48 protein-coding genes (1 of these 48 only partly in view) are annotated in these 57,671 nt (G+C 39.7%); 28 read left to right on the top strand and 20 right to left on the bottom strand.

The genetic code is table 11. From position 1 onward, the window contains the following. The 13 genes from dnaA to PLE33_02465 all read left to right on the top strand — a co-directional run. Window positions 1–436 carry the end of a chromosomal replication initiator protein DnaA gene (gene dnaA / locus PLE33_02525; GenBank protein HPS60121.1) on the top strand. The gene continues 899 nt to the left of window position 1, outside the view, so only the last 436 of its 1,335 coding nucleotides appear in the window; its start codon lies beyond the left edge, outside the window; it ends in the stop codon at window positions 434–436. A 92-nt stretch (window positions 437–528) separates the two neighbouring features. Further along, window positions 529–957, top strand: coding sequence for a hypothetical protein (locus tag PLE33_02520; protein HPS60120.1), 429 nt, complete (start codon window positions 529–531; stop codon window positions 955–957). 301 nt (window positions 958–1,258) lie between these two features. Beyond that, window positions 1,259–2,476, top strand: coding sequence for a hypothetical protein (locus PLE33_02515; GenBank protein ID HPS60119.1), 1,218 nt, complete (start codon window positions 1,259–1,261; stop codon window positions 2,474–2,476). Between the two features lies 1 nt (window position 2,477). Beyond that, window positions 2,478–3,278, top strand: a complete 801-nt coding sequence (locus PLE33_02510; protein HPS60118.1) for a peptidylprolyl isomerase — start codon at window positions 2,478–2,480, stop codon at window positions 3,276–3,278. Between the two features lie 56 nt (window positions 3,279–3,334). Continuing rightward, window positions 3,335–4,594 carry a peptidylprolyl isomerase gene (locus PLE33_02505; GenBank protein ID HPS60117.1) on the top strand — a complete coding sequence of 420 codons (1,260 nt, stop codon included), beginning with the start codon at window positions 3,335–3,337 and terminating at the stop codon, window positions 4,592–4,594. Beyond that, entirely contained in the window at window positions 4,591–5,088 is a 498-nt protein-coding gene (locus tag PLE33_02500; protein HPS60116.1) for a phosphatidylglycerophosphatase A, read from the top strand. Before PLE33_02505 ends, PLE33_02500 begins: the two co-directional genes overlap by 4 nt. 9 nt (window positions 5,089–5,097) lie before the next feature. Further along, window positions 5,098–5,469, top strand: a complete 372-nt coding sequence (gene yajC, locus PLE33_02495) for a preprotein translocase subunit YajC (protein HPS60115.1) — start codon at window positions 5,098–5,100, stop codon at window positions 5,467–5,469. Continuing rightward, window positions 5,466–6,026 (top strand): peptide deformylase, encoded by a 561-nt coding sequence (gene def, locus PLE33_02490; protein ID HPS60114.1) that lies wholly within the window; start codon window positions 5,466–5,468, stop codon window positions 6,024–6,026. The genes yajC and def overlap by 4 nt, the downstream gene beginning before the upstream one ends. Next, on the top strand, window positions 6,026–6,970 hold the full coding sequence (gene fmt / locus PLE33_02485; GenBank protein ID HPS60113.1) for a methionyl-tRNA formyltransferase: 945 nt from the start codon (window positions 6,026–6,028) through the stop codon (window positions 6,968–6,970). Before def ends, fmt begins: the two co-directional genes overlap by 1 nt. Beyond that, window positions 6,967–7,716 carry a DUF116 domain-containing protein gene (locus tag PLE33_02480; GenBank protein HPS60112.1) on the top strand — a complete coding sequence of 250 codons (750 nt, stop codon included), beginning with the start codon at window positions 6,967–6,969 and terminating at the stop codon, window positions 7,714–7,716. The genes fmt and PLE33_02480 overlap by 4 nt, the downstream gene beginning before the upstream one ends. Window positions 7,717–7,730: 14 nt before the next feature. After that, the gene (locus PLE33_02475) at window positions 7,731–8,567 is read left to right on the top strand and encodes a trypsin-like peptidase domain-containing protein (protein ID HPS60111.1); all 837 of its coding nucleotides are present in this window, start codon (window positions 7,731–7,733) and stop codon (window positions 8,565–8,567) included. Next, window positions 8,564–11,284, top strand: coding sequence for a metallophosphoesterase (locus PLE33_02470; GenBank protein HPS60110.1), 2,721 nt, complete (start codon window positions 8,564–8,566; stop codon window positions 11,282–11,284). Before PLE33_02475 ends, PLE33_02470 begins: the two co-directional genes overlap by 4 nt. A 9-nt stretch (window positions 11,285–11,293) precedes the next feature. Next, window positions 11,294–12,301, top strand: a complete 1,008-nt coding sequence (locus tag PLE33_02465) for a radical SAM protein (GenBank protein ID HPS60109.1) — start codon at window positions 11,294–11,296, stop codon at window positions 12,299–12,301. Window positions 12,302–13,141: 840 nt separating this feature from the next. Here PLE33_02465 and PLE33_02460 read toward each other — a convergent pair. Genes PLE33_02460 through recJ form a run of 7 tightly spaced genes read right to left on the bottom strand, consistent with a single transcriptional unit; the run spans window position 13,142 to window position 19,898 of the window. Next, window positions 13,142–13,933 carry an N-formylglutamate amidohydrolase gene (locus PLE33_02460; protein ID HPS60108.1) on the bottom strand — a complete coding sequence of 264 codons (792 nt, stop codon included), beginning with the start codon at window positions 13,931–13,933 and terminating at the stop codon, window positions 13,142–13,144. Continuing rightward, a complete protein-coding gene (locus PLE33_02455) occupies window positions 13,930–14,589 on the bottom strand; it encodes a hypothetical protein (protein HPS60107.1) in 660 nt (219 codons plus the stop codon). Before PLE33_02455 ends, PLE33_02460 begins: the two co-directional genes overlap by 4 nt. Before the next feature lie 14 nt (window positions 14,590–14,603). Then, window positions 14,604–15,449, bottom strand: a complete 846-nt coding sequence (locus PLE33_02450; protein ID HPS60106.1) for a glycine--tRNA ligase subunit alpha — start codon at window positions 15,447–15,449, stop codon at window positions 14,604–14,606. Then, window positions 15,446–15,841, bottom strand: coding sequence for a MerR family transcriptional regulator (locus PLE33_02445; GenBank protein HPS60105.1), 396 nt, complete (start codon window positions 15,839–15,841; stop codon window positions 15,446–15,448). The genes PLE33_02450 and PLE33_02445 overlap by 4 nt, the downstream gene beginning before the upstream one ends. After that, window positions 15,838–17,319, bottom strand: coding sequence for an apolipoprotein N-acyltransferase (gene lnt / locus PLE33_02440; GenBank protein HPS60104.1), 1,482 nt, complete (start codon window positions 17,317–17,319; stop codon window positions 15,838–15,840). The genes PLE33_02445 and lnt overlap by 4 nt, the downstream gene beginning before the upstream one ends. Before the next feature lie 22 nt (window positions 17,320–17,341). After that, window positions 17,342–18,172, bottom strand: a complete 831-nt coding sequence (locus PLE33_02435; protein HPS60103.1) for a hypothetical protein — start codon at window positions 18,170–18,172, stop codon at window positions 17,342–17,344. 10 nt (window positions 18,173–18,182) lie between these two features. Continuing rightward, the gene (gene recJ / locus PLE33_02430; GenBank protein HPS60102.1) at window positions 18,183–19,898 is read right to left on the bottom strand and encodes a single-stranded-DNA-specific exonuclease RecJ; all 1,716 of its coding nucleotides are present in this window, start codon (window positions 19,896–19,898) and stop codon (window positions 18,183–18,185) included. A 413-nt stretch (window positions 19,899–20,311) separates the two neighbouring features. On the opposite strand from recJ, the gene PLE33_02425 reads away from it, so the two are divergent. Then, window positions 20,312–21,211 (top strand): PTS sugar transporter subunit IIA, encoded by a 900-nt coding sequence (locus tag PLE33_02425; GenBank protein ID HPS60101.1) that lies wholly within the window; start codon window positions 20,312–20,314, stop codon window positions 21,209–21,211. A gap of 4 nt (window positions 21,212–21,215) precedes the next feature. Further along, the gene (locus PLE33_02420; protein ID HPS60100.1) at window positions 21,216–22,493 is read left to right on the top strand and encodes an ArsB/NhaD family transporter; all 1,278 of its coding nucleotides are present in this window, start codon (window positions 21,216–21,218) and stop codon (window positions 22,491–22,493) included. A 295-nt stretch (window positions 22,494–22,788) separates the two neighbouring features. Here PLE33_02420 and nifJ read toward each other — a convergent pair whose 3' ends face one another. Together nifJ and PLE33_02410 are read right to left on the bottom strand one after the other, a co-directional pair. Then, window positions 22,789–26,310, bottom strand: a complete 3,522-nt coding sequence (gene nifJ / locus PLE33_02415; protein HPS60099.1) for a pyruvate:ferredoxin (flavodoxin) oxidoreductase — start codon at window positions 26,308–26,310, stop codon at window positions 22,789–22,791. Window positions 26,311–26,869: 559 nt separating this feature from the next. Continuing rightward, on the bottom strand, window positions 26,870–27,076 hold the full coding sequence (locus PLE33_02410) for a hypothetical protein (protein ID HPS60098.1): 207 nt from the start codon (window positions 27,074–27,076) through the stop codon (window positions 26,870–26,872). Between the two features lie 10 nt (window positions 27,077–27,086). Here PLE33_02410 and xseB point away from each other — a divergent pair, with 10 nt between their 5' ends. From xseB to PLE33_02370, 8 genes are read left to right on the top strand one after another with little or no spacing between them, the layout of a single operon-like run. Then, window positions 27,087–27,395 carry an exodeoxyribonuclease VII small subunit gene (gene xseB / locus PLE33_02405; GenBank protein HPS60097.1) on the top strand — a complete coding sequence of 103 codons (309 nt, stop codon included), beginning with the start codon at window positions 27,087–27,089 and terminating at the stop codon, window positions 27,393–27,395. Next, window positions 27,388–28,278: a polyprenyl synthetase family protein gene (locus tag PLE33_02400; protein ID HPS60096.1), complete on the top strand. Its 891-nt coding sequence runs from the start codon at window positions 27,388–27,390 to the stop codon at window positions 28,276–28,278. The genes xseB and PLE33_02400 overlap by 8 nt, the downstream gene beginning before the upstream one ends. Further along, complete coding sequence (gene dut / locus PLE33_02395) at window positions 28,275–28,709, top strand: dUTP diphosphatase (GenBank protein ID HPS60095.1); 435 nt, start codon at window positions 28,275–28,277, stop codon at window positions 28,707–28,709. The genes PLE33_02400 and dut overlap by 4 nt, the downstream gene beginning before the upstream one ends. Before the next feature lie 2 nt (window positions 28,710–28,711). Continuing rightward, window positions 28,712–29,623 carry a quinolinate synthase NadA gene (gene nadA, locus PLE33_02390; protein ID HPS60094.1) on the top strand — a complete coding sequence of 304 codons (912 nt, stop codon included), beginning with the start codon at window positions 28,712–28,714 and terminating at the stop codon, window positions 29,621–29,623. Window positions 29,624–29,671: 48 nt separating this feature from the next. Then, window positions 29,672–30,550, top strand: a complete 879-nt coding sequence (locus PLE33_02385) for a hypothetical protein (protein HPS60093.1) — start codon at window positions 29,672–29,674, stop codon at window positions 30,548–30,550. Continuing rightward, window positions 30,531–31,085 (top strand): CDP-diacylglycerol--glycerol-3-phosphate 3-phosphatidyltransferase, encoded by a 555-nt coding sequence (gene pgsA, locus PLE33_02380; GenBank protein ID HPS60092.1) that lies wholly within the window; start codon window positions 30,531–30,533, stop codon window positions 31,083–31,085. The genes PLE33_02385 and pgsA overlap by 20 nt, the downstream gene beginning before the upstream one ends. A gap of 2 nt (window positions 31,086–31,087) precedes the next feature. Further along, window positions 31,088–32,149, top strand: coding sequence for a DUF4837 family protein (locus PLE33_02375; GenBank protein ID HPS60091.1), 1,062 nt, complete (start codon window positions 31,088–31,090; stop codon window positions 32,147–32,149). Then, a complete protein-coding gene (locus PLE33_02370) occupies window positions 32,146–33,897 on the top strand; it encodes a hypothetical protein (GenBank protein HPS60090.1) in 1,752 nt (583 codons plus the stop codon). Before PLE33_02375 ends, PLE33_02370 begins: the two co-directional genes overlap by 4 nt. A 242-nt stretch (window positions 33,898–34,139) precedes the next feature. Here the strand turns inward: PLE33_02370 and PLE33_02365 are convergent, their stop codons facing one another. Both PLE33_02365 and PLE33_02360 read right to left on the bottom strand, forming a co-directional pair. Further along, window positions 34,140–35,036 carry a lysylphosphatidylglycerol synthase domain-containing protein gene (locus PLE33_02365; protein HPS60089.1) on the bottom strand — a complete coding sequence of 299 codons (897 nt, stop codon included), beginning with the start codon at window positions 35,034–35,036 and terminating at the stop codon, window positions 34,140–34,142. A gap of 3 nt (window positions 35,037–35,039) precedes the next feature. Further along, a complete protein-coding gene (locus tag PLE33_02360) occupies window positions 35,040–36,497 on the bottom strand; it encodes an NADP-dependent malic enzyme (protein ID HPS60088.1) in 1,458 nt (485 codons plus the stop codon). A 573-nt stretch (window positions 36,498–37,070) separates the two neighbouring features. Here PLE33_02360 and PLE33_02355 point away from each other — a divergent pair. From PLE33_02355 to PLE33_02345, 3 genes are all read left to right on the top strand, one after another. Continuing rightward, window positions 37,071–38,141, top strand: a complete 1,071-nt coding sequence (locus tag PLE33_02355) for a Fic family protein (GenBank protein ID HPS60087.1) — start codon at window positions 37,071–37,073, stop codon at window positions 38,139–38,141. A 309-nt stretch (window positions 38,142–38,450) separates the two neighbouring features. Next, window positions 38,451–38,621: a 4Fe-4S binding protein gene (locus tag PLE33_02350; GenBank protein ID HPS60086.1), complete on the top strand. Its 171-nt coding sequence runs from the start codon at window positions 38,451–38,453 to the stop codon at window positions 38,619–38,621. Between the two features lie 155 nt (window positions 38,622–38,776). Next, the gene (locus PLE33_02345) at window positions 38,777–41,347 is read left to right on the top strand and encodes a T9SS type A sorting domain-containing protein (GenBank protein ID HPS60085.1); all 2,571 of its coding nucleotides are present in this window, start codon (window positions 38,777–38,779) and stop codon (window positions 41,345–41,347) included. A 517-nt stretch (window positions 41,348–41,864) separates the two neighbouring features. On the opposite strand, the gene PLE33_02340 is transcribed toward PLE33_02345, so the two are convergent. Together PLE33_02340 and PLE33_02335 are read right to left on the bottom strand one after the other, a co-directional pair. Further along, window positions 41,865–44,675, bottom strand: a complete 2,811-nt coding sequence (locus PLE33_02340; GenBank protein HPS60084.1) for an insulinase family protein — start codon at window positions 44,673–44,675, stop codon at window positions 41,865–41,867. Window positions 44,676–44,726: 51 nt separating this feature from the next. Next, complete coding sequence (locus PLE33_02335; protein ID HPS60083.1) at window positions 44,727–45,341, bottom strand: hypothetical protein; 615 nt, start codon at window positions 45,339–45,341, stop codon at window positions 44,727–44,729. 846 nt (window positions 45,342–46,187) lie between these two features. Here PLE33_02335 and PLE33_02330 point away from each other — a divergent pair. Together PLE33_02330 and PLE33_02325 are read left to right on the top strand one after the other, a co-directional pair. Next, window positions 46,188–47,240 carry a DNA methyltransferase gene (locus PLE33_02330; protein ID HPS60082.1) on the top strand — a complete coding sequence of 351 codons (1,053 nt, stop codon included), beginning with the start codon at window positions 46,188–46,190 and terminating at the stop codon, window positions 47,238–47,240. Window positions 47,241–47,252: 12 nt separating this feature from the next. Next, window positions 47,253–47,423: a hypothetical protein gene (locus tag PLE33_02325; protein HPS60081.1), complete on the top strand. Its 171-nt coding sequence runs from the start codon at window positions 47,253–47,255 to the stop codon at window positions 47,421–47,423. A 333-nt stretch (window positions 47,424–47,756) separates the two neighbouring features. Here PLE33_02325 and PLE33_02320 read toward each other — a convergent pair whose 3' ends face one another. From PLE33_02320 to PLE33_02290, 7 genes are all read right to left on the bottom strand, one after another. Next, window positions 47,757–48,125: a hypothetical protein gene (locus PLE33_02320; protein HPS60080.1), complete on the bottom strand. Its 369-nt coding sequence runs from the start codon at window positions 48,123–48,125 to the stop codon at window positions 47,757–47,759. After that, a complete protein-coding gene (locus PLE33_02315; GenBank protein ID HPS60079.1) occupies window positions 48,115–48,690 on the bottom strand; it encodes a hypothetical protein in 576 nt (191 codons plus the stop codon). Before PLE33_02315 ends, PLE33_02320 begins: the two co-directional genes overlap by 11 nt. Before the next feature lie 1,766 nt (window positions 48,691–50,456). Beyond that, entirely contained in the window at window positions 50,457–51,128 is a 672-nt protein-coding gene (locus PLE33_02310; GenBank protein HPS60078.1) for a hypothetical protein, read from the bottom strand. A 184-nt stretch (window positions 51,129–51,312) separates the two neighbouring features. Next, the gene (locus PLE33_02305; GenBank protein ID HPS60077.1) at window positions 51,313–52,824 is read right to left on the bottom strand and encodes a DNA methyltransferase; all 1,512 of its coding nucleotides are present in this window, start codon (window positions 52,822–52,824) and stop codon (window positions 51,313–51,315) included. Window positions 52,825–53,504: 680 nt separating this feature from the next. Next, window positions 53,505–53,954, bottom strand: coding sequence for an IS200/IS605 family transposase (gene tnpA / locus PLE33_02300; protein HPS60076.1), 450 nt, complete (start codon window positions 53,952–53,954; stop codon window positions 53,505–53,507). Window positions 53,955–54,534: 580 nt separating this feature from the next. Continuing rightward, the gene (locus PLE33_02295; GenBank protein ID HPS60075.1) at window positions 54,535–56,685 is read right to left on the bottom strand and encodes a TonB-dependent receptor; all 2,151 of its coding nucleotides are present in this window, start codon (window positions 56,683–56,685) and stop codon (window positions 54,535–54,537) included. Between the two features lie 11 nt (window positions 56,686–56,696). Continuing rightward, on the bottom strand, window positions 56,697–57,464 hold the full coding sequence (locus tag PLE33_02290; protein HPS60074.1) for an ABC transporter ATP-binding protein: 768 nt from the start codon (window positions 57,462–57,464) through the stop codon (window positions 56,697–56,699). Window positions 57,465–57,671 lie beyond the last annotated feature (207 nt).

Below are 57,671 nucleotides of genomic sequence, written 5' to 3'. Positions count from 1 at the left end.
TAACATTACCAGCAGCGTTCGTGCCTTGGAAGGTTCGTTAATTCGCATTTTAGCGTTTTCTTCCTATAATAAACTGAATCCTGAAGAAATAGATGTTTCTTTGGCAAGCGAAATTCTTTCCGATATGATTTCCGAAAAGATGAACGCTATCAGTTTGGATGCAATTACGCAACAGGTCTGTGAATGCTATGGAATAACCCCTTCTCAGTTACTGGAAAAAACGCGTAAACCACAGGTTGCTTTTCCGCGTCAGGTAGCAATGTATTTGGCTAATTATTTAATTCCCCAGCTCTCCCTGAAAGATATTGCGGAATATTATAACAGGAAAGACCACACAACGGTTTTACATGCCAAAAAAATGGTGGAAAATCAGTTTCGGGAAAAAGAGGACTTCCGAATTTTGCTGGAAGGGATTATTAAAAACCTGAAAAAATAGAATGCCGATTATGGGATTGATTAAGGTGTTGAGTTTTTAGCTTGATAATAAATAGCGTGAGAGATAAGTTTTGCAAATTGGAGAAATCGGGGGTGCTGTTAACACGGAGAGTTGACCTCCTGGTCAACTCTAAAACGACGAGGACGTCGTTTCTCCGGGGCATAGACCTCAAGGACAACTACGAAACCCGGAGAGTTGACCTCTCGGTCAACTATGAAATCCGGAGAGTTGACCTCCCGGTCAACTATGAAATCCGGAGAGTTGACCTCCCGGTCAACTATGAAATTCGGAGAGTTGACCTCCTGGTCAACTATGAAATTTGGAGAGTTGACCTCCCGGTCAACTATGAAATTCGGAGAGTTGACCTCCTGGTCAACTATGAAATTTGGAGAGTTGACCTCCCGGTCAACTATGAAATTTGGAGAGTTGACCTCCCGGTCAACTATGAAATTCGGAGAGTTGACCTCCTGGTCAACTCTAAAACGATGAGGATGTCGTTTCTCCGGGGTATAAAACGATGAGGATGTCGTTTCTCCAATATAACGATGGGAATGTCGTTTTTTTCGGAAAGTTATCCACAAGTGTGGATGAAATTATGTGGATAGCAGTGAATAAGTTAATACTAAATGGATTGGGGAACTTTTATTGTGGATAACTTAAGGTTAGAGACCAAAGTTATCCACAAGTTATCCACAGAAAAATGTCAGCTGGAAAAGCATAGAAGACAAAGAGAAAAGAAAAAGCTTGACCAAATATCCCCCTATCCACAACGCCTACTTATAATACTGTATAATAGATTTAAATTAAAATAGGATTATTATTATGGAATCGTTCCAAGCCATATTAAAGCTGCTTATCTGTCTGACAATTATTTTAACAGTGCTTAGCGGTTGCACTGATAAGGATAATTTGACAGGCAATAATTTCAGTGATGTAAGAGCTCTGACCGTTAATGATGAAACAGGAATGATGATGGGTTTCAGTTTTCCTGCTGCTGAAGAAATAAGTATTTCCGGCAGTGAAAAGAAACTTTTGGCAGGAGATTATAACGATGCCTATGCCTTAAGTTTTTTCCGGTTTACGGGCTTACCTGCGAATATAGAAAGTATTGAAACAGACAGCTGTTTTCTCTCCTTAAACATTGTCGGGTGTTATGCTTTGCGTAACTCCCTGATGTTAAAATTATACAAAGTGAACAAGGTCTGGAATGATTCCTTAGACCCGGCAAATATTACAGATAGCGATTTATCACCAAATCCTATAGCTACATATTCATTAGCTGATACAAGCGGAACAGCCGGTGAAGAAATTACTTTTAGCATTCCGGAAACCGAAATAACTAATTGGCAAAATCCTGATTCTACCGGCTGGAATTTAGCCCTGAAGGTGGAAAATGAAGGTTGGGTAGAAATATACTCTCTGGAAAGTAGTCAAACCCCAAAATTGAATATCAAATATAAAACTGAAGAAGAATGGATAACTTATAATCAATCCCCGGCAAAAGATACTTATACTTTAGAAGCACCGGTAACAACCCCTTCCAGCCAATGGAAAATAAGCAATTTAACCTCCTCCTGTCTATATGTGAAATATGAGCCAACCTCTACCATATTTGTAGATAACGCAGGAAGTGAGCTTACAGCTGAACAGAGAAAAAGAATGACAATCAATAAAGCCAGTTTGGTTTTACACATTAAAAATGATGATTATTACCATTCCACAAAGAGCTATTCTCTTTATCCTTTCAATGTTGTAAAGGATTCTATAGAGACCCCCGTTACTTTAGTAAAAAGTGATTATGAAACACTTGTTTATACAGTAACCAGCACTGGAACTATTATCGGCGATTCTTTAACGGTGGATATTACTCCTATAATTCAAGCATATACATCAGGTGATAAAACCCCGAAAGGAATAGTTATTCAATCCACTCAGGAACGCAAGAATTTTGGCACGCTGGAATTTTGGGATTGCAATGAAAGCACAGCTGCCGAGAAAAAACCATATATTAAAATAACTTACACTCCGCCCTATTTATAAGATGAAAAGATTTGCTTTTGCTTTAATTTTGCTTACTATATTATGTGGTTGCACAAAAAAAGAAGAAAAAGGGATTGCCTTAGCTCAGGTTGATAAAGAAATTCTCTATCTGGATGATTTTAAGTCCACTTTTGCCATTGAGGACTGGGAAAAACTAAATCCCGAAACCAGAAAAAAGTATATTGAGGATTGGGTAAACCTTACTCTCTTAGCCCATTATGCAGATAAAAAGGGCTTAGATAAAGATAAGGCGGTTAAACAGAAAATCAGTTATGCCGCTAAAAAGGTTAAAGCCAATGCGTTGATTGCCAAACGCCTTTCCGAAATTGAGGTTTCGGAAGATCAGCTGTTTAATTACTTTCGCCTGCATCAGGCAGAGTTTCAAAAAAATGCAGTTAACTATAATATCCAGCGTATAGCTTTAGGCGATAAAATAGCTGCGGAAAATGTTCTGCAGCAACTTAACCAGGGATTGAATTTCGGGGAAGCTGTGCAACGCTATTCTATTGAAGAACTGAAAAACAAAGGGGGCTTTATGGGAATGGTTTCTGCGGGCAGCCCGGATTCTTTATTCTGGTTAAAGGCACGCGAATTGCAAGATAATAAATTTGGCTTGGTTTATAAAGAACCGCTGTGGTATGTATTTCGTGTTCTGGAAAGCCAAATTACCCCTCAGGAAGCTAATTTTGAGGATTACAGAGCGGAAATAAAACGCAAAGTTCTGCTGGAAAAACAAGACCAGGTGTTTCAGGAATTGATTAAAGAAATCAAAGCCCAAAGTAGCGAGATATATTATTACTAAAGACATCCTTTTTTCCTTAACCGCAGCTGGTGGCAATAAATAGAGGAAGATAAATAATGAAAAGAAAATTAACTTTAGCCCTTTTGCTGATAGTGTTTACCCTATCTTTAACGGCAGAATTGATAGATAAAATTGTAGCCAAGGTAGGAACGGACATTATCTTACTCTCCGATTTACAAAAAGAAATGGCACAAATGCAAAGCGCCGGTATCTTAAAAGAAGATACTGACCCCGGTGCTGTCTTAAACGAAATGATCAATCAAAAATTGATTATTCAGAAGGCAAAAGACCTTAATCTTACGGTGAATAATGACGAGATCAAAACAATGGCAGAAAATTACTTAAAGAAGATAAAAGCCCAATATCCCAGTTCCGCGGACTTCAATGCAGACCTGAAAAAGAGTAAACTTACGGAATCCGATCTCTTACAGTTATATAAGGACTTGCTAACTGAAAGAGCACTCTCCGAACAGATTTTAAACAAAGAAATAGTGAATAAAGTAACCGTTACAGAAAAAGAAGTAATCAATTTCTATAATGCAACGAAAGATACTTTAGCCGTAAAACCTGTTTCCTGGGATTTGGGAATAATCTTTAGAGAAATAAAACCCAACCGGAAAAGCAAAGAGGCAAAACTGGCAGAAATTAAAGAAATCCAAAAACGCCTGCAAAAAGGTGAGGACTTTGCTACTCTTGCCGCTGCGGAAAGTGATTGCCCCAGTAAAGAAGTTGGTGGAGACCTCGGGTTTTTTAAAAGGGGTCAAATGGTTAAACCCTTTGAAGATGCTGCCTTTGCCTTAAAAGTTGGGGAAATAAGTGACATCGTAGAAAGCGAATTCGGCTATCATATTATTAAACTGGAAGAGAAAAGAGGCGAGGAAATTAGAGCTCGCCACATCTTAAAGACCGTGGTTCCCTCAGCGGAGGATTCTTTAAGCGAAAGACAATTGATGGAAGAAATCCGTAACCGCTTTGCAAACGGCGAAAGCTTTGCCTCTTTGGCAGAAGAATATTCAATGGATGAGGAGAGTAAAAAAGATGGCGGTTTATTAGGGGAATTTGCGGAAAAAGACCTGCCTCCTCTTTTTGCTCCTCAAATAATGCAAACCCCGGTGGGACAATTTACTCCTGTGCTGGAAAATAACGGTATGCTGTATATCTTTTGCCGTTTACAGGAATACCCTCCCCGTATTTATAAATATGAAGAAGTGAAAGACCAAGCCCGTGAGATGCTCCTGAAGAAAAAACAATATGATGCTTTCAATATCTGGATAGAAAACTTACGGCGTGAAGCATTTGTACAAATAACATTATGACGACCGGAAACAACAAAAAACTTAACCCTTACACTTTTTTAGCCACAATACTGGGCATAGGTTTTATTCCTTTTATGCCGGGAACAATAGGTTCCTTGGCAGCGTTTGGAATTTACCTGCTTTTTTCGGGCTCACCTTTCACCGGTAAGGCATTATATTACACAATACCCGTCTGGCTGGTTTTTTGCCTGCTTAGCGTTTTCATAAGCACAAAAGCAGAAAGAACCCTGGGAAAAGATAACGGCAGCATTGTGATTGATGAGGTCTGCGGTTATTTTGCCAGTGTTTTGTTTTTACCTCATAACTGGTTGATTGGGCTTTATGCCTTCGTGCTTTTTCGGGTGTTTGATATAGCTAAGCCCTTTCCCATAAAGAAAATTCAGGAACTACCCCGGGGCTGGGGGGTTGTTTCTGATGATATTATAGCAGGAGCATATACTAATATCCTGATTCAAATACTAATAAAAATATATCCAAGATTCTTTGGAGTATAGGAGAAAAAAATGAACTACATATTACTGGAAGCAGCAGCAACTACCTCTTCCCAACAAAGCGGTGCCGCAACTACCTCTTCCCAATCAGGCAGTGCCGCAACTACCCTGATCTTTATGGTCATAATGTTTGTAATCCTGTATCTATTGCTAATCCGTCCCCAACAAAAGAAAGCAAAAGAAACCCAAAAGATGCAGGAAGCACTGAAAGTAAACGATAAGGTCTTAACCAGTTCCGGAATCTATGGTCGGGTCGTTTCTCTAAAACCGGATAAAGGAATTGTGGTTTTGGAAATTGACGATACCAATAAAGTGCGGATAGATATTCAAAGAAATGCTATTGTAGGAGTTGTGGCAACAACAGAACCCGGAACCGAGAAATGAAATATCAGCCCAAACTTTTACCTGTGCGTCTCTACGGAGATGATATTTTAAAACAGAAGCTGCCGGAAGTAGATTTTAATACCCCCGGTCTGCAGGAATTTATCCAGGATTTAATCTATACTATGTATGCCAGAGATGGAGTAGGCCTGGCAGCTAACCAGGTTGGTTCACTTTGGCGGGTAATAGTTATAGACCCCAAATACGAAGATTTAACCGATAAAAAGCATCCCCAGGTTTTAATCAATCCCGTTATAGAAAGCAGAGAAGGGGAAGTTGTTTACGAAGAGGGCTGTATCAGCTTGCCGGATGTTTTTGCCGATGTAACACGCAGTAAAATTATTACTTATACTTACACCGATTTGAGCGGTAACAGGCAAACGGAAAGCGCTGAAGCAAAAAAGGCAGTTGTTATTCAACACGAATATGACCATTTGGAAGGTATTCTGTTTACCGACCGCCTGGGAAGAATTGCCCGGTTAAAGATTTTGCATAAGCTAAACGCTTTGCAGGCAAGAGCAGTGAACGGACAGAATATAATGGAAGGGTTTGCTCTATAATGCGTTATCTGTTTATCGGTTCTTCCGATTACGGTTTACCGGCGCTGCAAAAGCTAATACAAAACGGCTGTATGCCATCTTTAATAATCAGCCAACCCGCAAAACCTGCCGGACGCAATTTACATTTAACCCTCACTCCCGTAGCCCGATTTGCAAAAGAGCATAATTTACCGCTTATTACTCCTGAGGATATTAATGCCGGGGAAAGCATTGCTAAAATGGCTGAACAGAAAGCGGATATTATTATTACCGCTGCCTTTGGCGGTTATTTAGGCAAAAAAATCCGCTGCCTGTGTCCTTTGGGAGCAATAAACCTTCATCCTTCCCTGTTACCTGAATATAGAGGTGCCAGCCCTATTCAAAGTGCTCTTTTAAATGGCGAGACCCAAACCGGAAATACTATTTACCGGATGACAGCCAAAATGGATGCAGGTCCAATTCTGGCTCAAGCAAAGTTTTCTATTGCTGAAAACGAAACCTGCAGCGAACTTCAAGAACGCCTTGCAGAACAGGCAGCTACTTTATTATGGCTGTTTTGGAAAATGCTCAATGGTGCCAAAAAGCTAAACGGTGAAAAACAGGATGAAAAACAGGCAAGTTACTGTTATAAAATTACCAAGTCCAGCCGCCAAATTAACTGGCAGAAAACGGTAACGGAAATCCATAACCAAATCCGAGCTTTTTCTTTAACTCCCGGTGCCTGGACACTTTTCCGGAATAAAGAATTAAAAGTGCTAAGCTCGGAAAAAACAACCGAACCTGTTAATGACGAGCCCGGGTTGATAGGTGCCATAGATAATGACGCTGGCTTTTTTGTTAATTGCCTGGACTATAAATTGCTTATAAAAAAGGTTCAGCCCGCGGGCAAGCAAGTGATGACTGCCAAAGCTTTTATCAATGGAGCCCGCATCAAGGAAAAAGAAATATTAGGAAGGGAAAAATGAAAAAGGAATACTTTGCCATAATCAAATTCCCTATGTTTGTCAGCATCTCTTTGCTCATAATTACGCTCATTTTCTTTTTAATGGTCTTAGGCAGTTATCACCAGTTAGGTCTTTCTGCCTGGGGAAATATAATTTACACCATCCTTTTTGTGATTATAGTAATTCTAATAGGCACCTGGATTTTAGCTCTTGTAAGCACGCATAAGAAAATTAAGCCCCCTTGGTTACGAATGTATCTTTCCTGGATGCTGGTGAATATCTATTTTCCGATTGCCAGAATTATTGGCAGGATAAGTTTCCAGAAAATGGATACTTTACAGGAGTCGTTTCTCTATTTTAATAATGAAATTGTAGTCACCAATCATCAGGGGATGCATTATTCCAATCTGCTATTGTTATTACCGCACTGTTTGCAAAGTTCGCAATGCAAAATTCGCATCAATAACAATATTGTTGAATGTGAAGAATGCGGTGGTTGCGATATGGCTAAAATGAAGGCATTATCAAGAGATTATCAAATTAAAACGGCAGTTGCCAGTGGTGGTTCTCTGGCAAGAAAACTGGTGAATGACACCCAACCGGATATTATTATTGCTGTTGCCTGCCATAGAGATTTAACGGAAGGAGTTCGTGATAGCTGGCGTTATCCTGTTTATGCTGTTTTAAATGAAAGACCGAAGGGACCTTGTTTTGAGACCACGGTTAGTGCTTCGGTAATTGACTTTGCCATTCACAAATTTATTTAACTTTAGGAAGGAAGATGAAACGCATAAACTTCTTCACGATAATCATAATTCTGTTGTTAAATGCTTTTATTACGATGGCATTAATAAACAGGCAGGCAGGAAAAAACGAGGTTAGCAACGATTTTGTTTCCCCTTCTACCTCCCAACCCAATAAAGCTTCAGCTGCCAAAAGAATAAATTCCATCACTGAAGCCGTGAAAGCTGTAGAGCCGGCTGTTGTCAGCATCAATGTAATTAAAACAGAATATGTGCGAGCAGCCAGTCCTTTTGGTTTCGGCTTTTTTGATTTTTTCGGTTCCATTCCGTTATTACGGCAAGTGGAATCAATTGGTAGCGGAGTTATTTATGATTCCAACGGTTACATCATTACCAATGCGCATGTTGTTAGCGGCGCTGCTCAAATCAAAGTTATTTTACCTGATAAACGCGAATTTTCCGGAACGGTTGCCGGAATAGATGAAGTTCACGATATTGCCAAAGTTAAAATCAATGGAAATAAGCTGCCTGTAGCGCAATTGGGAAATTCCAACGATTTGATAACCGGGGAATGGAGTATTGCCTTAGGCAATCCTTACGGCTTTTTATTGAATGATTCCAAGCCCAGTGTTTCGGTAGGAGTGATATCTGCCATAAATCGTAATTTTGCAGCTCGTCAGGACAGGCGAGAGTATAAAGCAATGATTCAAACCGATGCTGCCATCAATCAAGGTAATAGTGGCGGTCCGCTGGTTAATATCAACGGGGAAGTAGTTGGCATCAATACCTTTATCCTTTCAGAAAGCGGAGGCAACATAGGTATCGGTTTTGCCATTCCGATAAATTCGGTAAAGAACATACTGGCAAAGCTATGAACTGTAAATTTGTAATATTTCTCCTGCTTCTGCTTACCTGCGGTTGGCTTTTTGCCCAAACTACGCATAGTTGTTACGATATTCAATATAATCCGGATGGAGGAGGGGATTCTCCTTATTTAGACCAAAGTGTTATCGTTCAGGGCATTGTAAGTGGCGTTTCTTTTTATTCCGGCAGCGGGTATAATTATTACGGTTTCTTTATCAGTGATCCTGCAGGCGGACCCTGGAGCGGGTTATTTATCTATAATCAAACCTATCATCCTGCGGTAGGGGATTTAGTTCAGGTAACCGGAACGGTAAATGAATATTACGATTTAACGGAAATTACCCAAGTATCCTCTTTTCAGGTTTTAAGCCAGGGAAATCCTCTTCCTCCTGCCAGTGAAATAAATACGGGCTCTTTGAATGATTTCAGCAGCGGCGAGCAATGGGAAAGCGTTTTGGTAAAGGTTTTAAATGTTACCGTAACCGTAGAACCCAATAGCTATCAAGAGTTTTATGCAGATGACGGCAGCGGTGCTTGCCAGATAGATAATCAATTTTTCGGTTCTAATCATAGTTGGACTGATGTCTCCTTAGGGCAGGTCTATAGTGAAATAACCGGTATCGTAGATTATTCATATAGTTATTATGCCATCAATCCCCGGTCGGCAACAGATATGATTTTAGGAGCGAATACCATAACTTTGGCTATACCTCATCAGTCAGCCGGTTTGCATAGTTCCCTTTCTGTTCCTGTAAATGCTTATGGCATTGATGGTTCACAGAACTATCAGTCCTATTCTTTTAACATCTCATTTAATCCTTATATTCTGAATTATGAATCCATAGACACCGCAGGCACTTTATCGCAGGCAGGAACAGTAACTGCTAATGGACAAAATGGTTTGCTAACTGTTTCTTATCAAAGTCCGGCAATTTTGAGCGGTCAAGGAATTCTGTTAAAGCTTAATTTTTATACTGTTAATACTGGAACCACCTCTCTGGCTTTTGAAAATGTGTTTTTCGGCGATAATGCCATTCAAAGCTTTATCAATGGAAGTGTAACTATAAATAGCAGTTATAATTCCCCGGGAGATACTTTAACCGTTATTCAGCGTCCTCTGCTGAATATACCGGAAATAGTTGTTCCGGGGGAAACATTCAAAATAACCTGTTTAGCTCCTCAAAACACAGTCAACTGGAATGCCTGGTTAAGGCATAACAACAAACGCCTGAATTTACCCGTTACCAATAGTCAATGGCTAACTTCTCCAAACCGTTGGGAACTTACAGTAACGGTTCCTTCCGTTCCGGTTTATGAATTATACACTTTGGAAGTAGCTGCCAGCGGAGGAATTAGTGATTTTACCGCGAATGCGGTGCAGGTTATTCCCAGCCGAAAAAGCAACTATTATTTTGTGCATATAACTGATGCCCATACCCCTAACCGTTTGTATTATCCCAATGCGGGTTATGATACCGATTCTACAGCGGTGGAAGATTTTAGAGCCGTGATGGACGATATCAATATTATTCATCCGGAGTTTGTTCTTTTTACCGGCGATTTAGTTAATGAAGGCGAATTGGAGAACTTTGCCAATCAATATTGGTATGGTTGGATCCAGAAAGTGCTTTCCGAATTTGATGTTCCGATTTATGTAACCTCGGGAAATCATGATATCGGCGGTTGGAATCAGACACCTCCTCCGGCGGGAAGCTCCAGAAAAAACTGGTGGAAATATTTTGGCTGGAGCTGGCTGAATAACGAAGACCCTCTTTATCCCTATCATACTCAGGATTATTATTTTACCTATAATAACACGGTCTTTATCGGTTTAGAGAGCTACGATAATTATGATTACTGGCGACCGAATATATATGGTGACACCAGTTATACTAATCAACAACTTAACTGGTTGAATAATACCTTAGCCCTTTTTCCGAATTATAAAAAGGTTCTGTTTCATCACTACGATTTTCAAGACCAACTTTCTTTAGCTGCTTTAGGGATTGATATGTCTCTTTGGGGTCATATTCATTATAATGACGGTTCAATTTCCGTTCAGCCCTATAATTTGGCTACGCGTAGCACTTGTGATGGCAATCGTGCTTATCGGGTAGTTAGAATCAATAACGGGCAAATGACTCCCTATAATACAATTTATGCCGGGGCAACGGGAAATAATCTTTCCGTTCAATACTCTCCTTCCAATTATGGAGTAGCGGATAGCGTTAAGGCAATTATTACCAATAATCAGCCCCTGGCTTTTGAAAATGCGCAGCTGCAATTTATTATGCCCAAACACGATACGGGCTATAATGTTTCAGGGGGAACGCTTATTCAGGTGGATACAAGCGGAGTTAATAATGTCTGTTATGTGCGGATTTCGCTTTCTGCCAATAGCTCAGCTATAGTAACTGTAACCGAAAATGGAGTGGCAAATTTTGATCCGGTGCAAGTTCCAACTCCGCTAAAGCTAAAATCAATTTATCCCAATCCTTTGAAAACGCAGGGAAATTTGCTGCTCTATAGCGATAAGGCATTCTCCGAGCTGACCTTACAGCTTTTTAACCTGAAAGGACAGATTGTATATCAGGAACCCCTGAAAGGAATTTCACGGGGAGAAAGCAATTTTTCTTTTGCAATACCTGCAGAGTTATGCAGCGGAATCTATTTTCTGCGTTTTAAGGAAGATAGAACCCAAGTTCGGAAAATATTGGTGTTACAGTAGGAACTTCTTATGCCGCAAAAAAGACCTCAAACCTCAAAACTACTTTATCTGCCCTGGATTTTAAAGCACTTATCCTATTACCTGAAACTGAATACCCATATCTTAAAAAAGGGTATTCCGCTAAAGGAAATACTTATTCTGAAATATCCTTTCTGGTTCAAAGATGCCAAAAATCCCCCTTTACTTTCAGTGGATATTACCGATGCCTGCAATTTACGCTGTCTGTATTGTAACAATCCTTTTTTTCCTAATCCGCGCACAATGATGAATCAGGAGGTTTTTCAAGCTCTGATTGAGCGCCTGAAACGCCATCCTGTTAGCAGAATCAGAATTAGCGGAGGAGAACCTACATTGCATCCTCAGTTTGACCTGATGCTGAAAGAAATGTCCCGCTATTGCAAATATTTATCTATCATCACCAATGGACAATGGCAAAACCCGGAAGTGACGGAAAAATTACTGAATTGCGGACTAAACTTTATTGAACTTTCAATGGATGCAGGCGGGAAAGATGTTTATGAAATAAATCGTCCGGGCGCCAGTTACGAACTTTTTATGCGTAATATCAAGCAACTCTATGAATTGCGCCAGCAGAAAAAAGATGATCTCATCATCAGAATTCGCTTGATGGTGCGTCCTTCTACCCTAAATAAAGAAAAGGAAGACAGCCGCTATTTACGCCAGTTCTGCGATTGCATTTTACCCCAACATATTTTGCAGCATCCCGAAACACCTCCCCAGGATGATGTTTATATCCAGAACTCTATTTTACAGGAAGCACTACCGGTTTGCACCGTTACTTACAGGGATTTGCAAATAAGACCCGATGGCTTGGTTCCTTTGTGCCCGGCAAAAGGATGTGCCATAAAACCAGAAGACCGAATCTTTATCGGAGACATTCAAAAAGATGAAATTATTGATTTGTGGAATGCTCCGCAGCTAAAACAAATGCGCAATGCCCATCGCACCCGTCAGGGAGAGATATTATCTCTTTGCCGTAATTGCCATTATGGCTAAAAAAAGGGAATAACTGGGGCTATCTTACTCCTTCCGAGGGGCTTACCCACCATCGCTATTTTAGTGTCGCCCTAAGGGGCTTTCTGGATGCGGGAAAAGGATAAAAAAATATTGTAGCTTGCACTAAACGAGGGGCTTACCCACCATCGCTATTTTAGTGTCGCCCTAAGGGGCTTTCTGGATGCGGGAAAAGGATAAAAAAATATTGTAGCTTGCACTAAACGAGGGGCTTACCCACCATCGCTATTTTAGTGTCGCCCTAAGGGGCTTGAAAAGATTTTCAACCCTCTAAACCTTTTCAACCTGCTAAACCTTATTCTCCTTTTATGTATTTTCAATATGAAATGTATATAAATTATCAACACCAGCAAGCGATAAAATACCTTCCGCAGCATTCACTCCCAAGAAATTTGTTTATCAGTTCTTTCTTGTTTGTGCTATGCGGCGGATGAGATTCCCGTATCTTTCCCATATCGCGATACGGGAAAGATATGGGATTCATATCGGAGGGTTATTGGAAAAATTCCGGGATTTGTTTGGGAAGGATATATAGTCAGTTTGTTATGGATACGCTGTGTCATTGCCTTTTGTTTCAACTCCCAATTTTGAGGTGGTGGAGTTTTGACTCTAAACCGACCCTTTTTGTGGTTGAAACTATATGCAGAGGTAACAGGAAATTTATCCTTTGTCCGATACTGTTAAAGCTGAAGCTCGGTTTAGAGTTAAAACAAAAATTCAAAACCTGCTGCCGTTGTAATAGCAATTTAACGAGGTGTTTACACTGCCGTCGCTATCAAGGTATCACCCTTTTGGGCTCTTTTTCCCGGAGGAACTATGTTCTCAGCGTTCAAGGGAACGCAGGGTTGGCTCGTTTATCCAGTTTAGAACAGCATTCTGGAAGATATTCTTCAGCTGGTTATAGGCAGCCAGATTTAGTTCTCCCGTCCATTCATCCATAAAGATTTTTTTGAATTCCACAGCCAGGCAAAGGACTTTATTTCCGAAAGTATCATTTACCCAACGGGAAAAGTATCCTCCTGCAAATTTAACATCGCAGCGGCAGTCCAGGTATATATTTTGAAAGGGTAAGCCGTTTAGAGAAGAACGCAAGTTTTCAATAAAGGGATAATCACTTTCAGGCAGGTTATTTCTGCCCAGAATGATATCGGGATTGTTGTCCTGAGGGTCAGGGTTTGCATTTGGACCGCCTCTGCGGTGATTGTAGCTATGCAGGTCTAAAATAATTATTTGAGAATGAAATTGCAGCAGGCGTTCAATTTGGTAACGGGTAATTTTATACCAATTCGCATACGAGCTTAGCAGCAATGTTTTCAGCTTTTCAGAAAGGGGTAAATTACGAACCGGCAAGTCCCAGGCATCTTCCGGTTTTTCATAGACAGCTTTTTGGGGAGAGCGATTCAAGTCCACAGTAAAACGGCTGGTTTGAACAACAATTCTATTGGGAAAACATTCTGCAAAGCCGTCCGTATAAGGGTCTTCTTCCCGCAATCTTGTAGCTTCGTCAATTCCACAGTTAAACAAAAGTTCATCGGGCATAAAATGTCCGTTATGAAGAGCAAACGCAAGCAAAGGGAGGTTACTGTCTCCCAGAAAGATATCACTGTAAATCATAGTTTTATATGTTCCACATAGCGCATAATATCTCCAAGAATGGAAAGATATTGTTCAACAGTTTCCAAAGTGGCTTCTTTGGTGGTAAGACAGCGAAGCATTACATCAAAATCCACATCGGTAATATTAGTTGTTCTTACGAAAATATCTTCCAAAGTTTGAGGAACAGAACCATCGTTCAGATAACAAATCCCTTTTAATACGCGCACAATACTTCCTAAAGTAAGAGCCAGAAAATCGGCTAATTGTTTGGGAGTATTTTTCTTTTCCAGAACTGATAAACGAATAAGCAACCATTTGCTTTTAATTTCGCGTTCCATTTGCAGGCGGATATCGGCAGGTTTATACCTCAGTTTTTTGAGGACATCTTTTTTAACATAAAGGTCTTCATAATTGGAGCCAGTAATATCCAAAAATTCCAAAGGAAAGGAATCCAGCGAATTGTTCACAAACCTGCGGGTGACCACCAAAGGAAAACGCAGTTTCCGTTTATTGGAATAATCTCTTAAAGAACTAAGCGATTCCAGAAGGTTGGGAGGGTCTTTTTCCAAAATAATGATACACTGGGGTTGAAAATCCTCATAAACAGCAACTTGTAACAGGTAATCCTGAATACCGGTTAAAGTATTCATAACTTCAGAGAAATCATTTTTCACTATAACTCCTTTGCTTAAGCGCTATATTTGGTTAAATAGGAATTGGCACAAGCGCGTGCCAAATTACGAATGCGGGCTATGTAGGATGCTCTTTCAGTAACGCTGATTACTCCTCTGGCTTCCAATAAGTTAAAAGTATGGGAACATTTCAGTAACATATCGTAAGCAGGATAAATCAACTGTTTTTCTAAAAGGGATTGGCATTCCTTTTCATAATCCTGAAAAAGCTGAAACAGCAGGTTGGCATCTGCTCCTTCAAAATTATAGATACTGAATTCTTTTTCGCGGTTATAGAAGAGCTCGGCATATTTAGTATTTGCATTCCAGGCAAGCAAACGGTAATCATCAACATTTTGAATATACATAGCCAGGCGTTCCAAACCGTAAGTAAGTTCCACGCTTACAGGGAAAACATCTATGCTGGCTACTTGTTGAAAATAGGTGAATTGCGAAATTTCCATTCCATCCAGCCAAACTTCCCAGCCCAAACCCCAGGCACCTAAGGTGGGGGATTCCCAATCGTCCTCTACAAATCTGATATCGTGCATAGAAATATCAATTCCGATGGCGGATAAACTTTTTAAGTATAAGTTTTGAATATCCTCCGGTGTAGGTTTGATAATTACCTGAAACTGATAATAGTGTTGAAAGCGATTGGGGTTTTCTCCATAGCGTCCGTCTTTGGGTCTTCTGCAAGGTTGGGGATAGGCAATGGCACAGGGTTTATTTCCTAAAGCACCGAAAAAGGTGGAAGGGTGAAAAGTTCCTGCTCCCATTTCCAAATCGTAGGGTTGAATTAAACAGCAACCTTTATCAGCCCAATAATCTTGCAGCGTGCGAATAATATCTTGAAAGTTCATTTTCTATCCTGAATGTATTTTTTGCAGGTCTGTTGAATTATAGCGAAATCCTTTTTCAAGTCCTGCAGTAATTCGCTAACTTCGGGATTTATTTTTCTATCCTGTTTTAGAGAGGGGGAAGTTTCGTCAAGTTCATCTTTGCTGATAGCTTTAAGGGTGGCTTTTTCCTGCTTGATTTTCTTGCGGGCTCCTTCAATGGTATAGCGTTGATTGTATAGCAGGTCATAAATTCTGCGTAATAAAAGAACCTGCTGTTCATTGTATTTTCTGATGCGTCCGGAACTTTTAATGGCATTCAGCCCGGGAAATTCAGTTTCCCAATAGCGGATAATATAGGGTTTAATTCCTAAGAGGTTGCTAACCTCGCCAATAGTATAGTAGTATTTTTTCATAAGCCCTCGCTTTGAGGTTTCTTTTTTATGAAACTGAGCAGGAAAAGTCCTCCTGCCAGAATAACGAAAATCCAGGGATAGGGGTAAATATAATGATAAAGGGGAATTTTGGGACAAAGATATAAAGGTGACTGCAGATTGGTGATGGCAAATAAATCAGCTTTGGCAATTATGCGTCCCCAAGGGTCTGTAATTAAAGATATTCCGGTATTGGCACTGCGGTAAATCTGGATGCGGTTTTCCACGGCTCGGAATTTTGCCATAATGGAATGCAGCCAGGGACCGTAGGAAGTTCCAAACCAGGCATCATTAGTGATGTTAACCAGGAAATCGGCTTTTTTTAAGCTGCCGCTGGCTTTATCTTTCCGAATTGCCATTTTCTGATAAAATTCGGGGAAGGCAAGCTCATAACATATTGAAGGAGAAAAGTCCCATTCCCGGGTTTGATAATAGACGGGTCCATCTCCAAATTCCCAGTTTGCCTGGCCGAACTGAAGTTTCCAGAGAAAAGGGAACAAATCCAGCCACAGCATTCTTTCGCCCACCGGAACCAGAATGTTTTTGTAATACAATTCCGAAATGGAACCATCGGGTTTAAAAAGTGCTGCGGCATTGTAATATAATTCATTATTGATATGATTATCAGGGGCTACAGTAAAATGGGGAAAACCGGTAAAAATTTCCAGCTGATATTTCTGCATCAGACCTCGTAAATAGGTAAGAGCTCTATAATCATACATTAAATAAACAGGCATCGCGGCTTCGGGGAAAATAATCAGTTTTGTGGAATCTTTTGCTGCCTGGGCACAAAGGGTTTCATAGCGATGTAAAATTGACCGATACTCTTCCTCATCCCATTTTTCCTCCTGAGGAATGGAGGGCTGCATAACAGCTATTTTGGGGTCTTGTTTTTGCACCGGTAAATAGTTTAAACAGTATATACCGTAGCCAATCCAGAGCAGAAAAATGCCGGCAAGATATAGCAAACACTTTTTCTTACCTCGCAGAACTTCATAGAGCAAAATATTCACCAGCAAAATTAGCAGCGAAAGCAAAATCACCCCTCCCAAATCCGCTGCCTGAATTAAAACTGTATAGTCCGATAACGAATAAGCATTATTAAACCACGGAAATCTGGTTTCACCGAAATTTTGCAGATATTCAAAACTAAGCATAACAGCAATAAAACCAGGATAATATAGCTTTCCGGAAAGCTTACCTATCCTGCTGATGGCATAAAAACACAGCCAGTAAAATAGGAAGAAGATGATGCCAATGCCAATTAAACCAAAAAAGGTTACTCCTGCAATCCAATACATTACAACACCAATGTAAACGGTGGAAAAGATTAGAGCTGCCAGCCAAAGTTTCACCTTTTTCTGCTGGAGCACAAAAAGCAAAGGAATCCAGCCAACAAAAGCCAGCCAACCCAAATGCATAGGCAATCTTGACAAAGCAAGCAACAACGCTGATAACATAACCCAAAGTAATACCGGCACTTTAATCCGCCTGTGAATAATTTATTTTGTAAATTAGAACTTCCATCCCTGTTCCTAAAGCTATCAGGTTATAATCAAGATGCAGAAAAACATTTTCTCCCTTTACGGGCAACAGGGCAGAACTATTTAAGCACTTAAGAATCCCTGCATTATAACAGATAACATTATTGTATAAATCATAAACAACCTGTCCCTGCTCCGTCTTTACAAATTGACCCAGCACGGAAAAGATGTTACTTATATTATTGGCTTTGTCATAAGCAATCAGATAATCGTGATTGCAAAAAAGAGAATTAACCTGTTGCAGTTGAAATCTGCCAAAACGATTTAGTTCGGTTCCGTCAATCCCTGAATAGTTGATAATTTCCCCGCTTGCAGAATCAAAGATGAATAAACCCTGGTCTTGATACACACAAAGACATTTGGGTTGCACACTGCCCTTAAGCTCAATGCTGCCATAAGGAATACCATCGGAACTGAATTTCTTAACGCTTTTGGCAGAAGAATCCAACACATATAAACAATTGTCACTACCGGTAGCTATATCCGCCAAATATTGAAAGTTAACATTGGAACTGCCTAAACCGCCCAAAACATTTTTCCGCACACCCTCCCGAAAGATATAAATCTCCTGATTTTTATCGTTCATTGCATAAAGAGTGTGGCTCTGCCAATTATTCAATACTTTATCTGCCTTTATTCCAAGAGGGACGGTGGTAACTAAAGTGAAATCTGCAATGCTCATTGGAGCATAAAAATTTACCTGAGCACAGGCACAAAGTAATAACAGGCAAGAGGATAAGACCCCGGCAAAAAGAAAAAGTTTGTTCACGGCATTAGTCCTAAAGAATTTGCAAGTCCTTCAGCTTGCCTTGAATGGTAAGGTTATTGCCAAAACGGTTATATTCCAGAGTGTAAGCGATATCCAGCTTTCCGTTCTTTTTCAGCAAAGGCAGATAATCTCCCAAATTGTATCCAATCAAATCAAAATAAATGCCGTCTTTAACCACTTTCAGTTTCAAATGATTACGCCCTACATTATAAGGATAACCGGCTATAGTTGCATTTCGGGTGATAAAAACAGGACGCGTATTTTCAGGACCAAAAGGAGCAAAATTCTCCAAAGCATCAAGCAACATCGGATTAATGTCATAAAGTTCAATTTCCGCATCTAACTGTAATGGCGGTTGAATTTGTTCCAGACGCAGGTTTTCGGAAACATACCTGGTTAATTCGTTTTCAAAACGGTCTAAATATTCCTGATAGATAGTTAAGCCCACGGCATATTTATGACCGCCAAAACTGTGTAAATTGTGCTCCGTCTGTTTCAGTGCCTCAAAAAGGTCAAAATCGGCTACGCTGCGTCCCGAACCACTGCCAAAACCATCTTTAAAGGAAATCATAATTACCGGGCGATAGTATTTTTCCACCAGTTTGGAAGCAACGATGCCTATCACCCCCGGATGCCAGTCATCGGAAGAAACTATCATACAGGATGTCTGCTGCAAATCCTTATACTTCTTTTCAATTATTTCGCATGCTTCTTGAAAGGTCTTCTGGTCTTCCTGCTGACGCAAAGAATTCTGATGTTCAATTATTTCCGCCAGTTCCATACTCTTGGCTTCGTCCGTAGAAATTAAAAGCTCAACGGAAACCGAAGCGCTACCCATTCTACCGGCAGCATTTATTCTGGGGGCAATGCCAAAAACGATATCTGTTGTATCCAGGGTTTTTTGATTCAGCCCGGAAATTTGCACCAGGGCATTTAAGCCCAGATTCTTTTTCTCTATTAAGTGCTGTAAACCGATGGCAGCAAAAATACGATTTTCCGAAGTGAGCGGAACGATATCGGCAATAGTGCCAACAGCAACAAGGTCCATATACTTAAGTTTGTTTTCCGCAGTGTCTATCCCCAATTTATGATAAATTGCCATCAGTAGTTTATAGGCAACTCCAACTCCGGCAAGATGTCCATAAGGATAATTTGTTGCCGGTAGTTTAGGATTGATGATAGCGAAAGCGGGAGGTAATTCATCTTTGGGGTTATGATGATCAGTAATGATAATTTCCATACCCATAGAGTTTATGGCATTGATTTCCTCAATGGCATTCACTCCACAATCAACGCTGATAATTAGAGAAGAACCATTTTCCCTTAAAGCATCCAAACTGCCCAGCGATAAACCATAACCATCTATCATCCGATGTGGAATATAAAAATCAATGTTTGTGCCGAGGCGTTTCAAACCTAAATAGAGCAAAGCGGTGGAGGTTGTGCCGTCAACATCATAATCACCGTAAATAGTAATTCTTTCTTTGCTGTTTATAGCTTGCAGGATGCGCTGCACTGCTTTTTCCATATCCGGAAAGAGGTAAGGGTCATACAGATTATCCATTGAGGGCTTAAAGAATTCCTGTGCCTCCTCGGGCGTCTTTATGCCTTTGCGGTATAATAATTCAGCAACCAGACGCGGAAGTTTGAAGGTGGTGCATAGCTTATCAATTTCAGGATTTATTTCTTTTCCCGGTGGGGATGGTATTAACCATTTTTTATTCATTGTTCTGCCTTTATATTAACATTTAATTTTCAGTATGCGGTGTGGAACTAACACAGCTTTAATAGGTTACAGCATATACTTAAGAGAACTGTATGCCTTATATCTGCTAAATTCTATGTTTATAGAGTGCTAAATCCTGTAAAGCATTATTTTCGTCCGGACAAACGACATCCTGTGGTTTAATATAGTTGACCGGGAGGTCAACTTTCCGGAAAAACGACATCTTGTGGTTTATATAGTTGACCGGGAGGTCAACTTTCCGGACAAACGACATCCTGTCGTTTATATAGTTGACCGGGAGGTCAACTTTCCGTGAGAACGACATCTTGTCGTTTCAGCTCATCAAAATAAGCATTGACCAAAAAAGAGAGGGTGTTAAAAGAGACACAAAATTACCTGTTAAGAGGTGTGAAATGTTATTAGCAAGCTTTCTGGAGGCACATAACATCCTGTTTGAAAACAGGGTTTTTACTAAAGAACAGGTCTATCAGGAATTGGTAGAATGCCTAACCGATCAGTATAAGCTGCCGGTTAGCAGTTCCAAACTTTTAGAGCTGATTTTAAAACGCGAAGAAGAGGTCTCCTGTGCTTATCCTACAGGGATAGCTATTCCGCACATTCGGTTGGATGGCTTTAACGACACTTTGATAGCAATGGCTTTTCTGCAGAATCCTTTGGATTATAATGGAATTAAAATTTCCTGGGTAGTTCTAATTATAACGGATATCACCAGCTCCAAAATTTATCTGAATATCGTTGCTGCGCTGCTGAAACTTTCCAAAGATAGTGAAGCAATGGCTGCTTTGGCATCTGCCGGAGATGGCAACAGCGTAATTCAATATTTGAAACGCAAAGAAGTGGAAGTGAAAAAAGATGTTACGGTAGCCGATATAATGGTGCAAAATCCTATAGCAGTTCAACCCCGGAACAGTTTGCGAGAACTTATTAACCTGATGGGAACTAATAGGGTAGCGGGAATGCCGGTAGTTGATGAAACAGGAAAATATATCGGGGAAGTGAATGTTCTCAATTTGCTGAAAGTGGGAGTTCCGAATTATGTAATGATGCTGGATAACCTAAGTTTTCTTGCTTCTTACGAACCCCTGGAAAATCTTTTGGGAAAGCAGGATATTTTATTTGTTAAAGATATTATGACTACCGGAGATGTATTTGTTCGCCCCGAATCCTCAATTATTGAAGCGGTGTTTTTATTGTTCAGCCAAAATAAGCGCTATCTTTCAGTAGTGAAGGAGGAAAAACTTGTAGGGCTGGTTACTGCGATGGATATACTAATAAAGGTGATAGCGGGGTAAGAAAATGTTACTAATGATTATTGCTTTACTGGTCTTTATCTTAACCTATCTGTGCATCATAACGGAATGGATCAACAAAATGCTTGCCGCTCTGATTGGTGGTTTTGTTATTATTGTTTTAGGAGTGGTGGATCAAACCATTGCTTTTTCTGCAATTGACTGGAATGTAATATTTTTCCTGATTGGAATGATGCTGACCATTTCCGTGATGCGAGAAACGGGAATGTTTATGTATATCGCTATTAAAACAGCAAAAATTGCTAAGGGCAGTCCGCTTAAAATTATGGCAATGATGTTTGTAGCTACAGCTGTTATTTCTGCGATTTTAGGTAGTGTAACTACGATAATGATTTTGATTCCTATTGTTTTGCTGATTGCGGATGAACTGAAAATTACTCCTGCTCCATTTATCATCACAATGGTCGTTGCTTCCAATATGGGTGGAGCATCAACTATGATTGGTGACCCCCCTAATATTCTAATTGCCAGTGCCACTAAATATACTTTCGTTGATTTTTTCCTGAATTTAACCCCTGCTGTCGTGATTATTGTAATTGGCAGCTTAGGATTAATATGGCTTTTATACAGAGGGAAAATGTATGTAAGTAATGAACGGCGTGCCAAAATTATGGAATATAATGACAAGAACCTGATAACTAATCCAAAACTATTATGGATTACTTTGGGGGTAGTTGTTTTGATGTTGCTGGCATTTATTTTCCAAAAACCGTTACATCTGGAAAATGCCACTATTGCTATGGCAGCAGGTCTTATTCTGGTTTTTATCGGTAGTCGGAAAAAGGTGGAAACTATTATTCTCAATGATATTGATTGGATTACTATCTTTTTCTTCATTGGGCTTTTTATGATTGTAGCGGGCTTGGTTAATACGGGTTTTATAGATTTATTAGCCCAGGGTGTGATGTCCATAACCAGTGGAAAGCCGAAAACAACTTCTATGGTAATTCTTTGGCTTTCGGGAGTTCTTTCTGCCTGGATAGATAACATTCCTTTCGTGGCTGCAATGATTCCGATGATTAAAACTATTGGTTCACAAATGCAAAATGCAGCTCAAGTTCAACCTCTGTGGTGGGCTTTATCTTTAGGAACCTGTTTAGGGGGAAATGGAACTTTAGTTGGAGCTTCTGCCAATATTGTTGCTGTAGGAATAGCCAATCGTAACGGATATAAAATATCGTTTATGGATTATACCAAGATTGGTTTAATCTTTGCTTTGGAGTCAATGCTTATTTCTTCTGTCTATATCTGGTTCAGGTATTAGTTCGGAAGAAATATCTGCACGGCTTTCAAAGGGTTGATGAGGACATCAACCCTCCGATGTTGGTCTAAAGGGCTTTTTTAATTCGGAGGGACGATGTCCTCATCGTCCATAAGGAACCAGGTTTTTTCGTTACCGCTTGCCTTTTTATTCGGAGGGACGATGTCCTCATCGTCCATAAGAAACCAGGTTTTTTTCGTTACCGATTGCCTTTCGGTAAGGAAAAAAAGCATAAGAAAAGGTTGCCCAGGAGGTCAACCCTCCGGAAAAAAAGCATAAGAAAAGGTTGACCAGGAGGTCAACCTTCCGTTAGTTTTTTGTAGGTTTCGTATCTTTCCTTAAAGAATACAGCAGCGCCGGCGTTCAATTCCTTAGCTCTATCAGGGAATATTTTCTTCAGATGGGCATAGCGATTTTCCGAATCCAAAAATTCCTGCACTGAAATTGTGGGCTCTTTACTATCCAAGGTCAGCGGGTTTTTCCCTTCTTTTTTGTTTAGCGGATTATAGCGGTAGAGCAACCAGTAACCTGCGTCCACAGCCAATTTTTGATGTTTTTGGCTGAAGCTCATATCAAAGCCATGATTGATGCAGGGAGCGTAAGCAATCACAATTGAAGGACCCGGATATGCTTCTGCTTCTTTAATTGCTTGCAGTGCCTGATTTTTATTGGCACCCATAGCAATACAGGCAACATACACATAGCCATAGCTCATCAGCATCATTCCGAGGTCTTTTTTATTGGTATTTTTTCCTGATTCGGCAAAACGGGCAATGGAACCTATCGGAGTAGATTTACTTGCCTGACCTCCAGTATTGGAATAGACCTCGGTATCCATCACAAAGATATTAAGGTTCTGATTTAAAGCCAAAGCGTGGTCTAATCCACCATAGCCGATATCATAAGCCCAACCGTCGCCTCCGATTGCCCAAATTGATTTCTCAATCAAATAGTCCTGCAGTTCCTGAACCTTTTTCAGCAGGGCTTTACATCCCTCGCAGGCAGTTTCCATTGCCTTGGGAAGCAGGGTTCTAATTTTATCGGCATTAGCTTTTGCCTCCTGGTCAACTTTTTCCCAATTGTCCAGGGAATATTGCATTGCGAGTTTCAATTCGGGAGCAATTTGTTTATCCATCAGTTCCAGCATTGCTTTTTGTAAAAGTTTGCGGTGGGAACGAATTGCCAAACGCATTCCCAAACCGTATTCCGCATTATCTTCAAACAAGCTGTTTGCCCAGGCAGGACCTTTACCATCCTTATTTTTGCAGTAGGGAACAGTAGGAAAAGTTCCACCCCAGATACTGGAACAGCCGGTAGCGTTGGCAATAATCATTCTATCGCCAAAGAGCTGAGTTAAAAGTTTTATATAGGGTGTTTCACCGCAGCCGGCACAAGCACCTGAGAATTCCAAAAGGGGTTGTTTAAATTGACTGCCTTTAACGGTTGCTTCTTTAAAATTACCCAGAACATCATTAGGCAGGGTTTCAAAATATTCGTAATTAACTTGTTCGCCTTTACTTCTTTCTTCTTCAATAGGGCTCATCACTAAAGCGGATTTGGGGCATTCATTCACGCAGACCTTACAGCTTTGGCAATCGTCAATATAAACCTGCACTTTATATTCATAGCCAGGAGCGCCAATCGCTTTCAAAGTATTAAAGCTGGCTGGTTTATTTGCCAGGTCTTCTTCTTTCATCAGTTTTGCTCTGATAGCAGAATGGGGACAGACAAATGAACACTGATTGCATTGAATACATTTTTCCGGCAGCCATTGAGGAACCGAGGGAGCTACTCTTCTTTTTTCCAGTTTGGCAGTTCCGGTTTCTATATAGCCGTCTAAAGGCATTTGGCTAACTTTCACCAGATCGCCCTGTTCTCGCATAATGGGTTCAATTACATTCAAGATAAAGTCATCGGCATTTTCAGGAACCAGTTTCTTTAAAGGCATATACTTATCGGGCAGGGTTTGCGGAACTTCAATTTGCACCAATGCCGCATTCACTTTATCTACAGCAGTTAAGTTCATCTGCACAATTTCTTCACCCTTGCGGGAATAGGTCTTTTTGATGGATTCTTTAATTAGCTTGATTGCTTCATTGCGTTCCAGGATGCCTGAAATAAGAAAGAATGCTGTTTGCATTGTAGTATTGATTCTTCCGCCCAGACCAACTTCTTCTGCAATCTTTAAGCCGTCTATATTGTAAAACTTTATCTTTTTGTTAATTATGGTTTCCTGCATGGGACGCGTTAAGTGATAAAAGACCTCTTCTCCGCTCCAGTTGGAATTCAGAAGGAAAACACCATTTTCTTTAATTCCACCCAGCAAATCAAATCTGCCGATAAATGCCTGATTGTGGCAGGCAACAAAATCCTCTTGAGCAACCAGATATTGGCTGTGAATAGGAGTTTTGCCGAATCGTAAATGGCTGCGGGTTATTCCACCGCTTTTTTTGCTGTCGTATTGAAAATAACCCTGAGCATACATATCGGTATTATCACCGATAATTTTGATGCTGTTTTTATTGGCACCGACTGTTCCATCTGAACCTAAGCCCCAGAATTTGCAGGAAATTGTGCCTTCAGGAACAGTATTGATAACTTCATCTATAGGCAAAGAAAGTTTAGATACATCATCTTCAATGCCTACGGTGAAACTATGAAAGCCCTTTTTCGCCAAGTGTTTATAAACGGCAAGCACCATTGAAGGAGTAAATTCTTTACTGGATAAACCGTATCTTCCACCAATTACAAAAGTGTCAGGACGGTTCTTAAGAGCAGAAACCACATCCAGATAAAGGGGTTCGCCAATTGAACCGGGTTCTTTGGTTCTATCTAAAACGGCAATTCTTTTCACGCTTTCAGGGATTGCCGAAATAAAACTTTGGACACAGAAAGGACGATATAAATGCACTTTTATCAAGCCCAATTTCATTGAGCGTTTGGCATTCAACCATTCAACCGTTTCCTGAATGGTCTCACAACTGCTTCCCATAGCCACAATAATATCTTCTGCTTCAGGATGACCGGCATATTCAAAAAGCTGATAGGGGCGTCCTGTTTTTTCTGCCACCTGTTGCATAGTTTCAGCTATTATTGCAGGTGCTTTGCCATAATATAAATTACTGGTTTCTCTACCCTGAAAATATACATCGGGAGCTTCCTGACCAACTTTCATTCGCGGCTTATCAGGTGTTAAAGCATTTTTCCGAAATGCTTCCACTAAGGCAGGGTCATTCAATTCAGCTATTGTTTCATAATCAATTACATCTATCTTTTGAAGCTCGTGACTGGTTCTAAAACCGTCAAAAAATACCAGAAAAGGAATCCGGGTTTTCATCGTAGCCAGCTGAGCTACTAAACCCAAATCCATCACTTCCTGAACGCTGTTGCAGGCAATTAAGGCAAAACCGGTATTTCTAACGCTCATTACATCACTATGGTCTCCGAAAATGGATAGGGACTGAGCCGCTAAAGACCTTGCTGAGACATAAAAAACCGTCGGCAGCATTTCACCGGCAATTTTATGCATATTCGGAAGCATTAACATTAAACCTTGTGAGGCAGTAAAAGTTGTGGTAACGGCACCGGCAGAAAGTGAACCATGCACCGCGCCGGCAGCTCCGGCTTCACTTTGCATTTCAATTACATCTACCTTAGTACCATTAATATTTTTTCTGCCTTCGGAAGCCCAGGCATCAACAAGTTCACCCATTGTAGAAGAAGGTGTAATTGGATAAATGGCAGCTACTTCAGCAAAAGCATAAGCAATATGCGCCGCAGCAGTATTACCATCCATTGTGGCTTTGGTTTGTTTAGCCATTGGATAACTCCTTATTTTTCATATTTATATATTTTAAATTTAGCTATAGTGACAAGATTTGTAAGGGAGTTTTTCGTCAATCTAAATTACATAATCAGCACAATGACTACGCAGCTATGGAGCAGAAGGCGAAGGTTTACGGATGGGGAAAAATTACTAAATGGAGGAGATAAATCAGGTTGGACTGGGCAAATTTTGCCTCCGCTCTTTGCCTTTGCTTTTTCTAAACGCATGGAGGGTGGCATAATGTTTGCCGTTCGTTACTTTTATAACCCTTTAACGATTCTTTAACGATGCCTTAACTTTACTAAGGAATCGTTAAAGGAACTTTTATGCTGTATTAAATGGCTGAGAGGGCTGAATTCCGGAGGGTTGACCTCCTGGTCAACCAAGGAGTAACATTTTTTAGAACGACGAGGACATCGTTTTTCCGGATGGGGACATCGTTTTTCCGGAGGGTTGACCTCCTGGTCAACCACCAGGGCAACCTTTTTTAGAACGACGAGGACGTCGTTCCTCCGGATGGGGACATCGTTTTTCCGGAGGGATGACCTCCTGGTCAACCACCAGGGCAACCTTTTTTAGAACGACGAGGATGTCGTTCCTCCGGATGGGGACATCGTTTTTCCGGAGGGTTGACCTCCTGGTCAACCACCAGGGCAACCTTTTTTAACGAAGGGCTTTTATTCAGATGTTCACTTGCGGGTGCAAAAGTAGAATAATCATTCCTATTTTCCTGAACATCTTCTTCGTGTTTTGGAGGCAAAGAGAAATTTGTGATTGACAAAATAACATTATTCCTTTATAAGGAAATGCTAAAAAAATATACCGGCGAGGTGAAAATGGACATAGATCAGGAGAAAATTAACGCTATGAGCTTTGAGGACTCCTTGAAAGAGCTGGAAAATATTGTAAACCGCTTATCTACAGGAGAAACCAGTTTAGATGAATTGCTATCGCTGTATGAAGCTGGCGTTGCTTATTATAAACACTGTGAAAGCCGTTTAGGAGCAGCCGAGGCAAAAATTAAAATCCTCAGCGAACAGCTATCCTCTATACCCGGTTCAGAAGGCAATAATGGATAGAAAGTTACTTTTAAAGAGGGATATGAAAGAAAAGCAGGAACTGGTGAATATTATTTTAGACCGTTTTCTGCCACGCAAAGATGAATATCCTAAAGACCTGCATAAGGCAATGCGTTATAGTGTTTTTGCCGGTGGTAAACGCTTAAGACCTTATTTAACGATGACTGCCTTTGAAATGTTCAATCCCGAGATTGAATTGATTACGCCTGTTGCCGCTGCCATAGAAATGATTCATACTTATTCCTTGATTCACGACGATTTGCCGGATATTGATAATGACGATTTGCGACGCGGCAAAAAATCCTGCCATACTGTTTATGGTGAAGGAGTTGCTCTGCTGGCTGGCGATGCCTTACTCTTAAGTGCTTTTGAATTAGTTACCTTAGCTGAGCTGGAGGCAAAGCTGAAAGTACAATTTGTTCACGATTTGGCTAAAGAAGCCGGAATTAAAGGTTTAATTGCAGGTCAGATGGTAGATATTGAATCCGAAAGCAAAAAAGTAGATAAAAAGACCCTGAATTATATTCACGAAAACAAAACTGCCCGCCTGATAAACTTGAGTTTGCGTTTTGGAGCTCTTGCCGGAGAAGCGAAAGAAGAGGAATTGAAAATTTTAGATGAATATGGCAAGTTGATTGGACTGGTTTTTCAGATTGTAGATGATTTACTGGATATTGAAGGAACACAGGAAGATATGGGAAAAACTCTCGGCAAGGATGTTGCCAGTGCAAAAGCTACATTTCCTGCCGTTTACGGCATTGCTGAATCCCATAAAAAAGCGGAAGATTTAACTTCGCAGGCAAGAGCAATTCTGGTTCCCTTAGGAGAAAAGGCATTGAAACTGGACATTCTGGCTGAATATCTATTAGGTAGAAAAGGATGAAAATAGCTCTTCAAAAATTAACTCCCACGGCTACCCTGCCGCAAAAAATGACGGAACACTCCTCCGGCTTTGATTTATTTGCCGATATTTTAGAGCCGGTAACTTTGGCACCGATGGAGCGTAAACCTATCCCTTCCGGAATAGCCATTGAAATTCCTGAGGGCTATGAAGCTCAAATAAGACCTCGCAGCGGATTATCCATCACCTTAGGTTTAAGTGTGGTAAATAGTCCCGGAACAATTGATTCCGATTACCGCGGAGAAATTAGAGTAATTTTGATTAACCTCGGTAATGAACCAATTCGGATTGAACCCCAAATGCGGATAGCACAAATTGTCTTCTGTCCGATAATAATTCCAGAACTGGTGGAAAAAACTATGCTTTCCGCAAGTTTAAGACAAGATGGCGGTTTTGGTCATACAGGACAGTAATAATGGGAAAAGATACACTAATTAAGGAAATAAAACGCCTGAAGACGGAAAAAAATGCCCTGATTCTGGCTCATAATTACCAAAATATAGATATTCAAGACCTGGCAGATTTTCGGGGTGATTCTTTACAACTTTCAATTTTGGCGAAAGAAGTGAAAGCACCGGTAATTGTTTTCTGCGGGGTGAAATTTATGGCAGAAACCGCAGCCATATTAAATCCCGAATCTACAATATTGCTTCCTGCCATTGATGCCGGTTGTCCAATGGCAGATATGATTACCCTAAAACAACTGCAGGCATTTAAACAAAATTATCCCGGTTCCCCGGTGGTGTGTTATGTAAATTCATCTGTGGAAGTGAAAGCCGCAAGTGATGTTTGCTGCACATCCTCCAATGCCGTTAAAATTCTGCAGTCCTTTAGCACAGACAAGCCGATTTTATTTGTTCCGGACCGTAATTTGGGTTCCTGGGCTGCCCAACAAAGCGGCAAAAAAGTAATAACCTGGGATGGATACTGTCTGGTTCATCAATATTGTTTCAGCGTAGAAGATGTTTTAGCTGTAAAAAGTAAATATCCCGATTATAAACTCTTAGTGCATCCGGAATGCGATCCGCAGATTATAAAGTATGCCGATTTGGTAATTTCTACCGGCGGAATGGTGGATTGGGTGAAAAATAACGATAAAGCAATAATCGCTACCGAAATTGGGCTAACGGAATATCTGCAGCATATCTATCCGGAAAAATCGCTGATTCTTCTTTCCCCAAAGGCAATCTGTAAAAATATGAAAAAGACCACCCTGGAAAATGTTTATAATGCCTTGAAGGATAATCAATATGTAATTAGCGTGGAACCAAACACGGCACAAAAAGCAAAAAAAGCTATAGACCGAATGCTGGAGCTTTCAAGGTAAGCAAGATGCTTTTTCTTATACCGCTTTCATTTTTAAAAGGATAATGCTATGAAAACACGCTTTTTTCTAATTCTCTTAACGCTGGTAATATTATTCGGCGGCTGGCTTTACTTAAACTACAGTATTGGTTCAAATGAAAAAGATAAGCTGGAAAAATTGGCAAACCTGCCAATCTATGCCTATCTTGCCGATACTACAAAGGTTACTCCAATTTTAACGGAACTGAAAACCGTGCCGGGAATTAAAAGTGTGGTGCACGAAACGGCTCTGCAGGCAGCTACGGAACTGATTCAGGCATACAGTTTGCCTTTGAGCGAAGAGATGATTAAGGATTATGCTCTACCTGATGTGATAACAATAAATCTTCAGCCAAACCGTATTTCCATCAGCACAAAACCGATTATCATAGATATTTTGCGTGCTCATATTCCGGAAATGGATATAGACAGCCAGTCCAATGCTTACGGCTTAATAATTAAAGAATTAAAGCTCTTAGACCTCTATCATATTGTGTTCAATGTGTTTATTGCGGTGCTGCTGCTTTTGCTTTTTGTGTTTCTCCGCTCCACGCTGGAATTGAATGCTCTCATTCACCATAAAGGATATAAACATAGTGCCCTGGAAAACATTCGCCTGCAAAGACAATGCCTGCAAAGAACATTGCTGATGCTGATTGTGCCCTTGCCTCTTTGCCTGCTTGCCTATTTTGCTTATGTCTATTTTAAACCCCTGCCGCAAGTAATTCCCTATTGGGTGTTTTTAGTGCAAGCCGGAACCGTTATTGCGGGAACTATGATAAACTATTTTATTCTGCACAGCTTTGAGCGCCAGATTGCTTTTCAGGAAAATCCTGTGGAAGTAATTACCCCTGAGGATAGCAAAAATTCCGAAAACGAAGAACCAGAAAATGACCCGCCACTTACCTAATTATTTAACCGTTTTCCGCATCCTGCTGGTGCCGGTATTTCTCTATTTCCTGTTTTTAAGCGCAATTCCAGCCCGCATTATAATTGCGCTGCTAATTTTTATAATAGCAGCAATTACGGACTACCTGGATGGAATGTTGGCACGCAAAATGAATTTAATTAGCGATTTTGGTAAGCTGATGGACCCTTTGGCAGATAAACTTATAGTTCTTTCTGCCTTGGCAGGTTTATGCTGGCTTCCTCCTTTTCAAATCAGTATTGCCGTATTCTTTATTATTCTGGCTCGGGAACTGGTCATTACTATTCTGCGGGAAGTTTATCAGAAAAAGGGTATTGTGGTGGCAGCCGATATTTTCGGTAAGCTGAAAACTGTGCTGCAAATGGCAGGCATCATCGTTGCTTTTGCTTTTTGGGCTTTTATCAGTTCCGTTCCGCAGCCGATAATTCTGATTATCAATATCTGGTTTTGGTTTGTGGCATTGATAACCGTGCTTAGTGGTTTAAACTATATAATAACAATAGCAAAAAAGGACTGACCGTGCGTAAATTTATACTTTTTCTACTGCCTTTGCTTGTTCTTTGGGGTTGTTCCAAAGGGGGAGGCAAAACAGACCGCTATACTATTTATGATAATGTAATTGACCATTCCAAAACCCTGGCTTTTGGCGACGACAGGGATGTGTATGTGTTTTGCGATTCTATTGCCTGGCAAGGGCTGCAACCTTTTATTGGCAGCGCAATTGAACAGCAAATCAACATTGTTTATCCGGAAAAGTATTTTAATCTTATTATGGCAGATAGCAAGGAAGTGCAACAACTTTCCAAATATAAGAACCTGCTGTTTATTGGTCAGTTGGAAAGCGATTTGCCCGTTTCGGCTTATATGAAAAAAGTGCTTAGCCAGGATTTTATTAAGAGAGTGAAAAACACCGGCGGAGACCTCTTTTCCAGTGAAAACCTCAATTGCTGTGATCAAATTGTGCTTTTTCTTTTAGGTAAGGATGCCAAATCCCTGCAAAAAATAGGAGCTCTGCAAGCGGAAAACATTTTTTCCCTGCTTCTGAAGCGTTTTACTAACCGTCAGGGCTATTATGCCTATCAGGGAAAAGTGATAGACCCCTCTTTTTTTGATAACTATCCTTTTTCTTTGAAGATTCCTGATACTTTCCGGTTGTATTCTAACGATAAAGTTGGCAGGTTTCTCTGCTTTCTATACAGAGCCCGTTTGGAAAACAAAGAAATTCCCGATAAATATATCTCGGTTTACTATGAACCGATGCCGGAAAACAATGTTGACCTGAATTGGCTGATTACCAAACGCCAGGAAATAGGGAAAAAATACTTTGAAGGGGATGAATTTGACCCGGAAATTGTGCGTAAAGAGCCCTTCAAGTTCAAAAAACGCGATGGTTACCGTCTCTTAGGTGCCTGGAAAAATATGAAATATGCTATCGGTGGCGGTTTTCAGAGTTACGGCTTTTGGGATAAAAAAACCAAAACTGCCTATATTGTAGATGGCAGCGTTTATTTTCCCGCCGGAGATAAACTTCCCGTTCTGCTGGAATTGTATGTTATCTCCAATTCCCTGGAAATTAAATGAAGCAGATTTTGCTTTCCCGAAAGCTGCTATTTTGGTTGGCTTCAATCCTGCTGCTGTTATCTGCCTGCGCCGGACCTCAAACGATACCTCAAAGAACTATTATAGATAACTCCCAGCCCAATATTCCTTCGCTGTATTATTATATTTCTGCTTCGCTCCAATATTATGCCGGGGACTATCGCACCGCAGATAATTATTATCATTTGGCTTTGGAGCAAGACCAGCAAAGCTATCAAATTAAAAAACAAATCCTGCTGAATAGCGCTTTTGCCTTTTTAAGTAAGCAGCAGGATACTGAAAACACCATAAGGCAATTTGATCAAGCTCGGGAAGAGCTGGTTTTTGATAACGACCTTTTAAATGCTGCCTATTCCGTTTACAGCACTGCCAATAATGAAGAAGGGCTTGCCTGGGTGGTCTCGGAAAGTATTTTATACTATCCTTCCACTTTAAGCTATTTAAGAAAATTCTATCTGGATTACAGCAAAACCAAACACGGTGATGAACACTTGCTGGAACTGGCTTATAAATATGCCGACAGCAATTCCGAAGATATCATTTCTACTGCCAAAATGTATGCTTTGGTAAATCCCCAACGAGCCGTTGCCCTTATTAAGGAAGCTTATGCTCTTGATCCCAAACCCGAAACGGATTTACTGTTAAGCGAAATAACCTTCCAATTTCTGGATAATGAAGATGCCCTGAAAAAATTTAGAGCTTACCACTATCCGGAAGATAAAGAACAAATACTCTCATTATTACAGATGGCAAATCGCAACCGGCGTTTTGAAACGGTTAATGCCCTTAGTTCTATGTTGCTGGAGACAAAGGATTCCAGTTTAATTGGGGAACTGGCTTTTGCCGCTTATTTAACTGAAAAAATGGATATTTTACAGGATATTTCCCGCTTTCTGCTAAATAAGAAACCGGAACCCGTTGCCGATTCTAAAGTTGCTGCCTTCATTTTCGCTGAAGCTCTGTTTTCCGAACAACTACCTTCCCCTGAGGTCTATCTGGATTACCTGAATTCCGTGCAGGATTTGCAGGATATTATTTTGTATGCAATGCTGCAACGCTCTTTTAAAGCTAAAACAGATTTCCCAAAGGATACTGCCGGTTTTACGGAAGAATTTGTTTTAGCAGTGGAAAAAAGAGTGCCGGAAAAGCTATTTTCCCAATATCTTAAAATTGCCACCTTAACCAAATCCGCTAACGATGAAACCTACCTTCAGGCAAGAGCTGAACTGAGCAATTACTTTCTGCAAAAAAACCTGGGTGCAACAGAGGACTGGGCTTTCCTCGTGCAATATTACCAAAATCAAGGCAAGGAACAGGAAAAAATAGCCACTTTGCGGAAAGCAATTAATAAGTTTCCCGATAATCCACTCTTTCTTAATGACTTGGGATATACCCTTTTGGATAATCCGCAGGAAAGAGAAGAGGGCGGTTCGCTGATTCTAAGAGCAGTTACTCTAAATCCCCAAAACCCTTATTATCAGGATAGCTTGGCTTGGTACTATTTTCTAACGGATGATTTTACCAAGGCAATGGAACATCTTGCCATTCCTTTGCAAATGCAAGATGCACCGGCAGAAATATCCTATCATATCGGAATGATTTTCTTAGCCAATCAAAAACAGGATGAAGCAATAAAACACTTCCAGGCAGCTATGGAAGATGAACAAAGCCCCCTCTATCAGGAAAAAGCGAAAAAAGCGCTACAGGATTTGCTTCAGGGAGCAAACTAAGTTAGCTTTTTTATTCGGAAGGACGATGTCCCCGTCGTTCATCAGTAATCAGGTTTTTTGTCGTTACCGCTTGCCTTTCGGTAATGAAATAAAGCGCAAGAGGTGGTTGACCGGGAGGTCAACCTTCCGGTATTGCCCTCTCGACCTCTCGACCCCTTGACCTCTCGCCTTCTCGACCCCTAGACCTCTTGACCCCTAGACCTCTCGACCTCTCGACCTCTCGACCCCTCGACTTCTCGCTCTCACAGCTTTTTTCCTTTAATCAAATAGTAAATCCCTATCAGGGCTGGCAGAACATCCTGAATGAAGAATAAAGTAAGCGATGCTGAAACAGCTTTTTCGGCTGAAAAACCAATTCCTGCCAAAAAGTGAATAGCAAAACCCTCTCGTAAACCCAAGCCGGAGATAGTAACAGGAATAGTATTGGAAAATTGAGTAAGAGCCATTCTGATCCAGGTTTGCCAAAAGTTCACAGTTAAAAGGCAATTCAGAATTAGCCAATATTGCACGAAGGAAAGCAGCGTGCTAACAATCTGCACAGCAATTATTTTCGGTGCCTGTTTGGCATAAGGAGCTGTTAGCGATGAGAACTGTTTACTATGTGCCAAACCCCATTTTACCAGCCAGGGGAAAAGGACTAACAACAGCAACAGAACTATCCAGATTACTAAAGGAAACTGGTTGTAATAAAACATTCCCGCGGCAACTGTAAAAAGCCATGTAGTCCAGGTCATAAAACTCTTTTCCACCAGCGAACTCCAGAACGAGGAAAGTTTACTGCTATTGGGAACATAGAGAACTTTGGCAAAGCTGGCAGGACCTCCCGGAACGGCAAAACGCAAGGTCTGACCAATCAGGTATGAACTGACAATCTCTTTTTTGGGAGCGGAGAATTTAGGGTTTATCTGCAGGGAATAATACCAGTTATGGAATTGCAGGATATGCCTGATAAAACTGATAACAATCAGCAGCGAAACAATATGCCAAGGCAAACGGATGATATCATCCAGGGCACTGAATAAATTAACCTTCCGAAAAATCATCCAGAGGATAAAGATACTCAGCCCCAGTTTCAAAAAATAGAGGATTATCTTGCCTGATGTGCTTTTCCGAAAGGAATTAAGACCGCTAAAATTCATAGCTTAGTTTTGGAACCTGGCAATTGTTTGCTGTAATGCCTCTGCCAGCAGATTGGGCGGAGGGGATGCAATATAGCCGTTTGCCATCATTTCCAAACAAAGCGCCCGAGTATTGGATATTTCCATCCGCACTTTGTTATAAACCTCATTCCAGCTAAGCCGGAGGGTGGCAACATTTTCTTTTTCTGCCTGTAAAGCTACATCGGCAGCTTCACAGGCAAAAACATCTTCTTCATCCATTTGGGGAATAATATTTTGGGGAGTTATCCCTCTTTTAACAGCAAAATCGGCTAAGGAATTGGCTGCCGCAATAGCCATACTATCGGTAATTTTGCTTGCCTGAACCGTTAGCACCCCTTTCAGGATTCCGGGAAAACCAAGGGAATTGTTTATTTGATTGGGAAAATCGCCTCTTCCGGTAGCAACGATGAAGGCACCTGCGTTTACGGCATCGTAAGGATAAATTTCGGGAACGGGATTGGCACAGGCGAAAACAATGGAACGCTTTGCCATTTTACTTATCCATTCCGGTTTGATTGTTCCCGGACCCGGAGTGGAGAGAGCAATTAAAACATCAGCATCCTTTAAGGCATTTTCAATTCCCTGAACGCAGTTAGGATTGCTTATTTGCGCCAAAGACCACTGCTTGAATTTGTCAGGATTGCTTTGCAGGTCTGTGCGGCAAGGATGTAAAGACCCTTTGCTGTCAAAAACGATTAACCGCTCCGGATTTAATCCGCTCTGTAAAAGAAAATTGGCAATAGTAGAATTGGAAGCACCAGCTCCAAAGAGCACGCATTTTATTTTATCCAGCTCTTTTTCAGCCAGTTTCAAGGCATTCAGCAAGCCCGCTAAAGTTACGCAGGCAGTTCCTTGAGCGTCATCATGCCAAACGGGAATAGAACAGCTCTGCCTTAGTTCATCCAAAACAGTGTAACAATTGGGTTGGGAAATATCTTCCAGGTTAACGGCTCCGACTGAGGGCTGCAACATTTTTACGAAGTCAATTATTTTATGGGCTTGGGGCTTACCCTCCTGGTTGCGACTATCTATACACAAAGCAATAGCGTCACAGGCAGATAAGTATTTCATTAACATTGCTTTACCTTCCATCACTCCCAATCCGCCTGCAATTCCACAATCTCCATCTCCCAAAACCCTGGTGGAATCGCTTACAACGGCAACAAGGTTACTGCGATTAGTTAAAGAATAGGATTTTAACATCTCATCACGAATGGCAGTTGAGACAGCAGAAACCCCGGGAGTGTACCAAACATTAAACCAATTAAAACCCCAAATTCCTGCTTTGGGAAGGGTTTGCATTTTGCCCTGATAAAAAGTATGCATACTAAGCGCAAGCTGTTTTAAGAAAAAGGTCTGAGCAGCGGATTTTTTCTCCGGGGAAAATAGAGCGGAAAAGACCTCTGCCATATTGGAAAGGTCAGTTAATAATTCTTTCATTATTCATCCTTTGTGCCGGCGAAGTAAAGTAATTGCTTTTACCGTGCAGGTTTTTGTCAAGCAAGGAATAACAGGCAAAGAGCTAACTTGCTGCAAATTTCATAGTTGCAGTAGTTAATAGGCATTTATAGCACAATGCTTGTGGAATTCTACAGATATTTATACAATGCCCCCATTGTCAGTGGTAATCTCATTTCTATCTAAAATTAACTATTTCTATGCGGTTATCTGCGTAGAGAAGCAAAATTTAACGATTGACAAATTGAAAGGGTTCTGTGAAGTATGAAATCAGTTCCAAAAAGGTATAAAATTGAATCTATGCAGAAATGCATAATTCCATTCCCAGAAAGCTAAGTAGGAGTGACTATGAATCCTCTGCAGGACAGGTGGCTGTCCATCAAAGAGATATGTGTTTACCTCTGGGGGTAAGCAGGGCGTCCAGTTATATGTCCAGGAAAACTCACTTTTTTGGACTTATGGCTTATTATGTGTATAGAAAATGCCAGTTTGTTGGACATATAACGGATTGCATTGAGCAAAATTTTCTGTTCATTTCCACTATAGGAGACAACAATGAACTTTATGCTGAGTAAACTACCACCCGTTGTTGATTTAGAGACAAAGAGGATACTGCGTAAAGCCGCTTCTGCTCATAGATATCTGGCTGAACTGAAGGGGGTTTCTGCAACTATACCCAATCAAGCAATCCTTATTAATACTCTTGCTCTTCAGGAAGCTAAAGACAGTTCCGCAATTGAAAATATAATCACCACTTATGACGATTTGTATAGAGAGGATATCTTTCCAGAGCACACTTTAAGTGCAGCAGCGAAAGAAGTAAGCCGTTATGTAACCGCCCTAAAGAAAGGTCACTCCTTAGTTAAAGAAAATGGATTGCTCACATCTAATCACATAATTGAAATTCAAGCAGAACTGGAATCTCATCGTTCCGGATTCCGAAAACTACCCGGTACGGAGCTTAGGAACGAGCAGACCGGTGAGATTGTATATACTCCTCCTCAAAATCCTCAAGAGATTATTGACCTGATGTCTAACCTGGAAAAGTATCTCAATGAAGACAGCACAATTGATATTGACCCCTTGATAAAAATGGCTGTAATTCACTATCAGTTTGAGAGTATTCATCCTTTCTACGATGGCAACGGCCGCACAGGCAGAATAATCAATGTTCTTTATCCGGTGCTCAAAGACCTATCGGATATACCAATTTTATATCTAAGCCGTTATATTGTTAAAAACAAAGGAGCTTATTATAACCTGCTGCAAAAGGTTCGGGAAGAATCTGCCTGGGAAGAATGGATACTATTTATGCTAACCGCTGTGGAAGAGACATCCCAACAGACAATCCTGATGGTGAAAGCCATCAGCAAAGCACTGCAGGATTATAAACACTTTATCAGGGCTCATCATAAATTCTACTCTCAGGACTTGATCAACAATCTGTTCTTTCATCCCTATACCAAGATTGAGTTTATGATGAGGGACTTGGGAGTTAGCCGTCATACTGCTACCAAGTATCTGGATGCTCTTTGCGAAGATAAATTACTAAAGAAGCAGAAAATAATCCGTTCTAACTATTACATAAACACTGCTCTATACGGCATTTTAACCAGGGAGATGTAAATGATTTATCCGCTCAATATTACTTCACCCCTAACGGCTTTCTACATTGGCACATTAACAAGCATCCGTAGAAGGCAGTAGAAATTATAGCCAGAAAGCAATATGGGGCTGAATTGGATACTTTGCTCTGGGCATTACGCATCCAGTGGACAATGCGAAAGCATTGCTTTCTGGAGAAGCATTCAGTTTTGGGTTAAGAGAGAATTTGCCTCCCTGTATTTCTCCAACTGCAAAATGTAGCACTCGATATTTTGCTTGACGGATAGAGAGCAGATAAAATAGTAGAAAAAAACATTCAGGAGACACAAAATGGCTGTCAAAGTAGATAAAGAAACCTGCATCGGATGCGGTGCCTGCGTTGATGTTTGTCCGGTTACTGCTTTAAAAATGGTAAATGATAAAGCAGAGTGTGACGGTTCTCTTTGCATTGATTGCGGTGCTTGCATTGCAACCTGTCCGGTTCAGGCAATTTCCGAATAACTAACTGTAACGGATAGTTATAGTTTCTTAAAGTGGCAAAGCGATAGTATTTATATCCGCTTTGCCACGATGTTTTATTTTCTTAAAGTAATTTTTCTGGTGCGGTTTTCCGAAAGGGAATTCGCCAGTTCCAAACCTGCAGGGAGGTGATTATTATGAAACGCATAGCTTTTATTCTTATTATTACAACCCTAATTTCCTTAAGCTTTGCCATTCAAGTGAGTGGAAACCAAAGTGGAATTTGGTCTCCTGTAAACAATCCTTACGAAGTAATTGGAGCAATAACTGTTCCTGCATCCGATTCTTTAATTATTCAGGCAGGGGTAGAAATTCACCTTTTGGGCTCCTATCAAATTACCGTGGAGGGAATATTAAATGCCTATGGAACAGAGGTAGATAGTATCCGAATTTTAAATATGCAGGCAAATCCGACTACTCTCTGGCCTGGTTTGCGTTTTGAGGATTTACAGCATACCAGTCATTTGAATTATGTTTATCTTGAGTATGCCACTTATGGAGTGCGCACTATCAATTCCCCTATCGCTATCTCTCACTGTCATATAAACTTATGTGAAAAAGGAATGGAGTTTTATGGCATCGGGTCGGCAGTTCCTTTGCCTAATGTAGTGGAGTATTGTTTAATTGAAAACTGCACCCAAAATGCGATTCTTGTCACTTCCAATAGCAATGCCTATATCAGATACAATGAAATCCGTTATAATGGAACGGGAGCTCAATTTCGGGCAGCTATTCAAATGGGCAATCAATCAGGCGTAAATCAGTGCAATCCCAATATCTTATATAATCATATTCATCACAACTACAAGCAGGGAATTTCGGCTTGGGATATTGCTTCTTCGGGTTCTATCAATCCGCAAATTTTGCATAATATCATTGAGTATAACTACACCGGAATCTATCTTTTGCAGGCATCAGGTTATGTAGCTGATAATCAAATTAACTACAATTTTATTCCTGGAGATATGAATTCCGGAGCAGGAGTAATGGTTTCGGGAGTAACTTCCGTGCCCTATTTTGAACGCAATCATATTGAGGGTAATTATACCGGTTTTTACATTACTAATAATGGCAAACCTGTTTTGGGAGATCTAACTTTAAATCATATTTGGGCTCAGGGCGAAAATACCATTATCAACAATATTGATGTTAACAATCACAATAATTCCGTTTATTGCGATGCTTATCCTAATGCCAATTTTATTATTATGGCAGAAAATAACAATTGGGGGTTTGCTACGGAAGCAGAAATTGCCCAAACCATCAATGACCACAATGATAATGCAGCTTTGCCGACTGTGGATTTTGAACCTTTTATTATTCCTCTGCAAAATACAACTATCACAGGCAGTTATATTTATACTGGAACAGCACAAATTGCTTCAGCACGCTTGGAACTGATCACTTTTGTTGATAGGTATATCTATGTTACAATTCCTCTTTCGCAACTTTCTTATTCCTTTGAAACGGATATCAATACCGTTTTTTATGCCCAGGTTGTTCTAACCGAAGCAGGGACAGGAAAAGAACTCTATGGTTGTGCCGGTGGTTATCTTAATCCTACTGTTTTTTCACCTCATTCTGGATATATAGTAAATATCGGTATAATTGAAGTTACAGATAGTCCTCTGGCTCGTTATGAATATGTAGGGGAGCCAATGCAGGAGAATAGTGTAACAGAATATCCTATATTAACAGGCAAGGGTTTATATGGCTATGATAAATTGGACTGGGTTTATGCTGAAGGTGATTATCTATATCTGAGAAGAAACTTTTGGCGAACTCCCACAGGGGAAGTGGTTACAGAACTGCCTTGGGGAATTGTTTATAGAAAATATCTGCATATCAATGCTGGGGACAGCTGGCAAGAGACCGAAGTGGGCTATCCGGGAAATATTATTGTAACTACCGAAGTGCAAGTTAATAATTGTGTTACGGAATATGGTGCACCTCCTTATTTACTTTTTACCCGGAAGGACTTCGCAGGAAATGTTGTTGATAAACGGATGAAAGGGCTGGAAGAAACGCTTTTTCACTACCAAAATCATTATACCATAGCCACGGACAACATAATTCATATACCGGATAATAATGACCCTCTAACAGAAGGTAATGTTACTTTCTTTATACCTGAGCCGCTAAATGAAATTCCTTCTTTTCTTGCCTTTAACCCCGATATTGATATTCATATTCATATTCAACTATTTTGGCAGGCACCGGCACAGGGAAATTACAGCTGGACTCACTATCGGATATATGAAAACGGGGTCTTTTTAGATGAAATGCCTTTTTCCCATAGCGATTATATCGTTACTAACTTTAATCCTCAAATTACTACATACTTTTATGTAACTGCTACAGATGGAATAAATGAATCGGAACCAAGTAACTATGTTACCGTAATTTATGTAGGGAATGAAGACCCTATTCAGAAACCTGTAAGCGTAGCTGTATATCCTAATCCGGTTAGTTTTATATCGGGCTCGGTTCTAAAAGTGGAAGTTAAAAATGCGGAAAATAGCTCTTCTATAGTGGAAGTTTATAACCTGAAAGGGCAATTGGTTTTAAGAAAAAAGCTGCAGGAAGAAAAGACATTTCTCTGGAACGGGATAGATAACAAAGGTAAACGCAGTTCTTCAGGCATCTATTTCCTGAAGATTAAGGTTAAAGGAGAAAAACCCGTTACGCGCAAAATTGTTGTTCTATAGGTAATTCTTCATTCTTTTTTGGATAAAAAAAAGATAGCGGCTTTTATAGTGTTGCCCTAAAGAGAGACATCGGAGGGTTGACCTCCTGGTCAACCACTTTTTTTAAGCAGGGACGATGAGGACATCGTCCCTCCGGAAAGAAGAGCTTTTGGCGGAGAGCGGAGAGCGGAGGGCAGAGAGATATTTTTTCCCGCATTTTTCGAGGGGCTTACGCCTCCATCGCTATTATAGTGTCGCCCTAAGGGGCTATAAGGTATCTCCATTCTCCATTCAATCTCTTTTCCTCTTTTCCTCTTTCTCTCTTTGTTTAAAAAATCTCTTTTTCTCTTTTTCTCTTTCTCTCTTTGTAAAAAATCTTTCGGTGTATTCGGTTTTTTCGGTAGCTAAAAATAACCATCTCGCTATCTCTCTCTTTCCATCTCGCCATCTCGCCATCTCGCCATCTCTCTCAATCCCTTCACCGTTCACCGTTCACCCTTCACCCAATTCGGTTTTTTCGGTGGCTTAAATCCTTCTGTTAGCGATTCTCTTTTTCCGGAAACATATACACCGAAAGCAGGGATTTATCAAAAACGAAATACTGTTTAGCGGTTTTGGTTATAGCTTTCTTATCCAGTTTGTCATACAGCACAGGATAATCCAGAAAACAGTCAATCGGTAAGCCGTAAGAAATATTCTCACTCATATTATTCACCCAGTATCTATTGGACTTGATGTTTTCTTCATACCTTTTATGCAGAGTGGTTTTAGTGGATTCTATATATTTATCCGCAAAAAGTCCGTTTTTCAAGCTATCCAAAGTGGCAAAGATAGCGGCGTTCAATTCCTTGGCTCTTTCAGGATCACAACCCATCAAAGTTAAAGTGAAAACACCAGGTTTAGGCAGAAAGTCATAAAAACTCTGAATTTCAACAACATAAGCACCGCTCATATTTTCGCGGACATTTTCCCGCAGTTTTTCGTAAGCAATCATTTGCAGAGCGGATTGTTGCACATTGTTTTGCGGGGAAAACGATGCCTTATTGTTTGTTACATTAGATACAAAACTGCGTTCAGTGCCTTTATGGAAACTGATTTCCTTTTTCCCGTTAAAAGCTCTAACGCCGGCATCGGTCATTTTTTCCTTTCTTCCCTTTGCAGGTAAATTGGCTAAATATGTTTGGCAATAATCCTTTAATTGGTCTTCAGCAAAATTGCCGACAACATAAAAAGTGAAATCGGTATAATCGCCAAAGCGGTCTTGGAAAATATCTTTTAACTGTTTCAGAGTAACGCTATCCAGGTCTTCCGGATGCAAATTTCTTTTCAGAGGATGATTATTGAACATCAGCACATTTAAAGTATCAAAGAAGGCGTTGGATGGTTCCAGCAAATAGTTTTGAACCCGAGCCCTGGTTGAGGCAACAGCTGCAGAAAATGCTTCTTCATTATATCTGGGAGCATAATTATATTGATAGAGCATTTGGAACATCAATTCCAAATCTTGCGGAGAACAAGAACCTCTCCAACCCTCTGAATAAGAGTAAATTGTTGGATAAACATACACAATTTTGCCTGCTAATGCCTTTTGCAAAGCAGGAGCATCAAAATTACCAAAACCCGATACACTGAAATATTGGGATAATAAGTCGGCAGATTTATAATTTTCCGGTTTCAGTTTTGCCTTTCCCCCGGGACTTTGTGCTATTAGAATAACCTCATCTGCCTTAAAATCCGTTTTTTTGCTGTAAACAGTTATTCCATTGGAAAGAACCCATTGTTTGATTCCGGACTTGGGAAAGACCTTTTCTTTAGTTATTTTTCCCGGAATGGGAATTGTTTCCAAAAGCGGTTCATTCACGGTTATATCTTCCCAGGGTTCCAGTTCCTGAGCAATTGACTGCTGATAAATATTCAGCAAGTCCTCGCGCGAGGGATATTTTGCTCCTGGTTTATCCGTTCCAGCTAAACTTAAAGTAAGATTTTCAGAGGTAATAACATCATCAACAATGTCGTTCACTTCGCTTAAGGCAATTTCATAGATCAGCCCTTTCAGCATTTGTTCATAGGTTTCAGCGCTGAGAATTGTATCTTCAGACATTACGGCATCCAAAAGCTCCCAAATTACATCTTCGGAATCCATTGTCGGTTTATCGGCAAGCATTTTTTCTGCCTGCCTGATCATTATTTGCCTGGCTCTTTCCAATTCGGCAGATTGATAACCATACTGTTTAATACGAGCCAATTCTGTTATTAAAGTTCTGAAGGCATCTTCGCTGCGACCTTCATTGGCAAACATAATACATTCCGTAGCATTAAAGCCCCGCATCCAGTTGGTATTATATATAGAGGCATAAGAAAAAGAGGGATCGGGCTGTTGACTAAGCTCCTGCAACCTTGCATTTGCCATCGTGAAAAATAAATCCTGCTTCATATCATTATACAGAGAACCCAAATCAGTTAGAGGAGCGTTTTTAACCTTCCAGGTACTTCTTAACATCGTGTAGGGCTGTTCTTTATCCAAAACTGTAACCGCTCTCGGTTCAATATTATCGGGAACAGGATAACTTAAGCGGGGACGCGGATTTTCTCTTTTAGGGATAACACCGAAGTATTCTTTAACCAAGTTCTCCATTTTTTGGGGGTCACAATCGCCTACAATGAAGACAGTTTCCAAATCGGGACGATACCAATCCTGATAATAACGAATTAAGCTCTCCGGTTTGAAGGTCTTAAGATTCTCAATTGTGCCGATAGGATTACGCTCAACATAACGCGAACCGGCAAAACGCACTTGATCTATTTGATCCTCAATTCTTTGCTGTGCACTTTGTCCCAACCTCCATTCTTCCATTACAATACCTCTTTCGCGTTCAATTTCAGAGGGGTCAAAACTTACCTGCCAGGCGATATCAGACAAAATGGAAATTCCCTTTTTCATTTTAGTTTCATCGTCTGTAGGCAAACTAAAGCCATAAAGGGTAAAATCATAACTGGTTCCGCCATTTAAGCCATTATGAAAGCCCATTCCAATGGAAGTGAGATAATCTACCATTTCGGTTCGGGGGAAGTTTTTAGTGCCGTTGAAAGCCATGTGTTCTACAAAATGAGCCAGACCGCGTTGGTCATCATCTTCCACAATGCTGCCGGCATCAATTAAAAGCTGAAGCTCAAGTCGTTTTTCAGGTTTGGCATTTTGCTTGATGTAATATTTCAAGCCATTATCCAAAGTGCCGGATATTACTTCCGGGTCTTGTTGCAAAGGATAACTTGCGTATTCCGGAGGAAGTATTGCCCCTAAATTTAGAATACAGCAGATAAGGATTAAGCCCAGATAGATCCTCTTCATTATTAACTCCTTGTCCTTTTATTTTTTGCCCCGCAAGTTTGCCCGCTTGCTTTATTCTCCATTAAAAGTAACTAAATACTGCTCATCTTTGCCTAAAATTTCTTCACTATCTACAAAAGTGTAATGGGATTCATCCTGCAAGTATAATTCCACCTGATAGTAATAATTCGTTCCATAGTCCACTCGTAAAAATCTGCTTTCGCCAGGTAAAATATTATACAAAACGCCTACCTGATAATAAGTTAAAGGACTATGCTGCCAAATTTCCGCTTGGGTGATTATCTTATCGGAGTTGTTTACAACCTTCACGCAAGCACGATTGGGATTTAGGTAAATGCTGTATGTTTTACCAGCTTTCACTTCAATCCAGGTAGAATCTATGTAAATATTCTGCACCTGATCATATATACTGTATGTTTCCCCTACTAACCATAGTTTCAGCTTCTTTTTCACTTCGCCGGTAAAAATATTTTGGGTGTCCGTGTCTATATTATAGGAAACGGATTCCCCTGCAGGAATTGTCTTCTGATCCATATTATCCACTCTAAGATAGGCAGGATAGGAACATTGGTTAAAAACCTGCAGCTTCCCTCCGGATTCACAAGCGGAAAGCAAAAACAGGATAATTGCTAAACCCGGGATTATGTAATATCTATTTTTCATCATTTTTCTCTCTTCGTATAAGTTCTCTCTTTTATCAAACACTACACAAGAAATTGGCGCTACAGCGAGCGCCGGTACAAAACTCTTCTTATAAGTTCTCTCTTATAACAAACACTACACTAAAAATTGGCGCTACAGCGAGCGCCGGTACAAAACTCTTCTTACAAGTTCTCTCTTTTAACAAACACTACACAAGAAATTGGCGCTACAGCGAGCGCCGGTACAAAACTCTTCTTATAAGTTCTCTCTTTTATCAAACACTACACAAGAAATTGGCGCTACAGCGAGCGACGGTACAAAACTCTTCTTACAAGTTCTCTCTTTTATCAAACACCACCCGTGTCAAGTAAATTGTTGGTTGGTTTTGGTAAAATAATTCGGAGAATTCCGATTCTGCAACTACCGCTGTAGCATAAAGTATATTTTTTAAGACCTTAGGTCTGGTGGAAAAGAAAAAGTCCCCTCCCCAGTTTGGTTTCCGGCATTTCTTTGGGTATAATAGCTAAAATAATTATGAGAAGAGGAATCCGAGTTTGGAAGTGAATTTCGTTGACAGTATTTAACGCTTGGTTTTTATAGGATAGAAGTAATATAGTGAGAAGGGATTTTTTTTAAGAAAGTAGAATATCTGGTTGCCTAATTACACTTTGGTAGAGCCCCAAAACGGTTTTAGTGTTTGTTAATAAAGGGAGAGAAGGAGATTTGTTGTCCTTTGTCTAAAAAATGGATGCTTTAAAATTTAGGCAACTCTACAAGGAATATATAATGCGTATTCACAGGAGGGAAGAATTGCATAATTTGTTCTGTAACTACCACAAAATTCATAAGGATAAACTTGGTTAACGAAAAATGGAACTAACGGACTATAAAAATAGAACTTATCTATCAGCCATAGAAGCAGCAAAATTTTTAGGGATAACCGTAGAGATGCTGCATAATATTGTCAATAAACATCTTATAAAAGCACAAATTGCTACAAGCGGACAAATGCGCTTTGATCTGAAAGAGTTAAAGGACTACAGTTCAAATTTTATACCTAAAACTAAAAGTAAAAGTTCGGATATAGAAAAAGTGAATGTTATTGAGATCAATGGCTCAATTCAAAGAATTTATATAGAGAACTCTATGCGTATGGAAGAGCAAGAGGATAATAGCATCCATCTAATGATTACTTCACCACCTTATTTTGATACCAAAATGTATTCAGGAGAACCGGTTTCTGATGATCTTGGTAATATTCATAACATAGATGAATGGTTTGAGGAAATAGGAAAGGTCTGGAAAGAAGTTTTCAGGGTCTTACAACCAGGTAGAAAAGCATTTATCAATATTATGAACCTTCCTGTTCGGTTAGATAAAGGGAAGTTTAGAACCTTAAATTTAGTAGGAAGAACCATAGATTTATGTGAGAAAATAGGATTTATATTCAAAAGAGATATTATCTGGCAAAAAACCAATGCCGTCCGAGCACATTTTGGTACTTATCCTTATCCGGGTGGAATTTTAATTAACAATATGCACGAATTCATTCTGGAGTTTGATAAACCGGAAAAGAAGGGCTTTAATAAATATGGACATCTCACTAAAGAGCAAAAAGAACAGTCCAAATTGGACAAGGACTTTTGGCTGTCAATTAAGAAAAGTGATGTTTGGGTTATGAAACCACAGGGAAGTGGAGATAACAGAAATCATATAGCACCTTTTCCTTATGAACTTCCATTCCGTTTAATTAAAGCGTTTAGTTATATTGGAGAAACAATTCTTGATCCTTTTGCCGGATCAGGAGTAACTCTTTCTGCTGCTGCTGATTTAAAACGTAATGGTATTGGCTATGAAATATATCCTGAGATTGCCTACGAGGCAATTAAAACTCTCACTTATCATCAAACAGAAATTTGGTGAGGAATACAAGTTATGAATTTAGACGGAAAGACCATTTACGCTCAATCCAGCGATATAAAAGCCCGCACTTATCTTGAATATCGTAAGGATATGAAGAAAAAAGCAATTGCGGAATTAGAAATTCTGGAATGGCTGGAAGATAAAGTAAAAGAATTATATCCATTCCATAATGAAAAGACATAAAAGAAAAATCATAAAGAAAATAAGGTTTTGAAAGTTGAAAAAGTTTAGAGGGTTGAGATCAAAAAATGGCTGAAAAACCCTTAGCTCTCAGCCCTTTGCCAAAAGCCCCTAAGGGCGACACAATAATAGCGATGGGTGCGTAAGCCCCTCGGAAAAATCACAATGCAGACGGCGGAAGGTTTTGACTTACAATTTTCACCTGCCTTCAATCTCTCTACACCCCACCATCTTTTTCACTTCCAACCGCTCTGCAACTGGTTTCCAAACTGAAAAATTGTGAGTTAAAACCTAAAAAAATCGGTTTATGTTTTATACCGTAAACAAAGAAAAGGGCTATCTTTTTTTTATTACCTTTATTATTAAACTAACAGAATATATCAATAAAGCAATTACAGAGAAGTAGAATAATACAGATAAGCTGCAATTTATATCTGGATGTTTTAAACTAAATTTATAGTTCAAAAAAACATCAATAACAACACTGGAATAAACAGTTATAACTACTATTTCAAAGACAATGCTGAATAAAATTCTAAAGAAAATAGACATTTTGCTTGAATGCCAATTTTTTCTTTCAATTTTTTGATCTGTTGGAGGTATTTTTTTGTTTTCAAATATTAAATATTCTTGTTGTATTTCCTCCAGGAAGAATACTAATATAACCAATATTAGTGATACTAATGCAATATTATTACTTCCCATTTTGAGGTCCATATAGTTCTTTTAGTTTATTATAAGTATCCTCACTGCATTCAATTTCCCCAGCAGATCCGAATACTTTATTTACTTTTTTTAAACTAGGGGCTTCAGTGCTTAGCTTTTGATTCATTCTTGCCAGAATTTCTGGGGAAGTACAAACCATAATCTTTTTTTTATCACGGTATTTTGCAGATTTTAACATCTTGTAAATATATTGATTCAAACTCTTTTCTAAACCTTTACTGTATTTAGAGAGAACATTCTTTAATAAAGTATTTGCTGCTGTATCTGTTATATGAAACATATAAGATATCTCTTGAACCGTTGGTAATTCTTCTTCAAAATAACGACGGATAATCAAGAAAAGACGAAGTTGTTTGATTTCGTCTGCTTTTGAGAACAGCGTGTTACCGGTTAGCATTAAAATATATTCTTCAATTGCAGCTTTGGCTAACTTGGTAAGTGAATCTTTAAGGATGTCATTTTCAATGCCCAAGGATTCTAACAAATCGTCTATATCGCATTTGGGCATAATATCCTCAAACCTAATATCAATAGTTAAATCCATATTATACTCCTCTTTATCTTATTATGTGCTAATAAAACTTTGCTTTTAAGCAAAGCCAATAATTCACTACTGTTATTAAGTAATCTTGAAACACCATATTAATCATCCTTTAGGATTAGTTTTCTCTGCTATGTCCTAAAAAGTGGTGTCCATTCCAACTCATTGTTTTTCAGCTTATTTGAGGAAATCTAATATCCCTCGTTTCTCACAATCTATGTTAAGAAAATATATAATTACATTATTTCCAGATTATCAATCCAAGTCAAGTTTTTTTCTATAAGCTTGGGTGATAAAAGAAAAAAACATCTTCCTAAAGTATTCATTCCAATATGACAACTATAAGTGATAATTACAATTGGAAGGATTCAAGTAACAACTTATGTGGATGGCAATCAAAAATGGTTTCTTATGAACGACGAGGACGTCGTTCTTCCGAATACAAAAGCCCTTTAGGTAAACATCGGAGTGTTGACGTCCTCGTCAACCACCTTTCACGCTTTATTTCATTACCAACAAGCAAGCGGTAACGCAAAAAAACCTGGTTTCTTTTGAACGACGAGGACGTCGTTCTTCCGAATACAAAAGCCCTTTAGTGTGCGGAGTGTTGACCTCCTGGCCAACCACCTCTTGCGCTTTATTTCATTACCAACAAGCAAGCGGTAACGAAAAAAACCTGGTTTCTTATGAACGACGAGGACGTCGTTCTTCCGAATAAAAAAGCCCTTTAGTGTGCGGAGTGTTGACGTCCTCGTCAACCATTTTTCGCACTTTTTCCGCAATGGTGACCTCCTGGTCAACCACTTTTCCCGCTTTTTTCCCGCAATGGTTACCTCCTCGTCAACCACCTCTAACGCTTTATTTCATTACCAACAAGCAAGCGGTAACGCAAAAAAACCTGGTTTCTTTTGAACAACAAGGATAAACTTTTCGCTCTCAGCCCTTTGCCAAAAGCCCTTTAGGGCGACACAAAAATAGCGATGGGTGCGTAAGCCCCTCGGAAAAGTCACAATGCAGACGGCGGGAGATTTTGACTTACAATTTTCACCTGCCTTCAATCTCTCTACACCCCACCCTCTTTTTCACTTCCAACCGCTCTATAGCTGGTTTCCAAACCGAAAAATTGTGAGTTAAAACAAAAAGCACACACCCTTCCAACCGCACTACAACTGGTTTCCAAACCGATAAATTGTGAGTTAAAACAGAAAATAACATCCTCATATAGCTGTTTCCTATATTCCTTATCCAAAGCCATCAATCTACCGTTTAACATACCTTAATCAAGCGTTAATAATTAACGCTTGATTAAGGTTAGATAAACACTTGATTTATGCTCTCAGCTTAGGGCAAAAAGTGATCCTTAAAACTGACTGGTATTGTGAAAAACATCCAACAACCTGTTTGTGATCCCAAAGTGGTTGTCCAAGTGCTTTGTCCATTTTGATCTATCGTCGGCACTTTCCAAAAGTAAACTGCATTACCCATCACCAAATCTACTGATGGTCTGAACTGAGTACTTGAAACACTTTCGTACACAACCGTGTTTGCATCAGAAAAAAATTCCGTCAGTACTGATGTGTACATTGTATGTTACATCTGTAGCGATAGTTGACTGATGCCACATAAATGTTGGTCATATGTCAACATTCTGACTTGAATGTAATGGTGAAATCAAGTAGAAAGCTGACGGTGTGAATAACAGAAGTGCACAAACAAAAATGAAAGCTAATGTGTAAATAATTTATTACATTGGTTCCTCCATTAAAAGTTTATGTTGATTTATGATTGCCTACTCTTTCACTGAAATCATTATCTATGGCTTCGAGAATTGAGTCTGTTAAGATGTTGAGAATTTTAGCCGTATTTTTAGGATACGATTTGTTGGCAGAGGGTGTTAGTTTACCGTGTACAAAAACATGCCTCACGGCTGCTATTATGGCGATTGGCTGAAAATCATTTCCTTCCAGATAATACCCTATCTCTTTTTCTGCAGCAGTATCATCGCCTGGCTTATGTTTATATAGTTTGTCCTTTACAAACTCAAGGAATCTTTTACTATTGGGTAGATTTTTTATTGCTGTTGCCAAATTCTTTTGCCCATCCGGATATAGCGGATTCGGTTTGTTTAATATTTGTTCTGTTGAATTCGCTCCAGTCAATAACTTCATGTATTGTTCTAAGACAGAATATGTCAGGAATGCCTTAAAAAGGGCAGTGTATGCCTCAGCAACCGGCTTGGAATATGAATCATACTCTATATTCTTAATCTCCTTTACCAATCTGTATCTGGCATTAATTCGGTTGATATCTCCTAGCTCAATATTTTTCTTATGAAAATCTAAGTTATCAATAATACTTCGTATCTCCGATGCGTTATCACCTGCCAATTTTACTGCTTTACAAAAAACAGCCCACGACTGTAAATTATTTTTGCTTCGCATACTTTACCTCCAGTATACTCTTTATTTGTTGAGACACAATTGTTGTTGCTAATTCCAACTTATTGTTTCTCTGTTTAGTTGAGGGCATCTAATATCCCTCGTTTCTCACAATCTATGTTAAGAAAATATATAATTACTTTATTTACACCTTGTCAATTCGCGTCAAGTTTTATTTAAAAAAGGGCTACCTTGCTTCAATCCGTTGCGTTCTCACTCTAACCGGATAGGAATTTGACCACCCTGGAATACTTGATAAGTTATTGATTACAGATTCTCTATTTGCAGTTGGACCTTTAATATAGATCAGCACAAAATCCTGTTTTAACGCTCCTCTTCTATTATCCTGAACTATAGAAGAAGCCGAATAATTCATTGGAAAACATCCAATAAAACTAATACCATTATGCTTAGAAGCGTTTATAAGAAATTCCCAGTATTTTATGTCAGTTGAGTTAAAAATCAGAGCCAGGATACCATCAGGTTTTAATACTCTAAATAATTGGGTTGTTACTTCTTCCATAATTTCATTATAGTGCTTTAGATTTTTTCCTCTTTCTTTAGCATTAGATACAACGATTTCGTTAGAATATTGGGGCTCAGCTTTTAATATAGCATTCCAGACAGAGCTAAGTTCTAAATAAGGAATCCTATCTCCATGGGGTGGATCAGTAATGACTAAATCTATAGAATTATCCCTAATTCTCTTAATTTCACTTCTCGTATCTCCTAAAATTAATAAAAGGTTTGAACTGGAATCAAAAATATCTTCCAAACTTTTGGAGATGTCTATATATGGGTTTTTATCAATATATTTCAGGGATTTAAGAAATTTGTTTGCTTTATTCACAAAACAATTCCAAACATTAATCTCAAAATGGATAGTGGGACGCCAATATCCTATTGCCCAACTACCTACCTCAATTTTGTCACTGCTCAAACCTGATTTTTTCCCCCTATTAGCTATGGCAAATACCATTTTTGACATTTGCCCGGAGGAGGATGTGAGAACTAACAATAATGCTCTTCGGATATCAGGTTCAAACATATTTATTTGATCAATTAAAGTATCAATACAGAACAATGCTCTTGTAGTAAACAGATCGTATATTGTCATCGTCTTGTCTGTATTAATTCGGCTATTTTGAAAGAATTGTGGATTGCCGATATTCTTAGTTTTATACTCGCTAAATTTTTCTAATAACGCTATATCATTCTTATCCGGGCTTAACTCTATTCTTTGATTTTTATGCCCTTTTATCCATACAGATTGTATTGCATTACCACTATATAGATAGTGTGTAGCTATTGAGTTATTATGAGTTTGATAACAAGAGTTTATTTGGTCTTTGGCCTTCTTCTCTATTTCGGAAACTGCATCCTTTATTCTTTCATATGAAGGCAAATTTGCCATAAGTGTTGTTAGTTCTATAGATATCGGATTAATATCAATACCTATGAATTTACGATTCCTTTTTAATGCCTCTAAAGCTATCAAACCTGACCCTACAAAGGGATCGAGTATAATATCATTTGGTTTTGTAAATTTCTCTATGATAAAATTCAGACATTCAATAGGTTTTTTACCCCAATACTTGTGGAAAGCAGCAATCCCTTTATATCCTTCCGGGTTAGATAACATTCTTACATTTTCCATCTCCGGATCAATTTGGAAGTCAATTTCAATCTGATTTTTCATTGAGTTAAGGTTACCTCCCTAATGAATTAATAATTCAATATAACAATTCGCTTTTTTGAGACCTAAAAGTTGGTTTCCCTTCCAACTTATTGTTTCTCTGTTTTAGTTGAGGGCATCTAATATCCCTCGTTTCTCGTAATCCTTGTAGGAGCAAACAATAATTTGCATTATTTCCAGCTTGTTAATCCAGGTCAAGTTCTTTTTCTAAAAAACTTGCATCCCTCCAGAATTATTTTAGCTGCTTTCTCAAATGATAGCCCACTCAAATAAATTAGGGGAGGGTATATATCGCTTCGTTTATTGGCAGTTATATATAAAATGGTGTCCGATGGTTAGATGCTTAAAGCTCTCCTCATATACATTTCATATTGAAAAGACATAAAAAAGAAAATAAGTTTTAGAAAGTTTAGAGGGTTAGGATACATTAAAGCCCCTTAGGGCGGCATCGCAATGGTGACCTCCTGGTAAACCTCTTCTTATACTTGAACGACGAGGACATCGTTCTTCCGAATAAAAAAGCCCCTTAGGGCGACACTATAATAGCGATGGTGACGTAAGCCCCTCGTAAAATGAAAGCTACAATATTTTTTTATCATTTTTTCCGCATCCTGAAAGCCCCTTAGGGCGACACAATAATAGCGATGGTGGCGTAAGCCCCTCGGGAAAATAATGATATTCAATTAAACTAATCGTTTTTTCTTCAATTTATCCGGGTTCCAATGTTTTTTCAGAAAAGCATTAAATTCATCTTCCGCTGTGACATTATGATGATGATTATTCTGATGTTCAATATAATCTTTCACCTCATCCAAATTTGATTTACTGACGGAAAAGGCAGCATAACCATCCTGCCAATTAAAATCCAATTTGGTCTTTTCCCTGAACCATTTACTGGAATTTGCTTTTAACTTTGCCATAAATTCAACCATACTTAGTTCTTTAGGAGCCAGGCAAAGAATATGGATATGGTCTTCAATTCCACCAATAGCAAGAGGTATGCCCTTTAAATTGATAATTAAACCATAGATATAGGCATGCATTTCTTCAGCAAGTGGTTTTTTCAGCCAGGTCTTTCGATTTTTGGTAGAGAATACGATATGAACAGCCAAATGACAATAAGATGCAGGCATTATTTCTCCTTGATATTATTTTTTTATAACTACGAGGGGCTTACGCCGCCGTCGCTATCATTGTGTCGCCCTAAGGGGCTTTAGGGAACCGGGAAAGTGAAAAAAATACTCTGTGTTTACTTTTCCCGAGGGGCTTACGCCGCCGTCGCTATCATTGTGTCGCCCTAAGGGGCTTTAGGGAACCGGGAAAGTGAAAAAAATACTCTTTGTTTACTTTTTCCGAGGGGCTTACGCCGCCGTCGCTATTTTTGTGTCGCCCTAAGGGGCTTTTTTGTTCAGGAAGAACGACGTCCTCGTCGTTCAAGCACAAGAAGGGGTTGACCAGGAGGTCAACCATCCGATTTTGCCCGTAGGGGCTTTAGGGAACCGGGAAAGTGAAAAAAACACTTGGAGCTTACTTTTCCCGAGGGGCTTACGCACCCATCGCTATTTTTGTGTCGCCCTAAGGGGCTTTTGTCCACGAAGAACGATGTCCTCGTCGTTCATAAGAAACATCAACCTTCTCAACCTTATTTTCCTTTTATGTCTTTTCATTATGAAATGAATATCAGATGCTATAAAGCTGTTGCTGGTAAAAAAGTTATCTATTCAGTTGCAAAGTGGCATAAAAAGTTCTGCCGGGTTCAGGGACATAAGAATGAACCATATAGTTTTCATTGAATAGGTTTTTGATAGTGAGTGCCGGGGTGATTTGCCAGTTACATTGTTGCCAAAGAAAGCTTATTCCACAATCCACCAAAGCATAAGCCGAAATAGGGTCTATCAAATTATCAGGAGTAATCCATTGTTTTCCGGTGTAGCTGTATTTTGTCCAAAAGTGAAAGCTTCCCGGTTGATAATCAACTGCTAAAGCATAGAGAGCTTCAGGACGATACATCAGTTTGGGTGCTTCTGCAAAACTGTAGCAGGTAGTATCCTTCGCTTTCGTGAAGACAGCGGAAGCGGTAAGTTCCAATTGTTTAAACGGTTGGCAATTACCTTCCAATTCCAGGTTCTGAACTACTGCTTTTCCAATATTCATTGGTTTCCAGACGGGACCATACATTTGCACCTGCCGCCATTGAATCAGGTTTTTAATTTTGTTTTGATGGAAGGTAGCTTTTAGGGTTGCCTGGGGTATATTGCCTTTCAGCCAAAGCTGATAGCCCGTTGCTTTTTCACTTTTGAGGTTGGGGTTACCCAAGGTTTGGGAATCCCCTTTCCAGTAAAGATCAAAGGGAGAAGGAAGAGCAAAAGAATTACCAATTGTAGCCCCCGTTTCCAGATATTTCGTTCCCCAATTGCGAACGGAAAATTCCAGCCGTCCGCTAAATTCATCTTCATCCTCTATGTAATCATAACGACCAGCCAAACCGTTACCAAAAATCAGCCAGGCAAATTCCTTTTGCTGATTAAGCTTTAAACTGAAAGCTAACTGGTTTCTAACATAATCTATCTTTCCCTGGGTAGGGTAAATTAAATCCCTGTAGCGATAGCGATTATTTGAATATTCCCCGTTTAATGATGCCTGCAAAGAATTTTTATGATAGTTGAGAGATTGTTTTATGCCATAGTTATCATTTTTTTGACTGTATTTTTGGGAGAAGCCCTCAATTAATGATTGCGTATTATCATAAGTTGTCTCATCGCGGATTAGCCAATTGTTACTTTGCCAGGTAAAATTGCCGAAATTAGCGGAAAACCGAATTTGGGGACGCATAGAGGTGCCCTCTAAAAATGCCTGGTAATATAAATCGGCAAAATTAAGCGGACCGGGAAGTTCACGGTGAAAGATTAAATAATCGGCAGAAATGCTCATCAGCAATTTAGCCAGGGTAGTTGAATAAGCACCGGAAAAAGAAAGCTGTTGTTTACTGTTATTTTTACGGATGGTTTCACTATCTTCAGGAATCAAGTTTCCTTTTTGAACGGGAAAATCGTTATCTGCATTATAGGCATTCAGGCAGAGGCGATAGGAATTTTCAGGATTAAAACCGCTAACCGTAATTTGTTGCATTAAATAGCCATAAGAGCCGAATTCCGTTTTGCTTTCCAGATTTGTTTTTATGGCAGCACCCTGTTTGGTAGTAATCATTATGATGCCACCAATGGCAGAAGCACCTCCATAAACACTGGCGTTATTTTTCACAATTTCAATGCTTTCTATGTTATCTACATTCAGGCGGGAAAAATCAAAGGGCTCGCCTAAAGTATTCATTGCGATGCCATCAAGCAAAACTAAAGTGTGGCGACTGATATTTCCCAGAATGTTTAATTGAGCCGTTTCACCCTTCAGCAGAGTGCCGGAACTTTGAAAAGAGGCAGTTTGTGAGATTAATTCCGAAGCGCTGCTGTAATGTTTATCGGGGTCAATTTGTAAAGTAACCAGGTCGGCAGCGGCAATATTTTCTTCGCTTAAGTGCACAAAAACATGGTAAGTAGATAACTGAATCGGTTCATTTTGCAGAATTATGTGAATTCCTGAAGTTGTTTTGGGTAAAGATCTTACTTCCTGCAAGGACAGTGTTCGCTTTTTATAGCCCAGACGGTTTACCTGTAAAGAGTCGGTAACTTCAAGGGTAAAACTGCCGTTCTGTTTACTCAGGGTTGTTTTTTTCCCGCTAACCAAGCGAACCGTTTCCAGGGGCTTATTTTCTTCATCCGTAACAATACCGGTTACCTTTATTCCGTTTAGCATTGCCAAAAAAGCAAACAGGAAAACGAAAACGGTAAAAAAACGGCTGAACTGCATAAGACAAGACCTCAGGGATAAATTATATTAGGGCGTCGGGTATGCGGATTTTGCATAATATCCAGTTCTATGGCAAACAACTCTTTCAGGGTCTCTTTTTGCATCAAAAGTTCCGGTGTTCCGGAAGCCAGAACTTTACCCTCTTTCAAAAAAATTAACCTTTCGGCATAGTTGGCTGCCAGGTTTAAGTTATGCGAAACTATCAAAACCGTTTTAGTTTCTTTGCTGTGAATGGCTTTTAGCAGTTTCATTATTTCTATCTGATAATTGATATCCAATTGGGACAAACTTTCGTCCAGCAAAATGAACGGTGTCTGCTGAACTAAAGCTCTGGCAATTAATACCCTCTGTTTTTCACCTCCACTTATTTCGGAAAGCCAGCGGTGCTTCAGCTCCAGCAGTTTCAGCTCTTCCAAAACGGAATCAACTACCTCAAAATCCTCTGAACTATAGGACTGCAGCAACCCCAGATAAGGATAACGACCCATTAAAACCGTTTCCTGAACTGTATGGTCAAATTCAGACCTGGTTTCTTGAGGTACAAAAGCCAGCTGTTTTGCCAACCAGGAGTGTTTTACACTTGCTATTTCCTTGCCGAATATGGAGATAAAACCTTTAGACGGTTTTAAATAACCCATAATGGTATAAAGTAAAGTAGATTTCCCGGCTCCGTTGGGGCCTAATAGAGCACAAAATTCTCCGCTTTCAATTTGCAGGGAAATATCTTGCAAAACAGGAAAATCCTGATATCCGCAGGTTACATTCTTTAAGACAATCATCGTGCTAATAATCCGTTTAATACTATTCTTCTTTGAACAGGATTTTTATTTGAAGCCAAATTGTCAACTTAACTTTCACCGTTTTTAGACGGATGGTTGACCTCCCGGTCAACTAACAAACCCGGAAAGTTGACTTCCTGGTCAACTAACAACCCCGTAATGTTGACCTCCCGGTCAACCATATTAAACGACAAGATGTCGTTTTTC

Origin of the sequence: Candidatus Cloacimonas sp. (assembly GCA_035403355.1) — a bacterium.
Classification (GTDB): domain Bacteria; phylum Cloacimonadota; class Cloacimonadia; order Cloacimonadales; family Cloacimonadaceae; genus Cloacimonas.
The sequence above is the reverse complement of the archived record's forward strand: the minus strand, read 5'-3'. Positions and strand labels throughout refer to the sequence as shown.

Coding starts and splice junctions, on each gene's coding strand:
- fmt (HPS60113.1), top strand. CDS start 6,026: ATGCGTTATCTGTTTATCGGTTCTTCCGATTACGGTTTACCGGCGCTG.
- PLE33_02400 (HPS60096.1), top strand. CDS start 27,388: ATGGATAGAAAGTTACTTTTAAAGAGGGATATGAAAGAAAAGCAGGAA.
- PLE33_02370 (HPS60090.1), top strand. CDS start 32,146: ATGAAGCAGATTTTGCTTTCCCGAAAGCTGCTATTTTGGTTGGCTTCA.
- PLE33_02340 (HPS60084.1), bottom strand. CDS start 44,675: ATGAAGAGGATCTATCTGGGCTTAATCCTTATCTGCTGTATTCTAAAT.
- PLE33_02505 (HPS60117.1), top strand. CDS start 3,335: ATGAAAAGAAAATTAACTTTAGCCCTTTTGCTGATAGTGTTTACCCTA.
- pgsA (HPS60092.1), top strand. CDS start 30,531: ATGACCCGCCACTTACCTAATTATTTAACCGTTTTCCGCATCCTGCTG.
- PLE33_02450 (HPS60106.1), bottom strand. CDS start 15,449: ATGAACTTTCAAGATATTATTCGCACGCTGCAAGATTATTGGGCTGAT.
- def (HPS60114.1), top strand. CDS start 5,466: ATGAAATATCAGCCCAAACTTTTACCTGTGCGTCTCTACGGAGATGAT.
- PLE33_02420 (HPS60100.1), top strand. CDS start 21,216: ATGTTACTAATGATTATTGCTTTACTGGTCTTTATCTTAACCTATCTG.
- PLE33_02290 (HPS60074.1), bottom strand. CDS start 57,464: ATGATTGTCTTAAAGAATGTAACCTGCGGATATCAGGATTTTCCTGTT.
- PLE33_02355 (HPS60087.1), top strand. CDS start 37,071: ATGAACTTTATGCTGAGTAAACTACCACCCGTTGTTGATTTAGAGACA.
- PLE33_02425 (HPS60101.1), top strand. CDS start 20,312: ATGTTATTAGCAAGCTTTCTGGAGGCACATAACATCCTGTTTGAAAAC.
- PLE33_02310 (HPS60078.1), bottom strand. CDS start 51,128: ATGCGAAGCAAAAATAATTTACAGTCGTGGGCTGTTTTTTGTAAAGCA.
- PLE33_02350 (HPS60086.1), top strand. CDS start 38,451: ATGGCTGTCAAAGTAGATAAAGAAACCTGCATCGGATGCGGTGCCTGC.
- PLE33_02500 (HPS60116.1), top strand. CDS start 4,591: ATGACGACCGGAAACAACAAAAAACTTAACCCTTACACTTTTTTAGCC.
- PLE33_02345 (HPS60085.1), top strand. CDS start 38,777: ATGAAACGCATAGCTTTTATTCTTATTATTACAACCCTAATTTCCTTA.
- tnpA (HPS60076.1), bottom strand. CDS start 53,954: ATGCCTGCATCTTATTGTCATTTGGCTGTTCATATCGTATTCTCTACC.
- PLE33_02515 (HPS60119.1), top strand. CDS start 1,259: ATGGAATCGTTCCAAGCCATATTAAAGCTGCTTATCTGTCTGACAATT.
- PLE33_02335 (HPS60083.1), bottom strand. CDS start 45,341: ATGATGAAAAATAGATATTACATAATCCCGGGTTTAGCAATTATCCTG.
- PLE33_02460 (HPS60108.1), bottom strand. CDS start 13,933: ATGATTTACAGTGATATCTTTCTGGGAGACAGTAACCTCCCTTTGCTT.
- PLE33_02480 (HPS60112.1), top strand. CDS start 6,967: ATGAAAAAGGAATACTTTGCCATAATCAAATTCCCTATGTTTGTCAGC.
- PLE33_02360 (HPS60088.1), bottom strand. CDS start 36,497: ATGAAAGAATTATTAACTGACCTTTCCAATATGGCAGAGGTCTTTTCC.
- dut (HPS60095.1), top strand. CDS start 28,275: ATGAAAATAGCTCTTCAAAAATTAACTCCCACGGCTACCCTGCCGCAA.
- yajC (HPS60115.1), top strand. CDS start 5,098: ATGAACTACATATTACTGGAAGCAGCAGCAACTACCTCTTCCCAACAA.
- PLE33_02365 (HPS60089.1), bottom strand. CDS start 35,036: ATGAATTTTAGCGGTCTTAATTCCTTTCGGAAAAGCACATCAGGCAAG.
- PLE33_02325 (HPS60081.1), top strand. CDS start 47,253: ATGAATTTAGACGGAAAGACCATTTACGCTCAATCCAGCGATATAAAA.
- PLE33_02510 (HPS60118.1), top strand. CDS start 2,478: ATGAAAAGATTTGCTTTTGCTTTAATTTTGCTTACTATATTATGTGGT.
- PLE33_02465 (HPS60109.1), top strand. CDS start 11,294: ATGCCGCAAAAAAGACCTCAAACCTCAAAACTACTTTATCTGCCCTGG.
- nadA (HPS60094.1), top strand. CDS start 28,712: ATGGGAAAAGATACACTAATTAAGGAAATAAAACGCCTGAAGACGGAA.
- recJ (HPS60102.1), bottom strand. CDS start 19,898: ATGAATAAAAAATGGTTAATACCATCCCCACCGGGAAAAGAAATAAAT.
- PLE33_02470 (HPS60110.1), top strand. CDS start 8,564: ATGAACTGTAAATTTGTAATATTTCTCCTGCTTCTGCTTACCTGCGGT.
- lnt (HPS60104.1), bottom strand. CDS start 17,319: ATGTTATCAGCGTTGTTGCTTGCTTTGTCAAGATTGCCTATGCATTTG.
- nifJ (HPS60099.1), bottom strand. CDS start 26,310: ATGGCTAAACAAACCAAAGCCACAATGGATGGTAATACTGCTGCGGCG.
- PLE33_02320 (HPS60080.1), bottom strand. CDS start 48,125: ATGGGAAGTAATAATATTGCATTAGTATCACTAATATTGGTTATATTA.
- PLE33_02445 (HPS60105.1), bottom strand. CDS start 15,841: ATGAAAAAATACTACTATACTATTGGCGAGGTTAGCAACCTCTTAGGA.
- PLE33_02475 (HPS60111.1), top strand. CDS start 7,731: ATGAAACGCATAAACTTCTTCACGATAATCATAATTCTGTTGTTAAAT.
- PLE33_02305 (HPS60077.1), bottom strand. CDS start 52,824: ATGAAAAATCAGATTGAAATTGACTTCCAAATTGATCCGGAGATGGAA.
- PLE33_02295 (HPS60075.1), bottom strand. CDS start 56,685: ATGCAGTTCAGCCGTTTTTTTACCGTTTTCGTTTTCCTGTTTGCTTTT.
- PLE33_02315 (HPS60079.1), bottom strand. CDS start 48,690: ATGGATTTAACTATTGATATTAGGTTTGAGGATATTATGCCCAAATGC.
- PLE33_02330 (HPS60082.1), top strand. CDS start 46,188: ATGGAACTAACGGACTATAAAAATAGAACTTATCTATCAGCCATAGAA.
- PLE33_02385 (HPS60093.1), top strand. CDS start 29,672: ATGAAAACACGCTTTTTTCTAATTCTCTTAACGCTGGTAATATTATTC.